Source organism: Rahnella victoriana (assembly GCF_004330295.1).
Lineage (GTDB): Bacteria > Pseudomonadota > Gammaproteobacteria > Enterobacterales > Enterobacteriaceae > Rahnella > Rahnella victoriana.
On sequence record NZ_SJOJ01000015.1, the window covers coordinates 1 to 57,671 of the forward strand.

The 57,671-nt window shown below is 52.7% G+C and carries 54 protein-coding genes and 1 pseudogene (1 of these 55 running past the window's edge); 36 read left to right on the plus strand and 19 right to left on the minus strand.

Annotated elements, in window-relative coordinates:
- Positions 1 to 564 precede the first annotated feature (564 nt).
- Positions 565 to 1,254 carry a FadR/GntR family transcriptional regulator gene (locus tag EYY67_RS13745; RefSeq protein WP_095924066.1) on the plus strand — a complete coding sequence of 230 codons (690 nt, stop codon included), beginning with the start codon at positions 565 to 567 and terminating at the stop codon, positions 1,252 to 1,254.
- Here the strand turns inward: EYY67_RS13745 and rbsR are convergent.
- The 7 genes from rbsR to kup all read right to left on the minus strand — a co-directional run bounded on the left by rbsR (position 1,237) and on the right by kup (position 9,152).
- A complete protein-coding gene (rbsR, locus tag EYY67_RS13750) occupies positions 1,237 to 2,247 on the minus strand; it encodes a ribose operon transcriptional repressor RbsR (protein WP_095924065.1) in 1,011 nt (336 codons plus the stop codon). The genes EYY67_RS13745 and rbsR overlap by 18 nt on opposite strands.
- On the minus strand, positions 2,248 to 3,177 hold the full coding sequence (gene rbsK, locus EYY67_RS13755; protein WP_119825606.1) for a ribokinase: 930 nt from the start codon (positions 3,175 to 3,177) through the stop codon (positions 2,248 to 2,250).
- A gap of 66 nt (positions 3,178 to 3,243) precedes the next feature.
- Complete coding sequence (gene rbsB, locus EYY67_RS13760; RefSeq protein WP_095924063.1) at positions 3,244 to 4,134, minus strand: ribose ABC transporter substrate-binding protein RbsB; 891 nt, start codon at positions 4,132 to 4,134, stop codon at positions 3,244 to 3,246.
- A gap of 23 nt (positions 4,135 to 4,157) precedes the next feature.
- Positions 4,158 to 5,129: a ribose ABC transporter permease gene (gene rbsC, locus EYY67_RS13765; protein WP_131693738.1), complete on the minus strand. Its 972-nt coding sequence runs from the start codon at positions 5,127 to 5,129 to the stop codon at positions 4,158 to 4,160.
- 6 nt (positions 5,130 to 5,135) lie between these two features.
- Positions 5,136 to 6,641, minus strand: a complete 1,506-nt coding sequence (rbsA, locus tag EYY67_RS13770) for a ribose ABC transporter ATP-binding protein RbsA (RefSeq protein ID WP_131693739.1) — start codon at positions 6,639 to 6,641, stop codon at positions 5,136 to 5,138.
- A gap of 7 nt (positions 6,642 to 6,648) precedes the next feature.
- Positions 6,649 to 7,068, minus strand: a complete 420-nt coding sequence (rbsD, locus tag EYY67_RS13775; protein ID WP_095924061.1) for a D-ribose pyranase — start codon at positions 7,066 to 7,068, stop codon at positions 6,649 to 6,651.
- A gap of 215 nt (positions 7,069 to 7,283) precedes the next feature.
- On the minus strand, positions 7,284 to 9,152 hold the full coding sequence (gene kup / locus EYY67_RS13780) for a low affinity potassium transporter Kup (RefSeq protein ID WP_131693740.1): 1,869 nt from the start codon (positions 9,150 to 9,152) through the stop codon (positions 7,284 to 7,286).
- Between the two features lie 267 nt (positions 9,153 to 9,419).
- Here kup and ravA point away from each other — a divergent pair, with 267 nt between their 5' ends.
- The 23 genes from ravA (at position 9,420) to phoU (ending at position 33,472) form a co-directional block, all read left to right on the plus strand.
- On the plus strand, positions 9,420 to 10,928 hold the full coding sequence (gene ravA, locus EYY67_RS13785; protein ID WP_131693741.1) for an ATPase RavA: 1,509 nt from the start codon (positions 9,420 to 9,422) through the stop codon (positions 10,926 to 10,928).
- 2 nt (positions 10,929 to 10,930) lie between these two features.
- A complete protein-coding gene (viaA, locus tag EYY67_RS13790) occupies positions 10,931 to 12,400 on the plus strand; it encodes an ATPase RavA stimulator ViaA (RefSeq protein WP_131693742.1) in 1,470 nt (489 codons plus the stop codon).
- A 20-nt stretch (positions 12,401 to 12,420) separates the two neighbouring features.
- Positions 12,421 to 12,882 (plus strand): transcriptional regulator AsnC, encoded by a 462-nt coding sequence (gene asnC, locus EYY67_RS13795; RefSeq protein ID WP_095924057.1) that lies wholly within the window; start codon positions 12,421 to 12,423, stop codon positions 12,880 to 12,882.
- Between the two features lie 88 nt (positions 12,883 to 12,970).
- Entirely contained in the window at positions 12,971 to 13,414 is a 444-nt protein-coding gene (gene mioC / locus EYY67_RS13800; RefSeq protein WP_119825599.1) for an FMN-binding protein MioC, read from the plus strand.
- A 379-nt stretch (positions 13,415 to 13,793) separates the two neighbouring features.
- Complete coding sequence (mnmG, locus tag EYY67_RS13810) at positions 13,794 to 15,683, plus strand: tRNA uridine-5-carboxymethylaminomethyl(34) synthesis enzyme MnmG (RefSeq protein WP_095924055.1); 1,890 nt, start codon at positions 13,794 to 13,796, stop codon at positions 15,681 to 15,683.
- Between the two features lie 130 nt (positions 15,684 to 15,813).
- The gene (rsmG, locus tag EYY67_RS13815) at positions 15,814 to 16,434 is read left to right on the plus strand and encodes a 16S rRNA (guanine(527)-N(7))-methyltransferase RsmG (protein ID WP_095924054.1); all 621 of its coding nucleotides are present in this window, start codon (positions 15,814 to 15,816) and stop codon (positions 16,432 to 16,434) included.
- Between the two features lie 649 nt (positions 16,435 to 17,083).
- Entirely contained in the window at positions 17,084 to 17,482 is a 399-nt protein-coding gene (atpI, locus tag EYY67_RS13820) for a F0F1 ATP synthase subunit I (protein ID WP_095924053.1), read from the plus strand.
- A 22-nt stretch (positions 17,483 to 17,504) separates the two neighbouring features.
- Positions 17,505 to 18,287 (plus strand): F0F1 ATP synthase subunit A, encoded by a 783-nt coding sequence (atpB, locus tag EYY67_RS13825; protein WP_095924052.1) that lies wholly within the window; start codon positions 17,505 to 17,507, stop codon positions 18,285 to 18,287.
- A 49-nt stretch (positions 18,288 to 18,336) separates the two neighbouring features.
- Positions 18,337 to 18,576 carry a F0F1 ATP synthase subunit C gene (gene atpE / locus EYY67_RS13830; RefSeq protein ID WP_004093904.1) on the plus strand — a complete coding sequence of 80 codons (240 nt, stop codon included), beginning with the start codon at positions 18,337 to 18,339 and terminating at the stop codon, positions 18,574 to 18,576.
- A gap of 65 nt (positions 18,577 to 18,641) precedes the next feature.
- On the plus strand, positions 18,642 to 19,112 hold the full coding sequence (atpF, locus tag EYY67_RS13835) for a F0F1 ATP synthase subunit B (RefSeq protein ID WP_095924051.1): 471 nt from the start codon (positions 18,642 to 18,644) through the stop codon (positions 19,110 to 19,112).
- A 14-nt stretch (positions 19,113 to 19,126) separates the two neighbouring features.
- A complete protein-coding gene (gene atpH / locus EYY67_RS13840) occupies positions 19,127 to 19,660 on the plus strand; it encodes a F0F1 ATP synthase subunit delta (RefSeq protein ID WP_095924050.1) in 534 nt (177 codons plus the stop codon).
- A gap of 12 nt (positions 19,661 to 19,672) precedes the next feature.
- Positions 19,673 to 21,214 (plus strand): F0F1 ATP synthase subunit alpha, encoded by a 1,542-nt coding sequence (atpA, locus tag EYY67_RS13845; RefSeq protein ID WP_013577682.1) that lies wholly within the window; start codon positions 19,673 to 19,675, stop codon positions 21,212 to 21,214.
- A gap of 71 nt (positions 21,215 to 21,285) precedes the next feature.
- A complete protein-coding gene (gene atpG, locus EYY67_RS13850; RefSeq protein ID WP_013577683.1) occupies positions 21,286 to 22,149 on the plus strand; it encodes a F0F1 ATP synthase subunit gamma in 864 nt (287 codons plus the stop codon).
- 32 nt (positions 22,150 to 22,181) lie between these two features.
- Positions 22,182 to 23,564, plus strand: a complete 1,383-nt coding sequence (gene atpD, locus EYY67_RS13855; RefSeq protein ID WP_095924049.1) for a F0F1 ATP synthase subunit beta — start codon at positions 22,182 to 22,184, stop codon at positions 23,562 to 23,564.
- Between the two features lie 27 nt (positions 23,565 to 23,591).
- A complete protein-coding gene (locus tag EYY67_RS13860; protein ID WP_095924048.1) occupies positions 23,592 to 24,014 on the plus strand; it encodes a F0F1 ATP synthase subunit epsilon in 423 nt (140 codons plus the stop codon).
- A 271-nt stretch (positions 24,015 to 24,285) separates the two neighbouring features.
- Positions 24,286 to 25,656 (plus strand): bifunctional UDP-N-acetylglucosamine diphosphorylase/glucosamine-1-phosphate N-acetyltransferase GlmU, encoded by a 1,371-nt coding sequence (glmU, locus tag EYY67_RS13865; protein ID WP_095924047.1) that lies wholly within the window; start codon positions 24,286 to 24,288, stop codon positions 25,654 to 25,656.
- A 131-nt stretch (positions 25,657 to 25,787) separates the two neighbouring features.
- Positions 25,788 to 27,617: a glutamine--fructose-6-phosphate transaminase (isomerizing) gene (gene glmS / locus EYY67_RS13870; protein WP_095924046.1), complete on the plus strand. Its 1,830-nt coding sequence runs from the start codon at positions 25,788 to 25,790 to the stop codon at positions 27,615 to 27,617.
- 165 nt (positions 27,618 to 27,782) lie between these two features.
- Complete coding sequence (gene rluF / locus EYY67_RS13875; RefSeq protein ID WP_119825592.1) at positions 27,783 to 28,670, plus strand: 23S rRNA pseudouridine(2604) synthase RluF; 888 nt, start codon at positions 27,783 to 27,785, stop codon at positions 28,668 to 28,670.
- Between the two features lie 216 nt (positions 28,671 to 28,886).
- Positions 28,887 to 29,927: a phosphate ABC transporter substrate-binding protein PstS gene (gene pstS, locus EYY67_RS13880; protein ID WP_095924044.1), complete on the plus strand. Its 1,041-nt coding sequence runs from the start codon at positions 28,887 to 28,889 to the stop codon at positions 29,925 to 29,927.
- A gap of 94 nt (positions 29,928 to 30,021) precedes the next feature.
- The gene (gene pstC / locus EYY67_RS13885; protein ID WP_095924043.1) at positions 30,022 to 30,978 is read left to right on the plus strand and encodes a phosphate ABC transporter permease PstC; all 957 of its coding nucleotides are present in this window, start codon (positions 30,022 to 30,024) and stop codon (positions 30,976 to 30,978) included.
- Between the two features lies 1 nt (position 30,979).
- The gene (pstA, locus tag EYY67_RS13890) at positions 30,980 to 31,867 is read left to right on the plus strand and encodes a phosphate ABC transporter permease PstA (RefSeq protein ID WP_119825590.1); all 888 of its coding nucleotides are present in this window, start codon (positions 30,980 to 30,982) and stop codon (positions 31,865 to 31,867) included.
- Between the two features lie 92 nt (positions 31,868 to 31,959).
- Complete coding sequence (gene pstB, locus EYY67_RS13895) at positions 31,960 to 32,727, plus strand: phosphate ABC transporter ATP-binding protein PstB (RefSeq protein WP_013577692.1); 768 nt, start codon at positions 31,960 to 31,962, stop codon at positions 32,725 to 32,727.
- Positions 32,728 to 32,737: 10 nt separating this feature from the next.
- Positions 32,738 to 33,472, plus strand: a complete 735-nt coding sequence (gene phoU, locus EYY67_RS13900) for a phosphate signaling complex protein PhoU (RefSeq protein WP_095924041.1) — start codon at positions 32,738 to 32,740, stop codon at positions 33,470 to 33,472.
- A gap of 84 nt (positions 33,473 to 33,556) precedes the next feature.
- Here phoU and EYY67_RS13905 read toward each other — a convergent pair whose 3' ends face one another.
- A complete protein-coding gene (locus EYY67_RS13905) occupies positions 33,557 to 34,249 on the minus strand; it encodes a TetR/AcrR family transcriptional regulator (RefSeq protein WP_095924040.1) in 693 nt (230 codons plus the stop codon).
- A 110-nt stretch (positions 34,250 to 34,359) separates the two neighbouring features.
- Between EYY67_RS13905 and EYY67_RS13910 the strand changes: the two are divergent.
- A pseudogene (locus EYY67_RS13910) lies at positions 34,360 to 35,157 on the plus strand (sugar phosphate isomerase/epimerase family protein); the annotation flags it as partial.
- Between the two features lie 22 nt (positions 35,158 to 35,179).
- Here EYY67_RS13910 and yieH read toward each other — a convergent pair.
- Complete coding sequence (yieH, locus tag EYY67_RS13915) at positions 35,180 to 35,845, minus strand: 6-phosphogluconate phosphatase (RefSeq protein WP_095924038.1); 666 nt, start codon at positions 35,843 to 35,845, stop codon at positions 35,180 to 35,182.
- A gap of 152 nt (positions 35,846 to 35,997) precedes the next feature.
- Between yieH and EYY67_RS13920 the strand changes: the two genes are divergently transcribed.
- Positions 35,998 to 37,335, plus strand: coding sequence for an NCS2 family permease (locus tag EYY67_RS13920; protein WP_095924037.1), 1,338 nt, complete (start codon positions 35,998 to 36,000; stop codon positions 37,333 to 37,335).
- A gap of 66 nt (positions 37,336 to 37,401) precedes the next feature.
- On the opposite strand, the gene EYY67_RS13925 is transcribed toward EYY67_RS13920, so the two are convergent.
- Positions 37,402 to 37,971: an NADPH-dependent FMN reductase gene (locus tag EYY67_RS13925; RefSeq protein WP_095924036.1), complete on the minus strand. Its 570-nt coding sequence runs from the start codon at positions 37,969 to 37,971 to the stop codon at positions 37,402 to 37,404.
- A 34-nt stretch (positions 37,972 to 38,005) separates the two neighbouring features.
- Entirely contained in the window at positions 38,006 to 38,731 is a 726-nt protein-coding gene (locus tag EYY67_RS13930) for a 4'-phosphopantetheinyl transferase family protein (RefSeq protein ID WP_095924035.1), read from the minus strand.
- Between the two features lie 323 nt (positions 38,732 to 39,054).
- Between EYY67_RS13930 and EYY67_RS13935 the strand changes: the two genes are divergently transcribed.
- Positions 39,055 to 40,950, plus strand: coding sequence for a methyl-accepting chemotaxis protein (locus EYY67_RS13935; protein WP_131693743.1), 1,896 nt, complete (start codon positions 39,055 to 39,057; stop codon positions 40,948 to 40,950).
- Between the two features lie 75 nt (positions 40,951 to 41,025).
- Here the strand turns inward: EYY67_RS13935 and EYY67_RS13940 are convergent, their stop codons facing one another.
- Positions 41,026 to 41,913 (minus strand): LysR family transcriptional regulator, encoded by an 888-nt coding sequence (locus tag EYY67_RS13940; RefSeq protein ID WP_131693744.1) that lies wholly within the window; start codon positions 41,911 to 41,913, stop codon positions 41,026 to 41,028.
- A 101-nt stretch (positions 41,914 to 42,014) separates the two neighbouring features.
- Here EYY67_RS13940 and EYY67_RS13945 point away from each other — a divergent pair, with 101 nt between their 5' ends.
- Positions 42,015 to 42,614, plus strand: a complete 600-nt coding sequence (locus EYY67_RS13945) for a short chain dehydrogenase (RefSeq protein ID WP_131693745.1) — start codon at positions 42,015 to 42,017, stop codon at positions 42,612 to 42,614.
- A gap of 71 nt (positions 42,615 to 42,685) precedes the next feature.
- Here the strand turns inward: EYY67_RS13945 and mnmE are convergent, their stop codons facing one another.
- From mnmE to rpmH, 5 genes are all read right to left on the minus strand, one after another.
- The gene (gene mnmE / locus EYY67_RS13950; RefSeq protein WP_119825582.1) at positions 42,686 to 44,050 is read right to left on the minus strand and encodes a tRNA uridine-5-carboxymethylaminomethyl(34) synthesis GTPase MnmE; all 1,365 of its coding nucleotides are present in this window, start codon (positions 44,048 to 44,050) and stop codon (positions 42,686 to 42,688) included.
- Positions 44,051 to 44,162: 112 nt separating this feature from the next.
- Positions 44,163 to 45,797 carry a membrane protein insertase YidC gene (gene yidC / locus EYY67_RS13955; RefSeq protein WP_095924030.1) on the minus strand — a complete coding sequence of 545 codons (1,635 nt, stop codon included), beginning with the start codon at positions 45,795 to 45,797 and terminating at the stop codon, positions 44,163 to 44,165.
- A 2-nt stretch (positions 45,798 to 45,799) separates the two neighbouring features.
- Positions 45,800 to 46,057, minus strand: a complete 258-nt coding sequence (yidD, locus tag EYY67_RS13960) for a membrane protein insertion efficiency factor YidD (RefSeq protein ID WP_095924029.1) — start codon at positions 46,055 to 46,057, stop codon at positions 45,800 to 45,802.
- The gene (gene rnpA / locus EYY67_RS13965) at positions 46,021 to 46,380 is read right to left on the minus strand and encodes a ribonuclease P protein component (protein WP_071823635.1); all 360 of its coding nucleotides are present in this window, start codon (positions 46,378 to 46,380) and stop codon (positions 46,021 to 46,023) included. Before rnpA ends, yidD begins: the two co-directional genes overlap by 37 nt.
- Before the next feature lie 18 nt (positions 46,381 to 46,398).
- Positions 46,399 to 46,539: a 50S ribosomal protein L34 gene (gene rpmH, locus EYY67_RS13970; protein WP_009637487.1), complete on the minus strand. Its 141-nt coding sequence runs from the start codon at positions 46,537 to 46,539 to the stop codon at positions 46,399 to 46,401.
- 685 nt (positions 46,540 to 47,224) lie between these two features.
- Between rpmH and dnaA the strand changes: the two genes are divergently transcribed.
- The 6 genes from dnaA (at position 47,225) to EYY67_RS14010 (ending at position 55,621) form a co-directional block, all read left to right on the plus strand.
- Positions 47,225 to 48,616, plus strand: coding sequence for a chromosomal replication initiator protein DnaA (gene dnaA, locus EYY67_RS13985; protein ID WP_013573352.1), 1,392 nt, complete (start codon positions 47,225 to 47,227; stop codon positions 48,614 to 48,616).
- A 4-nt stretch (positions 48,617 to 48,620) separates the two neighbouring features.
- The gene (dnaN, locus tag EYY67_RS13990) at positions 48,621 to 49,721 is read left to right on the plus strand and encodes a DNA polymerase III subunit beta (RefSeq protein ID WP_013573353.1); all 1,101 of its coding nucleotides are present in this window, start codon (positions 48,621 to 48,623) and stop codon (positions 49,719 to 49,721) included.
- A 130-nt stretch (positions 49,722 to 49,851) separates the two neighbouring features.
- The gene (recF, locus tag EYY67_RS13995) at positions 49,852 to 50,940 is read left to right on the plus strand and encodes a DNA replication/repair protein RecF (RefSeq protein ID WP_112287222.1); all 1,089 of its coding nucleotides are present in this window, start codon (positions 49,852 to 49,854) and stop codon (positions 50,938 to 50,940) included.
- 19 nt (positions 50,941 to 50,959) lie between these two features.
- Positions 50,960 to 53,374 carry a DNA topoisomerase (ATP-hydrolyzing) subunit B gene (gene gyrB, locus EYY67_RS14000; protein ID WP_095924027.1) on the plus strand — a complete coding sequence of 805 codons (2,415 nt, stop codon included), beginning with the start codon at positions 50,960 to 50,962 and terminating at the stop codon, positions 53,372 to 53,374.
- Between the two features lie 142 nt (positions 53,375 to 53,516).
- Positions 53,517 to 54,332 carry a sugar-phosphatase gene (gene yidA / locus EYY67_RS14005; protein ID WP_095924026.1) on the plus strand — a complete coding sequence of 272 codons (816 nt, stop codon included), beginning with the start codon at positions 53,517 to 53,519 and terminating at the stop codon, positions 54,330 to 54,332.
- Positions 54,333 to 54,358: 26 nt separating this feature from the next.
- Positions 54,359 to 55,621, plus strand: a complete 1,263-nt coding sequence (locus EYY67_RS14010; protein ID WP_131693746.1) for a YidR family protein — start codon at positions 54,359 to 54,361, stop codon at positions 55,619 to 55,621.
- Positions 55,622 to 55,659: 38 nt separating this feature from the next.
- On the opposite strand, the gene EYY67_RS14015 is transcribed toward EYY67_RS14010, so the two are convergent.
- Positions 55,660 to 56,037, minus strand: coding sequence for a YceK/YidQ family lipoprotein (locus EYY67_RS14015; protein WP_095924024.1), 378 nt, complete (start codon positions 56,035 to 56,037; stop codon positions 55,660 to 55,662).
- 381 nt (positions 56,038 to 56,418) lie between these two features.
- On the opposite strand from EYY67_RS14015, the gene ibpA reads away from it, so the two are divergent.
- Together ibpA and ibpB are read left to right on the plus strand one after the other, a co-directional pair.
- Positions 56,419 to 56,829, plus strand: coding sequence for a small heat shock chaperone IbpA (gene ibpA, locus EYY67_RS14020; protein ID WP_131693747.1), 411 nt, complete (start codon positions 56,419 to 56,421; stop codon positions 56,827 to 56,829).
- A 142-nt stretch (positions 56,830 to 56,971) separates the two neighbouring features.
- Positions 56,972 to 57,406, plus strand: a complete 435-nt coding sequence (gene ibpB / locus EYY67_RS14025) for a small heat shock chaperone IbpB (protein WP_095924023.1) — start codon at positions 56,972 to 56,974, stop codon at positions 57,404 to 57,406.
- Between the two features lie 72 nt (positions 57,407 to 57,478).
- Here ibpB and EYY67_RS14030 read toward each other — a convergent pair whose 3' ends face one another.
- Positions 57,479 to 57,671: the end of a YopT-type cysteine protease domain-containing protein gene (locus EYY67_RS14030; RefSeq protein WP_131693748.1), read on the minus strand. The gene runs 596 nt beyond the window's last position; only the last 193 of its 789 coding nucleotides appear in the window; the start codon falls outside the window, past its right edge; its stop codon occupies positions 57,479 to 57,481.

Here is a 57,671-nt window from a genome sequence, read left to right on the forward strand (position 1 = left end):
GCCTGCCGCCAGCGTTCAATCTGAGCCATGATCAAACTCTTCAATTAAAAGTTCGATTTGCTTCAACAAGTGAAGCGATGCTCAAAAATTAACTTTCGTAATAATTCAACTAAATGAATTACTGCTTGGTCACTCTTTAAGACTTGATATTTTTTGCCACCGAAGTGGCTGATATCGTCTTGTGAGTGCCCACACAGATTGTCTGATAAATTGTTAAAGAGCATGCCGCGGTTCGCAAGGAATCTTATGCGGCGCGGGAGGCGTATATTACGTTTTCCCGCTGAAGAGTCAAGAGATTATTCATTCGAACATTCTACTTTTTCTCTTCCTGTCCGGGCGACTTGTCAGTCGTTGTTCCCGGTCAGTGGAGGCGCATTATAGGGAGTTCTCAGAAGGCCGCAACCCCTAATTTCACTTTTTTTATCAACCGTTCACAAAAACATCATTTTTGCCCAAAGTGAGTAAATAGACACCGTTTTGCGCTCAATACACGCCAGTTTTCCGCCAGAGGCTGGAGTAAACTCTGCTTATATAATAAGAGAAAGACATTCAGGAATACCTTACATGCTACTTAATGCGCATCAACAAGCGGCTCAGCGGAACCTTTCTTATCTGCTGGCAGAGAAAATTGCACAACGCGTTTTATCTGGTGAGTACCCGGAAGGCGCCATTCTTCCGGGAGAGAATGAGTTAGGGGAGATTTTTGGGGTCAGCCGGACCGCCGTCCGTGAAGCCGTCAAGACGCTGGCAGCTAAAGGGATGCTCTTACCGCGCCCGCGCATCGGCACACGGGTAATGCCACAATCGAGCTGGAACTTTCTTGATCAGGAATTGCTGACCTGGTGGATGACCCGTGAAAACTTCGATCAGGTGATGGCGCATTTTATTGTGCTGCGCCGGGCGCTCGAACCTCAGGCTTGTGCGTTGGCTGCGCTTTCTGCCAGTAAAGAGCAAAAGCATCAGCTCTCTCTCTATATGTATGAAATGCGCCAGCTGCATAACAACTTTGACCGGGAACGCTGGATAACGGTCGATACCCAGTTTCATCAGCTTATCTATGAAGCGGGGAAAAACCCTTTCCTGACATCGTTCTCGAATTTATTCAGTTCGGTCTATCAGAGTTACTTCCGGGCAATTACCGGTAATGAAGTGATCAAGCTGGAACATCATCAGCGGCTGACCGATGCGATTCTTGCCCGTGATGCGAATGCCGCAATGCTGGAATGCCAGAGCCTGTTACTTGCCGACGAATGATCCCACCGACTGACGCACCACCAGTTCCGGTGTCAGCACCAGAACCTGCGGTTCTGAATCCGGGTCCTGCAGACGATGCAATAAGGCATCCACTGCCAATTCTCCCAGCGAGTCTTTGGGCTGATGGATAGTGGTCAGCGGCGGCATCATATATTGCGCCAGCTGGATATCGTCATACCCCATCACGGCAACATCATCAGGAACAGACAATCCACGCTGATAAAGTGCCTGATAAACCCCCACGGCCATGGCGTCGTTACCGGCAAACACCGCATGAGGCGGTTCGGGCAGCGCCAGCAACTGTTCCATCGCGGCTAATCCACCCTCGAATTCGAAATCGCCGCTGACTTCATAACCGGGCAAAATCTTCAGACCGGCTTTTTCCATCGCCTGCCGATAACCGCTCAGCCGTTCCTGCGCGGTGGTTTTATCAAGAGGCCCGGTGATGCAGGCAATACGCTGATAGCCTTGCCGGATTAAAAATGTCGTCGCCATTTCGCCACCCAGCAACGCGTTATCCTGAATAATATCTATCGCGCCATCAAAGGGTGACCAGTCCATCATCACTATCGGCAGTGACGGATAGCGGCTGATAGCTTCTTTCGAAGGCCGGTGGTTTTCCGTACACATGATCAGCAGCCCGTCGACCCGTTTCTGTAACAGGGTTTCCAGACTCCGGTTCATGCGCTCCGCATCATTATCGGTGTTGCACAAGATGAGGCTGTATCCGCGCTCATAGCAGCTGCGCTCGACGCCACGGACCACTTCCGAATAGAAAGGGTTGCTGCTGGCCGTCAGTAACATACCAAGCGTGCGGGTCTGGTTCAGTTTCAGGCTGCGGGCTAACGCGGAAGGGGCATAGTTGAGCTGCTCAACGGCGGCATTCACTTTCTCAGCAATGGATTCACTGACAAAACGATTTTTGTTGATGACATGAGAAACGGTGGAGGTTGAAACGCCCGCCAGGCGGGCGACATCTTTCATGGTGGCCAATCAGGCCTCCTGTTGTGCGAGGAAATCGTCTATTTCATTGCGCCACGGAACAGAAGGCTGAGCGCCAGGACGTGTCACGGCGATCGCCGCCGCTGCATGCGCGAACCGGACTGCGCTGTCCATCGGCTTGCCTTCCAGTAATGCCGTGACGAGTGCGCCGTTGAAGGTGTCCCCGGCCGCAATGGTATCGACGGCTTTCACCCGGAATCCCGCCACCAACTTTCCTTCACCGTTCTGGCTCAGCCAGACACCCTTACTGCCTAATGTAATGATGACCGTTGCGATGCCTTTGTCATGCAGAGCATTAGCGGCACGCGCGGCATCCTCATTATTATCCACTTTAATTCCCGTCAGCTTTTCAGCTTCGGTTTCGTTCGGGGTGATCATATCCACCCGCGCCAGCAATTCATCGGGCAATTCGCATGCCGGTGCCGGATTGAGGATCACCTGCGTGTCGTTGTCTTTGGCGATCTTCGCTGCCGCAATCACTGTTTCGAGCGGCGATTCCAGCTGCATTAATAAAGCAGAAGCAGCAATGACCTGCTGTTTATAGCGATCCAGATATGCCGGAGTCACCGCTTTATTCGCCCCCGCATCAATACCAATAACGTTCTCACCTTCCGCATTCACGAAAATCAGCGCGACACCGGTGGTGGTGTCTTTAATGGCTTCGACAGGGTACGTATCGATATGGTCACTTGCCAGTTGCTTACGCACCCGCTCGCCAATATCGTCATCCCCCACACAGGCAATAAAAGAAATATCAGCACCACTGCGACCGGCAGCAACCGCCTGGTTCGCACCTTTACCGCCAAAGGCGACGGTGTATTGCTTACCGATAACCGTTTCGCCCGGTTGCGGGAAGTGGTTGATATTCAGAATGTGGTCGGCATTGATACTGCCAAGCACTACCAGTTTGCCTGTCTTCATGTGGAGATCCCTGCGTTAAATAGCGCCTCCGGAAAGAGGCGCGGTGACATCTGGAGAAAGAGGGTATTACGGCTGAGCAACCAGTTTCAAATCAACAGGGATAACAGCGGGTACTTTTTCGCCTTTCAGGACTTTATCTGCCGTCTGAACGCCGATCACGCCGATTTGCTCAGGACGTTGTGCCACGGTCGCGCCCATCTTGCCACTGTTAACCGCTTTGATACCGTCTTCGGTGCCGTCAAAGCCGACGACCAGCACATCCGTTTTACCGGCAGTCTGCAGGGCACGCAATGCGCCGAGCGCCATTTCGTCATTCTGAGCAAATACCGCCTGCACATCCTGATGCGCAGTCAGCAGGTTTTGCATGACGTTCAGACCTTTGGTGCGGTCAAAATCAGCTGGCTGGCTGGCGAGGATCTGGAAGTGGTGTTTTTCAGCCGCCTGGGCGAAACCTTTACCACGTTCGCGGGCAACGGATGTCCCGGCGATACCTTCCAGTTCGATCACTTTGGCATTTTCGCCCAGTTTCTTCGCAATGTAATCGCCGGCCATTTTACCGCCGAAGGCGTTATCGGATGCAACGTGGCTGGCAACCACACCTTTGGTCGCCTGACGGTCAAGGGTGATCACCGGGATCTTCGCCTGGTTTGCCATGGCGACGGCATTGCCGACTGCGTCAGAATCGGTTGGGTTGATCAGCACCAGTTTGGTGCCGCGAACCGTCAGGTCCTGCACGTTTGCCAGCTCTTTGGCCGGGTTGTTCTGAGAATCGAGAACAATCAGGTTATAGCCCAGTTTGTCCGCTTCTTTTTGCGCGCCGTCTTTCATGGAAACGAAGAATGGGTTGTTCAGTGTGGAAACGACCAGCGCAATGGTGTCTTTCGCCAGAACGTTAGCACTGAAAGAAGCGGTGATCGCTGCGGCGGAAACCCAGACAGCCAGTTTTTTCATATTCATGGTCATAAGTCCTGTAGGAGAGTTTATTTGTTGCTTTTGTTATCCACCAGAACCGCCAGCAGAATGACGACTGCTTTTACGATCATCTGGTAGTAGGAAGAAACACCTAATAAGTTCAAACCGTTATTCAGGAAGCCAAGGATCAGTGCACCGATCAGCGTTCCAACAATGCGTCCTTTACCCCCGGACAGGCTGGTTCCCCCTAATACCACTGCGGCAATCGCATCCAGCTCATATCCTGTACCAGCGTTAGGCTGCGCAGAAGACAGGCGCGCCACTTCGATGATACTGGCCAGAGCCGCTAACAAACCACACAGGGAGTAGACGATAATTTTAACTTTATCGACGCTGATACCTGACAGCCGCGTCGCGGATTCGTTACCGCCCAGCGCGTAGATATAACGTCCTAAGCGGGTGTGATGCAGCATGTACCACGCCGCAATAAACACCACCGCCATCAGCCAGACCGGTGTCGGGATGCCCAGTGGGCGGCCGATACCAAACCAGCCAAATACATCGGCCACATCATTAAAACCGGTGCTGATCGGGCTGCCATTGGTGTACACCATCGTGATGCCACGCAGCAGCAACATCATGACCAGCGTGGCGATAAACGCCTGCACTTTGCCTTTGGCGACAATCACCCCGGTCACACCGCCCACGGCAGCGCCCAGCGCCAGTGCGGCACCCACGGCGACAAAGGCGTTCACTTCCAGCCCGACAATTGAGGCAGCGACGGCACCCGTCAGCGCCAGCAGCGAACCGACGGACAAATCGATACCGGAGGTCAGGATCACCAGCGTCATGCCGACCGCCATAATGGCGTTGACCGACGTTTGCTGGAGGATGTTAAACAGGTTATTAACGGTAAAGAAGTTCGGGCTCATGGAAGAGACCACGGCAATCAACACCAGCAGCGCAATCAGAGACTTTTGCTCCAACAACCACTCTTTACTGATCCAGCGCTTTTTGGCTGGCAATGTCTGAGAACTCATATCTGATTACTCCTGCGTCACGCCGTATTGCTTGCCGACAGCGGCTGCCATCAACACTTCCTGCGTAGCCTGTTCTATCGGGAATTCACCGCTTAAATGACCTTCGTGCATCACCAAAACCCGGTCACTCATGCCGATCACTTCCGGCATTTCTGAGGAAACCAAAATGATGCTCAGCCCTTCGCGCTTGAACTGGTTTATAAGCTGGTAAATCTCTTTTTTGGCACCGACGTCAACGCCGCGCGTCGGTTCGTCGAGGATCAGGACTTTCGGCCGCGTCATTAACCCGCGGGCAATCGCCACTTTTTGCTGATTGCCGCCGGAAAGCAGGCCGATGGTCTGCATCATCGACGGCGTTTTAATATTGAACAGGCGGATGAAATCACCGACAGCCTGCTGTTCGTCGGCATGCTTCAGGCGACCGCCGCCGTGGCTGAAATAGCGCAGCGCGGTCAGCGACATATTTTCTTTCACCGACATGCCGAGCACTAACCCATCGCGCTTACGGTCTTCGGAGATATACACAATGCCGTTTGCCAGCCCGTCCTGCGGTGAGTGTGTCACCACTTCGCGGCCATCCAGCGCCACATAACCACTTTTACGCGGCAGTGCGCCGTAGAGTATTTTCATCAGTTCGGTGCGGCCTGCGCCCATCAAACCGGAAATCCCGAGGATTTCGCCACTGTGCAAATCAAAGCTGACGTTATCGACGCCCGGCCCGCTGACATCGCGAACCTGTAAACGCAGCGCGCCACGCTCATGATTAATACGCGGATACTGTTCCTCGAGGCGGCGACCGACCATCATTTCAATCAGCGTGTCTTCTTCCAGCTCGCTGACCGGACGTTCTGCGATGAACTGTCCGTCACGGAACACCGTCACGTCATCGCAGATTTCGAAGATTTCTTTCATGCGGTGGGAGATATACACCACACCGCAACCTGCGGCTTTCAGTTCGCGGATCACGCTAAATAAAGAAGCCGTCTCGGTATCGGTCAGGGCATCCGTCGGTTCATCCATAATGATGACTTTGGATTCGAAGCTCAGTACTTTGGCAATCTCGACCATCTGCTGGTCGCCAATCGATAATTCACCGACCAGACGATCGCTTTTGTAACGCAGATTCAGACGCGCCAGGAGTTTGTCGGCTTCGGCATACATCTTTTTCCAGTTGATGCAGCCAAAACCGTTCACAAACTCACGGCCGAGAAAGATGTTTTCAGCAATCGTCAGTTGAGGGATCAGGTTTAATTCCTGATGGATGATGCCAATCCCGGCTTCCTGAGACGCTTTCGGTCCATTGAACGCCGCTTCCTTACCGAGGAAATGGACTGAACCGGCATCTTTCTGGTAGATGCCGGTCAGCACTTTCATCATGGTGGACTTGCCCGCGCCGTTTTCTCCCACCAGCGCCATCACACGTCCCGGATAGACGCTGAGCGCCGCGCCGGAAAGTGCTTTAACGCCGGGAAAGGCTTTATCAATGCCTGTCAGTTGCAGCAAAGGTTGCATAAAGGCCTCAGAAGGTTACGCCGGCACACAGAATAACGTTCGCGTAAGGCGAACATTCCCCGCTGCGGATCACAGCCCGACTTTTTTCGCTTTGTGCTTTGAATGCCTCATGACTGACGTAATCCAAAGCAATGGTGTTTCCCTGGTGTTGTTCGAGTTGTGTCAATTGGGCGAGCAACGCTTCATGGAGTTGAGGATTTTTAGTGAGGATTTCCTCGGCGAGGATAGCCCGCTCAACCTGCATCTCATGTGTCACTACCTCTAAGACTTGTAAAAAGGTGGGGACTCCCTGGGTCAGAGCCAGATCGATGCGTTGGCAAGCTGCTGGCACCGGAAGACCGGCATCGCCAATAACCAGCTGATCGGTGTGACCTAACCGGGCAATAACATGTGAGATTTCGGCATTTAATAGCGGTGACTTCTTCATTGTGAACTCCTACAGCGAAACGTTTCGCTCACGGAGGAGTTTATAAAGTTAACCGTACATGGCAACGGGGTTGTGATGAAATTGTGATCAACGTCGAAACGTTTCGCTGAATGATTCAGAAACCGCAGAGAAATTTGAGTTAGTCGTTTCAGAAAGGGGAAAGCAGAAATAAAACAGGGCACCCGAAGGTGCCCTGTGACCGGCAGAAATGAGGATCAGATTTCTACCTGCGTGCCGAGTTCGATCACCCTGTTCGGCGGGATTTCAAACTGATCCGGCGCGCGCAGGGCGTTACGGCTGAGCGCCATAAAGAGTTTGCCACGGAAATAGAGATACCACGGACGTTTGGTCAGGATCAGCGATTCGTGCGACATAAAGAACGACGTTTCCATCATCCGGCACGGCAGGCCTTCCAGACCACAACGGTGGAACACTTCTTCCACATTCGGGGTTTCTTTAAATCCGTAACTGGCGACCACACGCCAGAACGTCGGCGAAAGCTGCTCGATGGTGACGCGCCGGACGTTATGCACATAAGGCGCATCTTCCGTACGTAACGTCAGCAGCACCACGCGCTCATGCAACACTTTGTTGTGTTTGAGGTTATGCAGTAAGGCAAACGGAATAACGTTGATGGCGCGCGACATATACACCGCAGTTCCCGGCACGCGAACCGGCGGGGATTTCTCCAGTGAAGCAATCATCGCTTCCAGGGAATTCCCGTGCTCGTTCATGCGGCGCATAAGGCGGAAACGTTCGCTTTTCCAGGTAGTCATGACGATAAACATGCACAGACCCAGCGTCAGCGGCAACCAGCCGCCGGAGAACAGTTTCGTGGCATTCGCCGCAAACAGCGGAATATCCATAAACAGCAGGCCGATCAGCAAAAACCCGACCAGGAAAGGTTTCCAGTGCCAGTTCTTGAGCGCAACCGTACACGACAGAATGCTGGTCAGCACCATCGTACCGGTCACGGCAATACCGTAAGCCGCCGCCAGATTGCTTGAATGCTCGAAGCTGGCGATAACGATAACCACCGCAAAATACAGCAGCCAGTTAATCGCCGGGATGTAAATCTGACCGGCTTCCATTTCTGACGTATGGATAATGCGCATTGGCGGTAAATAGCCCAGACGCACAGCCTGACGCGTCAGGGAGAACACACCGGAGATAACAGCCTGAGAGGCGATAATGGTCGCCAGCGTCGCCAGCACAAGAAGCGGAATCAATGCCCAGTCAGGCGCCAGCAGGAAGAACGGGTTCTTAATCGACTCAGGGTCTTTCAGCAGTAACGCACCCTGCCCGAAGTAGTTCAGCACCAGAGAAGGCAGCACGACGGTGAACCAGGCCAGACGGATCGGGAATTTCCCGAAGTGGCCCATATCGGCATATAACGCTTCCACGCCGGTGATCGACAACACCACGGCGCCGAGTGCCAGGAAGGAGAACGACTTGTGCTCAATAAAGAAGTTAACCGCCCACATGGGATTCATGGCGCGCAGCACTTCAGGATTCTGCATGATGCTGTTCACACCGAGAACCGCCAGCGTCAGGAACCACAACAACATCACCGGCGCAAAGAGTTTGCCCACGATGCCGGTGCCGTGTTTCTGAATAATGAAAAGCAGCGTCAGAACAGTAATGGACAGGGGGACGATATAAGGATCGAGTGAAGGAGCTGCGATTTCGAGACCTTCCATCGCGGAAAGGACGGAAATTGCCGGTGTGATGACCACTTCACCATAGAAGAAACTTCCGCCGATCAGGCCAAGAATGACCAGAACCGCAGTGGTACGAGCCGACGTATTCCTGCCCGCCAGAGACATCAGCGTCAGAATACCGCCTTCGCCTGCGTTGTCCGCCCGCATCACGTAAGTGAGGTACTTGAGCGAAACAATGAGGATTAGCATCCAGAAAATCAGAGAAAGAAAACCAAAAACGACGCTGGGTTCAACGTTGAAACCATAGTGACCAGAAAAACACTCTCTTAAGGTATAGAGAGGACTGGTACCAATGTCGCCATAGACCACACCAATGGCGGCCAGGGTTACTGCTGGGAGTGACCGTTTATGTTCAGTGCTCATATTTCGTTTCTTTTTTGCTCGAACATCCGCAAGCGATGCGTGCGCTCAGACTTATGATGCCCACTAAAAGGCGCACAGTATGCACGAATAAATGGGATTGCCTACCCTTAAATGTGCAGCTAAACCGGCGTTCCTATGAACGAGGTCACATTTTTGATCATAGAAAATTTTTAGTAATCAACAAGCTATAACGATAAAAATAAACGTGGCATATCGTTACCAGCCAGTACACTATTCAACAACTAAATGGAAACCGGAAGAGACAGTATGGCGCAATCTCCCCTTCTGGCAGAACGGATCGCCCGTCTTGCTAACGCATTAGAACATGGCCTGTACGAGCGGCAGGATGCCATACGACTTTGCCTGCTGGCAGCCCTTTGTGGCGAAAGCGTTTTTTTGCTCGGCCCGCCGGGTATCGCAAAAAGTCTGATTGCCCGTCGCCTTAAATTTGCTTTCCGCCATGCCCGCGCATTTGAATATCTTATGACGCGCTTTTCCACACCGGAAGAGGTCTTTGGTCCGTTGTCGATTCAGGCCCTGAAAGATGAAGGCCGGTATCTGCGTCTGACCGAAGGTTATCTGCCGGAAGCTGAAATTGTTTTCCTGGATGAAATCTGGAAAGCAGGCCCTGCCATCCTCAATACGTTGCTGACCGCCATCAACGAACGCCGGTTCCGTAATGGCGAGCGCGAAGAAGCGATCCCGATGCGTCTGCTGGTCAGCGCCTCCAACGAATTGCCCGAAGCCGATGGCGGCCTGGAAGCGCTCTACGACCGCATGCTGATCCGTCTGTGGCTGGATAAAGTGCAGGATAAGCAGAATTTCCGCTCCCTGCTGACCAGCCGTAATAATGAAAGCAGCAATCCGGTGTCGGAATCCCTGAGCATCAGCGATGAAGAATACCAGCAATGGCAGCCGGAGATCGACAAAGTCACTCTTCCGGACAGCAGCTTCGAGCTGATTTTCCAGTTGCGCCAGCGTCTTGATGCTCTCGATACCGCGCCTTATGTTTCCGACCGGCGCTGGAAAAAAGCCCTGCGCCTGTTGCAGGCCTGTGCCTTCTTCAGCGGGAGAACCTCTGTCATGCAGGTCGACCTGATCCTGCTGAAAGACTGTTTATGGCATGACCTCAACACGTATAACCTCTTGCATACCCAGATTGAACAGCTGATCACCGAACAGGCTTATCAGCAGCAGACGCTGTTGATGAAAATCCAGCAACTCAATCAGCAATGGATGCAGCATCAGCAACAACAGAGTTCACGTCAGTCGATTAAGCTTGGCAAAAAAGCCGGGATCTTCAGCCGTAAGCCGCAATACAGCCTGCCGGATACCCTGACAGCCAGCAGCCTGACGTTACTCTTACAGACACCTTTGCATCTGCATGAAATCAAAGTCACCCATCTGCTGTTCGAACGTCACATTCTCGAGGAATGGCTTAATAAAGGCGGTGTCCTGAAAGCCAAACTCAATGGCATCGGCTTTGCCCAGACCGTGGATTTGGAAATCGATGACAAACAGCAACTGCTGGCGCTGGATGTCAGTCGTTTGAGCACGCCGCTGACCCTGCCGGGCAATGAACATATCGCCGTTCCCGATGAGATGAAAAATACGCTCAGTGATCTGACGGCGAAACTGGCGCAACAGAGACATGAATTCAGCCAGCAGCAACACTGTCTGTTTGTTCCGGCAGAATGGATGGCCAAAATCGAAGCCAGCCTGCTGCAGGTGGCCGAGCAGTTGCGCCATCAGCAACAGACATTCAGCGGTCACTGATCATGTTCAGCCTGGAATCTTTGGATCTTCTGCTGGCGATCAGCGAAGCCGAACTGATCGAAGAACTGATCGTCGGCTTGCTGGCGGCGCCGGCACTCGCCGTTTTCTTCGAGAAATTCCCCCGTCTGAAGCGCGCACTGACCAAAGATCTTCCGGAGTGGAAATTACGCCTGCGCCAGAGGATCCACGAAACCCCCGTGCCGCCGGATCTGGCGAAAGAATTCTATCTCTATCAGCATTGCCAGCAGATCGACGCCGTGGCTTTCCAGGCCGGTCTGCCTTCCCTTATTGATGAACTGGTGCAACTCAACTCTCCTTTTGTCACAGAAGCCCGCACGCTGCTGGAAAACAATGAAACCTCGCGGACGGCGAAAACCGGTGGCAGCTTTCATACCTTGTTCCTTCAGCGCTGGCGCCTTAACCTGACTTTCCAGACGGTGAACGTTCATCAGCAGTTACTTGAGCAGGAACAGGAGCAGTTGCAGGAAGAATTGCTGCAACGTCTGGAGCTGAGCAGCGAGTTGTCTCCTTTATTAGCCGAGAACGACACGGCCGCAGGCCGTTTGTGGGATATGAGTAAAGGAAAGCGGATGCGGGGCGATATTCAGTCGCTGGCGCGCTTTGGTGCTTTTCTGCAACAGCAGCCCGAGCTGATGCATCTGGCCGAACAACTGGGCCGCAGCCAGACGGTCAAAACCAGTCCGCATGAAGATGCCAAAATGGAAACGCACCGGCTAATGGTGCGTGAACCCGCGACGGTGCCGGAAGAAGTGAATGGCATACACCAGAGCGATGATATTTTGCGCCTGATGCCGACCGAGCTGGTGACGCTGGGGTTGCCTGAGCTGGAATACGAATTTTACCGCCGCCTGCTGGAAAAGCGGCTGATGACCTATCGCCTGCAAGGGGACGTGTGGCGGGAAAAAGTGGTCAAACGGCCGGTGGTTTATCAGCAACAGGAACCGCAACCGCGCGGGCCGTTTGTGGTATGCGTCGATACGTCCGGTTCTATGGGCGGCTTTAACGAACAATGCGCCAAAGCTTTCTGTCTGGCATTGCTGAAAATCGCCCTGGCGGATAACCGGCGCTGTTACATCATGCTGTTCGCCAGTGAAGTGATCCATTATGAGCTGACCTCAAATGGCGGTCTGGATCAGGCATTGCGCTTTCTGGGTCAGCATTTTCGTGGCGGTACCGATCTCGCAGCCTGTCTGAATGCCACACTGGATAAACTCGCGTCTCCGCAGTGGGAAGATGCCGATGCCGTGGTGATCTCGGACTTTATCGCCCAGCGGTTACCGGATGAGGTACAAAAGAAGGTCAGAGCGCTGCAAAAGGAAAAACACCACCGCTTTCATGCCCTGGCGATGTCACACTATGGCAAACCCGGTATTCTGCGCATCTTCGATCACATCTGGCGCTTTGATACCGGAATTAAAAGCCGTGCTCAGCGACGCTGGCAGAGAAACTAAGCTTAAAGAGACAGGTAACCATGACTGAAATTTATCAGCTCGATGAGCTGGATCGCGGGATCCTCAATGCGTTGATGGAAAATGCCCGTACGCCTTATGCTGAACTGGCAAAAGTCTTCACCGTCAGTCCGGGGACGATCCATGTCCGGGTAGAGAAAATGAAGCAGGCGGGCATCATCACCGGCGCGCATATCACCGTGAATCCAAAACAACTGGGTTATGACGTGTGCTGTTTTATTGGCATCATTTTAAAAAGTGCCAAAGATTATCCGTCAGCGCTGAAAAAGCTCGAAAGCATAGAAGAAGTGGTCGAAGCCTATTACACCACCGGACATTACAGTATTTTCATTAAGATCATGTGCCGCTCAATAGATTCCCTTCAGCACGTACTTATCAACAAGATCCAGACAATTGATGAGATCCAGTCAACGGAGACCCTGATCTCCCTGCAAAACCCCATCACACGCACCATCCAGCCCTGACGCCTGATTTCTATACCCCTATTATCCACAGGTAGATCCCAGCTGATTCACAGCGTACAATAGCCTCCTTTTCCCGGGTGAGAGCATTATGTCTGACATTACCCTGATCAGTGGCAGTACGCTTGGCAGCGCCGAATATGTAGCAGAACACGTGGCAGAGAAACTGGAAGAAGCCGGTTTTTCCACCCAGATGTTTCATGGCCCGGAGCTGTATGAAGTCCCGCAGGAAGGGATCTGGCTGGTTGTGTGTTCTACACACGGTGCAGGTGAATTGCCCGACAACCTGCAACCTTTTATGGAGCAGCTGGAAGAACAGCAACCTGATCTGTCGAAAGTGCGCTTTGGTGCATTAGGTTTAGGCAGCAGTGAATATGACACCTTCTGTGGCGCGATCAGTTCTCTGGATCAAAAACTGACGTCATTAGGGGCAAAACGGATCGGTGATCGTCTTGAGATCGACGTGACTCAACACGAAATTCCTGAGGATCCCGCTGAGGTTTGGGTGATCAACTGGATTAATTTGATCAAATAAGTGTAAATTTCAGGCGATCAGATGTGGATAACTAAGCTTATAAGCAGGGTAAAACCCGTAGTTATCCCTATAACAACCCCTGTACGCTTTTCATGCTGTGCATAACTCTCCATTCTGATCCCAGCTTATACTGGCCAGGATCACCGATCATTCACAGCATTCGATCCTTCTTAGCATCTTGATCTTCATGAACAAAAAAGACTTATGCACAGAGGATCGCGATCCTAATAGAAGTATTAATAAGAGATCTTTAAATAAAAAAGATCTTCTTTTAATTAGTGAAGATCCCCGGGGACTTGTGGAAGCTCTAAACTTGAGTAGAATCCCTCCTCCCAACGCCATACAAAGAAAGTTCGCTTGAACGCCGAGGTGCAGTCGCATGTTTTATCCGGATCAATTTGACGTCATCATCATAGGTGGTGGTCATGCAGGTACTGAAGCCGCAATGGCTTCTGCACGCATGGGACGTCAGACCTTATTATTAACCCACAATATCGACACGCTGGGACAGATGTCGTGTAACCCGGCTATTGGCGGGATCGGGAAAGGACATCTGGTAAAAGAAGTGGACGCTCTGGGCGGTCTGATGGCAACAGCTATCGATCATGCGGGCATTCAGTTTAGGATACTAAACGCAAGCAAAGGACCTGCTGTCAGGGCTACCCGTGCACAGGCTGACCGCGTTCTCTATCGCCAGGCCGTTCGTACCGCACTGGAAAACCAGCCAAACCTGATGATCTTCCAGCAACCTGTAGAAGATCTGATCGTGGAAAACGATCGCGTCGTGGGTGCTGTGACCAAAATGGGGCTGAAATTCCGCGCCAAAGCGGTAGTACTGACCGTGGGCACCTTCCTTGATGGAAAGATCCACATCGGTCTGGAAAACTACAGCGGTGGCCGTGCTGGCGATCCTCCGGCGATCTCCTTGTCTCAGAGACTGCGCGAATTACCTTTACGCGTTAACCGTCTTAAAACCGGGACACCTCCGCGTATCGATGCACGCACCATTGATTTCAGCGTGCTGGCACAACAACACGGTGATAATCCGGCACCGGTATTCTCATTCATGGGCAATGCGTCGCAACATCCGCGCCAGATCCCGTGTTACATGACCTATACCAACGAAAAAACCCATGACGTGATCCGTAATAATCTGGATCGCAGCCCGATGTATGCCGGGATCATCGAAGGGATCGGCCCGCGTTACTGCCCGTCGATCGAAGATAAAGTCATGCGTTTTGCCGATCGTAATTCTCATCAGATCTTCCTTGAACCTGAAGGCCTGACCAGCAACGAAGTTTATCCGAACGGTATTTCAACCAGCCTGCCATTCGATGTACAGATGCAGATCGTCCGCTCAATGCAGGGGATGGAAAATGCGGTGATCGTTCGCCCTGGTTATGCCATCGAATACGATTTCTTCGATCCGCGTGATTTGAAACCTACGCTGGAAAGCAAATTTATCGCCGGTTTGTTCTTTGCAGGACAAATCAACGGCACAACAGGATACGAAGAAGCGGCCGCACAGGGCTTACTGGCCGGGCTGAATGCCGCCCGTAGCGCCAGCGAAGAAGAGGGCTGGGCGCCACGTCGCGATCAGGCTTATCTCGGCGTACTGGTCGACGACCTGTGTACCCTGGGGACCAAAGAACCGTACCGTATGTTCACCTCGCGTGCCGAATATCGACTGATGCTGCGTGAAGATAACGCCGACTTGCGTCTGACTGAAAAAGGCCGTGAGTTAGGTCTGGTTGACGATGCCCGCTGGGCACGTTTCAACGAAAAGCTGGAAATGATCGAGCAGGAACGTCAGCGTCTGCGTGGCATCTGGGTCAATCCTCACCACGCCCAGGTGGACGAAATCAACGCGCATCTTTCTGCTCCACTTTCCAAAGAAGCCAGTGCGGAAGAGTTACTGCGTCGTCCTGAAATGACTTATGAGCTGATCACCCGCCTTTCACCGTTTGCGCCTGCCGTACCGGATGTGCAGGCGGCAGAACAGGTTGAAATCCAGATCAAATACGAAGGGTATATCGCCCGTCAGCAGGAAGAAATTGAAAAACAACAGCGTAACGAAAACACCGTGTTACCTGTTGATCTCGACTACCGCCAGGTCAATGGCCTGTCAAACGAAGTGATCGCCAAACTCAATGATCACAAGCCGACATCCATTGGTCAGGCATCGCGGATCTCCGGGATTACCCCGGCGGCGATCTCAATTTTGCTGATCTGGCTTAAAAAACAAGGTTTACTGCGCCGCAGCGCATAAACCGCCTGTCTGATGACCGCCCTTTGCTTCCAAAGCGGCGGTCAATTCTTACTTTTCCCGTCTTTCTGAGTGTTTTATCATTTCCCCTCCGGGCTGTTCCCGGAATACCGACTCTGTCTGAGGATTCACTGTGCAAAAGAAACTGGACTCGCTGCTTGCTGCGGCAGGAATAGCGTTACCCGATCAGCAAAAACAGCAACTGATTGGCTATGTTGAACTGCTGCATAAGTGGAACAAGGCTTATAACCTGACGTCTGTGCGTGACCCGATGCAAATGCTGGTGCGTCATATCATGGACAGCATCGTGGTGAATGAGCATTTGCAAGGCAGCCGTTTCATTGATGTCGGTACCGGACCGGGCCTGCCGGGCATTCCTCTTGCCATTGTTCGCCCCGAATCACACTTCACGCTGCTGGACAGCCTGGGGAAGCGGGTACGCTTCCTGCGTCAGGTCCAGCACGAACTGGGTCTGAAAAATATCGAGCCGGTACAAAGCCGTGTGGAGGAGTTTCAGCCGGAGCCACCGTTTGATGGCGTGATCAGCCGTGCCTTTGCCTCAATGCAGGACATGTTGTCCTGGTGTCATCATTTGCCGGAGAAAGGGCAGGGGCGTTTTTATGCCCTGAAGGGTGTGCGTCCTGATGATGAACTGGCTGTGTTGCCGGAAGGTATCACTCTGGAATCCGTGATTAAGTTGCAGGTACCGGAACTTGACGGGGAACGTCATTTGATCATTCTCAGCGCAAACTAAAGTTGAGATTTATCAAATAATATTTAAAAAATGCATGTGTTATCGGGGTTAAAATGAGCAGGCTAATTATATAACTGTGAGAACGTCCTCATCACCGCATTTTTACAGACTGATAGCATTTTGGAGATGTTTTTATTTTAATCCTGACTGTAATAGTCACTTTTGAAATTGAAGCCCCGTCAAGCCGGTGATATTCAACTTGTAATGAAAATGTTGTTATTTGTTGGGTTGTTGTGTAAATAAATCGAGTCTATTTTTAAATAAGTTGGATATTCGAACAATATTCCATTAACAATTTGATTTATATAGCTTTTAAAAGGCCTGATTAGCTAAAGACATTCAAACCGCGCTGGGTATATAAAGGGACCCGAGTTAATTATGTGATCCAGTGCACGCTTCCTTGTCGGGTGATGAAATAACCGAATCAAAGTAAAAAGGGCAAATTCAGCTATAGTTTGGTTGTCAAAATAGTGATGAAGAGGAAAATTTAAATAATTGTTCACCTTTTCGCTACTTATCCATTGAATTCGTTCCTGTGCCCCGTATAATTTGCTCGGTTTTTGCTGCTTGACTCAAAACAGTAAAGGCAGTGATATACGGCATTCAGTATACCTCCAGCTAGGTACTCGATACGGAGAGAACAAACGTCATGTCTGTATCCGGTATTTTACACAGTACACATAGTGTGAAGGTTGCCAGAAAGCTGTTGATACTGCAGTTATTGACCTTTGTTCTGCTCAGTGCAGTATTTGGCTTCAAAAGCCTGGAATGGACCACATCGGCTCTTATGGGTGGGTTGGCCGCCTGGGTGCCAAATGTACTGTTCATGCTGTTTGCATGGCGCCATCAGGCGCAAACAACGGTCTCTGGACGGGTTGCCTGGTCCTTTGCAATCGGGGAAGCGCTGAAGGTGCTGGTTACGGTGATCTTAATGGTTATCGCACTTGGCCTGTTTAAGGCGGCTTTTGCTCCGTTGGGGTTGGCCTATTTATCGGTGTTGATGACTCAGATTTTGGCACCGGCCGTCATTAACAGTTACCGTACTTAACTACTAAAGGGTAAGAGGCATCATGTCTGCATCAGGAGAAATCTCTACTCCACAAGAGTATATCGGTCACCATCTGACTCAGCTTCAGATCGGGACGGGATTCTGGTCGATTAACATCGATTCGATGTTTTTCTCCGTGTTCCTCGGAGTACTCTTTCTGGTTATTTTCCATCGCGTAGCCAAAAACGCCACCAGCGGTGTACCGGGTAAACTGCAAACTGCAGTTGAACTGGTCGTTGGTTTCGTCGACAGCAGCGTGCGTGACATGTATCACGGCAAAAGCAAAGTGATTGCACCTCTCGCGCTGACCGTCTTCGTCTGGGTGTTTATGATGAACCTGATGGATTTGCTGCCAATCGATTTGCTGCCATTCATTGGCGAGCACATCTTTGGTCTGCCAGCGTTGCGTGTGGTTCCTACGGCTGACGTGAACATCACGTTGTCCATGGCACTTGGCGTATTCATTCTGATTCTTTTCTATAGCATTAAGATGAAAGGCTTTGGCGGTTTCATTAAAGAACTGACAATGCAGCCATTCAATCATCCGGTTTTCATTCCGATTAACCTGATTCTTGAAGGTGTCAGCCTGCTGTCTAAACCAGTTTCACTGGGTCTGCGACTGTTTGGCAATATGTATGCGGGTGAGTTGATCTTCATCCTTATTGCTGGCCTGTTGCCGTGGTGGTCACAGTGGGTTCTGAATGTGCCTTGGGCCATTTTCCACATCCTGATCATTACGCTACAAGCCTTTATTTTCATGGTTCTGACGATCGTCTATCTCTCGATGGCATCTGAAAAACACTGATTTTCTTTCAACACTACTGCGTTTTAACTGAAACAAACTGGAGACTGTCATGGAAAACCTGAGTATGGATCTGCTGTACATGGCTGCCGCTGTGATGATGGGCCTGGCGGCAATCGGTGCTGCGATCGGTATCGGCATCTTGGGTGGTAAATTCTTGGAAGGTGCTGCACGTCAGCCTGACCTGATCCCTCTGTTGCGTACACAGTTCTTTATCGTTATGGGTCTGGTCGATGCAATCCCAATGATTGCGGTTGGTCTGGGTCTGTACGTGATGTTTGCTGTCGCCTAACACTGAGTTCGCTCAGCGTTAATCGAACTACATCAAATAATTCACTTTGAAAGAGGCATTGTGCTGTGAATCTTAACGCAACAATCCTCGGCCAGGCTATCGCGTTCGTCCTGTTTGTCTGGTTCTGCATGAAGTACGTATGGCCGCCAATTATGGCTGCCATCGAAAAACGTCAGAAAGAAATTTCTGAAGGTTTATCTTCCGCAGAACGTGCCAAAAAAGAGCTGGACTTAGCGCAAGCCGATGCGACCGACCAACTGAAGAAAGCCAAAGCTGAAGCTCAGGTAATCATCGATCAGGCGAACAAGCGTAAAGCTCAAATCGTCGACGAAGCAAAAGCTGAAGCCGAGCAGGAACGTAACAAGATCGTGACGCAAGCCAAGGCAGAGATCGACGCCGAACGCCAACGCGCCCGTGAAGAGTTGCGTAAGCAAGTCGGGATTTTGGCCATTGCTGGCGCCGAGAAGATCATCGAACGTTCCGTGGATGAAGCTGCTAACAGCGACATCGTTGATAAACTGGTCGCTGAACTGTAAGGAGGGAGGGGCTGATGTCTGAATTTGTAACTGTAGCTCGCCCCTACGCCAAAGCAGCTTTTGACTTTGCCGTTGAGCACCAAAGCTTAGACCGCTGGCAGTCCATGTTAGCGTTCACGGCTGAAGTCACGCGCAATGAACAAATTGAAGAACTGCTTTCCGGTGCTAGCGCGCCAGAAACTTTGTCTAACACGTTTATTGCCGTATGTGGTGAACAACTCGACGACGCAGGCCAAAACCTGATTAAGGTAATGGCCGAAAATGGACGTTTACGCGTTCTTCCGGAAGTGCTGGAGCAGTTTATTGAACTGCGCGCCTCTCTCGAGGCTGTTGCTGAGGTTGAAGTAACCTCAGCCAATCCGCTTTCGGAAGAACAGCAGGCAAAAATTGCTGCTGCGATGGAAAAACGTCTGTCTCGCAAAGTTAAGCTGAATTGCAAAATTGACAAGTCTGTTCTTGCCGGTGTCGTAATCCGTGCAGGTGATATGGTGATTGATGGCAGCGTTCGCAGTCGTCTTGAACGCCTGGCAGACGTCTTGCAGTCTTAAGGGGACTGGAGCATGCAACTGAATTCCACCGAAATCAGCGAACTGATCAAGCAGCGCATTGCTCAGTTCAATGTGGTGAGCGAAGCTCACAATGAAGGTACTATCGTTTCCGTCAGTGACGGGATCATCCGCGTGCACGGCTTAGCCGATGTCATGCAAGGCGAAATGATTGCGCTGCCGGGTAACCGCTACGCTATCGCCCTGAACCTGGAGCGCGACTCCGTAGGTGCCGTTGTCATGGGCCCTTACGCTGACCTCGCCGAAGGTATGAAAGTAAAATGTACTGGCCGTATCCTGGAAGTTCCAGTTGGCCGTGGCCTGCTGGGCCGCGTTGTTAACACCCTGGGTGCGCCAATTGACGGTAAAGGTCCGGTAGAGCACGACGGCTTCTCAGCTGTTGAAGCAATCGCACCTGGCGTTATCGAACGTCAGTCCGTCGATGAACCTGTGCAGACAGGTTATAAGTCCGTTGATGCCATGATCCCAATCGGTCGTGGTCAGCGTGAACTGGTCATCGGCGACCGTCAAACCGGTAAAACAGCTCTGGCGATCGATGCGATCATCAACCAGCGCGATTCCGGCATCAAATGTATCTATGTGGCTATCGGCCAGAAAGCGTCCACCATTTCTAACGTGGTTCGTAAACTGGAAGAGCACGGCGCACTGGCAAACACCATCGTTGTTGTTGCAACTGCATCAGAATCTGCTGCACTGCAATACCTGGCACCGTACTCCGGTTGCGCAATGGGTGAATACTTCCGTGACCGCGGCGAAGACGCACTGATCGTTTATGATGACCTGTCTAAACAGGCTGTTGCTTACCGTCAGATTTCCCTGCTGCTTCGTCGTCCACCAGGTCGTGAAGCTTACCCAGGCGACGTTTTCTATCTCCACTCCCGTCTGCTGGAACGTGCTGCGCGTGTTAACGCCGAGTATGTTGAAGCATTCACCAAGGGTGAAGTGAAAGGCAAAACCGGTTCCCTGACTGCGCTTCCGATCATCGAAACGCAAGCGGGTGACGTTTCCGCGTTCGTTCCGACCAACGTAATCTCGATTACCGATGGTCAGATCTTCCTGGAATCCAACCTGTTCAACGCCGGTATTCGTCCTGCGGTTAACCCGGGTATTTCGGTATCCCGTGTTGGTGGTGCTGCTCAGACTAAGATCATGAAGAAACTGTCCGGTGGTATTCGTACCGCTCTGGCACAGTATCGTGAGCTGGCTGCGTTCTCGCAGTTCGCTTCTGATCTGGATGAGGCAACCCGTAAACAGCTGAACCACGGTCAGAAAGTGACTGAGCTGCTGAAACAGAAACAATACGCTCCGATGTCAATCGTTGCGCAGTCTCTGATCATCTTCGCAGCAGAACGTGGTTATCTGGAAGACGTTGAGTTGTCTAAAGTCGGTAGCTTCGAAGCGGCACTGTTGGCTTACGCCGACCGTGAGCACGGCGAGCTTCTGCAGCAAATCAACCAAACTGGTGCGTATAACGATGAGATCGAGGGTAAATTCAAAAATATCCTCGATACCTTCAAAGCAACCCAGTCCTGGTAATACCTGGCGGCCTTGCTGCCCTGCCTCTGGCAGATAAGCAGCAGGCCGTTTGGTCATGAGGAGAAGCAGAGATGGCCGGCGGAAAAGAGATACGTAGTAAGATCAGCAGCGTGCAAAACACGCAAAAGATCACTAAAGCGATGGAAATGGTCGCCGCCTCCAAAATGCGTAAAACGCAGGATCGCATGGCGGCCAGCCGTCCTTATGCAGAAACCATCCGTGAAGTGATTGGTCACCTTGCGCTTGGGAATCTGGAATACAAGCACCCGTACCTGGATGAGCGCGAAATTAAGCGCGTCGGGTATCTGGTGGTGTCTACCGACCGTGGTCTTTGTGGTGGTCTGAACATTAACCTGTTCAAAAAACTGCTGTCAGAGATGAAAGGCTGGTCCGAAAAAGGTGTTGAAGTTGATCTCGCCCTGATCGGTTCCAAAGCAGCCTCTTTCTTCGGCTCCGTTGGGGGCAACGTTGTTGCTCAGGTGACTGGCATGGGGGATAACCCTTCTCTGTCAGAACTGATCGGACCGGTGAAAGTGATGTTGCAGGCTTTCGACGAAGGTCGTTTAGACAAGTTATGCGTTGTTAGCAATAAATTCGTCAATACCATGTCTCAGGAACCACGCATCGTTCAGTTGTTGCCTCTGCCACCGGCAGAAGACGGCGAACTGGCGAAAAAATCCTGGGATTACCTGTATGAGCCGGACCCTAAAGCACTGCTGGATACCCTCCTGCGTCGCTATGTGGAATCTCAGGTTTATCAGGGCGTCGTAGAAAACCTGGCCAGCGAACAGGCCGCGCGAATGGTAGCGATGAAAGCCGCAACCGATAACGGCGGCAGCCTGATCAAAGAGCTGCAGTTGGTATACAACAAAGCTCGTCAGGCCAGCATCACTCAGGAACTCACCGAGATCGTCGGGGGAGCCTCCGCGGTTTAAGCTAGGTTTACGAATTACGTAGAGGATTCAAGATGGCTACTGGAAAGATTATCCAGGTAATCGGCGCCGTGGTGGACGTCGAGTTCCCTCAGGATGCAGTACCGAACGTGTACAATGCTCTTGAGGTAGAAAACGGTACCTCCAAACTGGTGCTGGAAGTACAGCAACAGTTAGGCGGCGGCGTTGTTCGTTGTATCGCAATGGGTACCTCAGACGGCCTGCGTCGCGGTCTGAAAGTGAACAACCTGGAACACCCAATCGAAGTACCGGTGGGTGTTGCAACACTGGGCCGTATCATGAACGTATTGGGTGAACCAATCGACATGAAAGGTGCAATCGGCGAAGAAGAACGTCGTGCGATTCACCGTGCTGCGCCTTCTTATGAAGAGCTGGCAAACTCCCAGGAACTGCTGGAAACCGGCATCAAAGTTATGGACCTGATGTGTCCGTTCGCTAAGGGCGGTAAAGTCGGTCTGTTCGGTGGTGCGGGTGTTGGTAAAACTGTAAACATGATGGAGCTGATCCGTAATATCGCGATCGAGCACTCCGGTTATTCTGTGTTTGCAGGCGTGGGTGAGCGTACTCGTGAGGGTAACGACTTCTACCACGAAATGACCGAATCCAACGTTATCGACAAAGTTTCCCTGGTGTATGGCCAGATGAATGAGCCACCAGGTAACCGTCTGCGCGTTGCACTGACCGGCCTGACCATGGCGGAGAAATTCCGTGATGAAGGTCGTGACGTACTGCTGTTCGTTGACAACATTTACCGTTATACCCTGGCCGGTACCGAAGTGTCCGCACTTCTGGGCCGTATGCCATCGGCGGTAGGTTATCAGCCAACGCTGGCGGAAGAGATGGGCGCTCTGCAAGAACGTATCACCTCAACCAAAAGTGGTTCTATCACCTCCGTACAGGCCGTTTATGTCCCTGCGGATGACTTGACTGACCCATCCCCAGCCACCACCTTCGCTCACTTAGATGCGACCGTGGTACTGAGCCGTCAGATCGCGTCACTGGGTATCTACCCGGCGGTTGACCCACTGGATTCTACCAGCCGTCAGCTGGATCCACTGGTTGTTGGTCAGGAACACTATGATGTGGCTCGTGGCGTGCAGTCTATTCTGCAACGTTACAAGGAACTGAAAGATATCATCGCGATCCTCGGTATGGATGAGCTGTCAGAAGATGACAAGCTGGCTGTATCCCGTGCGCGTAAGATCGAACGTTTCCTTTCCCAGCCATTCTTCGTGGCCGAAGTCTTCACCGGTTCTCCGGGCAAGTTCGTATCGCTGAAAGATACCATTCGTGGTTTCAAAGGCATTATGGACGGCGACTACGATCACCTGCCGGAACAAGCGTTCTACATGGTTGGCACCATTGATGAAGCAGTGGAAAAAGCCAAGAAACTGTAACGCTAGCTTGTTGTGAGAGAGGATGACATGGCTGAAAAAGCTTACCATCTGGATGTTGTCAGTGCCGAAAAACGTATGTTTGAAGGCATGGTACAAAAGATCCAGGTGACGGGTAGCGAAGGCGAACTGGGTATTTTCCCGGGGCATGCTCCGCTGCTCACCGCCATCAAGCCTGGCATGGTGCGCATTGTTAAAGAACACGGTGAAGAAGAGTATATCTATCTTTCCGGTGGCATCCTTGAGGTGCAACCGAATGCAACGACCGTGTTGGCTGATACTGCAATCCGTGGGCAAGACCTCGACGAAGCGCGCGCGCTTGAAGCTAAGCGCAAAGCGGAAGAACACATTAGTGGTTCTCACGGCGACGTTGATTACGCTCAGGCGTCAGCGGAACTGGCTAAGGCGATCGCGAAACTTCGCGTTATCGAACTGACCAGAAAAGCGATGTAACGACATCAGTTTAAAAAGCGACCTTCGGGTCGCTTTTTTTTTGCTTTTAAAAAAGCCGTTTTTCAGTGTTTTTCCCAAGGCTAATTTCTGTTTTTAATGGAATACTTGGGTGATTACCGGACACTTTACCCTCAGATTTTTTGGTGTAGTCTATACCTTGTTCAACCCTTGCAGGCTGCGGCTTGCCGGTGGTTTTAGAAGCGAAATATGTAGTAATCCGTGCAGCGAACGGGTTACTTTTGTCACTCAAATTGGATTTGTCAGGTTACCTATGTCGAACAGCACACTGAGTGTGGTGATCCTTGCCGCGGGCAAGGGAACACGCATGTACTCCAACCTTCCTAAAGTTCTTCATCCCCTGGCGGGCAAGCCAATGGTTCAGCACGTCATTGATGCGGCCACGCAGGTGGGCGCCCGCAACGTGCATCTGGTCTATGGTCACGGTGGTGATTTGCTGAAGAAAAATCTGGCAGGCAGTGATCTGAACTGGGTATTGCAGGCGGAGCAACTGGGTACCGGTCATGCGATGCAGCAGGCGGCACCTTACTTTGCCGATGACGAAGATGTGCTGATGCTGTACGGCGATGTTCCGCTGATTTCCGTCGATACGCTGAATAATTTACTGCAAGCCAAACCGGAAGGTGGCATTGGTTTGCTGACTGTCGTACTCGATGATCCCACCGGTTATGGCCGTATTGTCCGCGAGAACGGTATTGTTACCGGCATCATTGAGCAGAAAGACGCCAGCGAAGAACAGCTGAAAATTCGCGAAATTAACACCGGAATTCTGGTGGCCAATGGCGCGTCATTCAAACGGTGGCTGAGCCAGCTGAATAACAACAATGCGCAGGGTGAATATTACATCACCGATATCATTGCGATGGCGCATGCCGAAGGGCATGTCATCGCCACGGTTCATCCGGCGCGTAACAGTGAAGTGGATGGCGTGAATAACCGTCTGCAACTGTCCCGTCTTGAGCGCGTATACCAGAGTGAGCAGGCAGAGCGCCTGTTACTCGAAGGCGTCATGCTGATGGATCCTGCCCGGTTTGATTTGCGTGGTGAACTGGCCCACGGTATCGATGTGCTGATCGACACGAATGTCATTATCGAAGGTCACGTCAAACTGGGTGATCGCGTCAAAATCGGCACCGGCTGTGTTCTGAAAAACTGCGTGATTGGCGATGACTGTGAAGTCAGCCCGTACAGCGTTTTCGAAGATGCCGTGCTGGAAAGCGGCTGCACTGTCGGTCCTTTCGCCCGTCTGCGTCCCGGCGCGGAACTGGCGGAAGGCGCACATGTCGGCAATTTTGTTGAAATCAAAAAAGCGCGTCTGGGCAAAGGCTCCAAAGCCGGCCATCTTTCCTACCTCGGCGATGCTGAGATCGGGGATAACGTGAACATCGGCGCAGGCACCATCACCTGCAACTATGATGGTGTGAACAAGCATAAAACCATCATCGGTCACGATGTCTTTGTCGGTTCAGATTCACAACTGGTTGCGCCTGTCACCGTGGGTAATAACGTGACGATCGCTGCCGGTACTACGGTCACGCGCGACGTGCCGGACAATGGTTTACTGTTAAGCCGGGTGCCGCAGGTGCATAAACCTGACTGGCAGAAACCGGTAAAGAAAAAATAAGCTGTTCATAATAATCCCCAACTCTCTACAAGGCTCGGGGAACCGCAAGTACACCGGAAAACGGGGCTTGCGGATAAATCAGGTCAGGCATCAAAAAAGGTCCCGAAAGACCGTCAATAGGAATAAAACTGATGTGTGGAATTGTAGGCGCAGTAGCGCAACGCGATATTGCTGAAATTCTGTTAGAAGGTTTACGCCGTCTCGAATACCGCGGGTATGACTCTGCCGGTCTGGCTGTCATCGATGCTGACGGGAAAATGGGGCGCTTGCGTCGTCTGGGTAAAGTCCAGATGCTGGCTGATGCACTGGATCAACATCCTTTGCATGGCGGCACCGGGATTGCTCACACCCGCTGGGCAACACACGGCGAACCTTCTGAAGCGAACGCTCATCCGCATGTATCTGATTACATTGCCGTGGTGCATAACGGCATTATCGAAAACCACGAACCTCTGCGTGAATTACTGATTGAACGCGGCTACCGTTTTGATTCCGAAACGGATACCGAAGTGATCGCGCATCTGGTGCATTGGGAACAACTTCAGGGCGGCACGCTGCTGGAAGTGGTTCAGCGGGTGATCCCGCAACTGCGTGGCGCCTACGGCACCGTAGTGATGGACCGGCGTGATCCGTCCGTTCTGGTCGCCGCCCGTTCCGGCAGCCCGCTGGTGATTGGCCGTGGCGTCGGAGAAAACTTCATTGCTTCCGATCAGCTGGCGCTGCTGCCGGTGACCCGTCGCTTCCTGTTCCTGGAAGAAGGCGATGTGGCCGAAGTGAAACGTCGTTCCGTCAGCGTATATGACAAAAATGGTCATGCCGTTGAGCGTGTGGAAATCGAATCCAAAGTGCAGTACGACGCCGGTGATAAAGGCGTTTACCGCCACTACATGCAAAAAGAGATTTACGAACAACCGCTGGCGATCAAAAACACTCTGGAAGGGCGTTTCAGTCACGGCGAAGTCAACCTGAGCGAGCTGGGTGAAAAAGCTGACGAAATTCTCTCCCGTGTTCAGCACGTGCAGATTATCGCCTGTGGCACCTCATACAACTCCGGTATGGTGGCGCGTTACTGGTTCGAGTCGCTGGCGGGGATGCCGTGTGACGTCGAAATCGCCTCAGAATTCCGCTATCGCAAATCCGCCGTGCGTCCGGGCAGCCTGATCATCACGCTGTCTCAGTCTGGCGAAACGGCTGATACGCTGGCAGCGTTGCGTCTGTCGAAAGAACTGGGTTATCTCGGTTCTCTGGCAGTGTGTAACGTGGCCGGTTCTTCTCTGGTGCGTGAATCCGATCTGGCGCTGATGACCAAAGCCGGTACCGAAATCGGTGTGGCCTCAACCAAAGCGTTCACCACGCAGCTGACCGTTCTGCTGATGCTGGTGGCGCGTATGGGCCGCCTGAAAGGTATGGATCCTCAGGTCGAGCACGACATCGTTCACGCGCTTCAGGCGTTACCTGCGCGTATTGAACAAATGTTGTCGCTGGATAAAACCATCGAAACGCTGGCAGAAGGTTTCTCTGACAAGCATCACGCCCTGTTCCTTGGCCGTGGCGATCAGTACCCGATCGCGATGGAAGGTGCGCTGAAGCTGAAAGAGATTTCGTACATTCATGCGGAAGCCTATGCGGCGGGCGAGCTGAAACATGGCCCGCTGGCGCTGATCGATGCAGATATGCCGGTGATCGTCGTTGCGCCGAACAATGAGCTGCTGGAAAAACTGAAATCGAATATCGAAGAAGTGCGCGCCCGTGGCGGGTTGTTGTACGTCTTTGCCGATCAGGACGCCGGTTTCACCGACAGCGAAGGCATGAAGATTATCCAGTTGCCACACGTTGAAGAGATCGTCGCACCGATTTTCTACACCGTGCCGTTACAGCTGCTGTCTTACTATGTTGCCCTGATTAAAGGGACTGACGTGGATCAGCCGCGTAACCTGGCGAAATCTGTGACCGTCGAATAAAACCGACCGGTTTCAGTCATGTAATGTCTAAGCGCCTCCCGGGGCGCTTTTTTTTCATTACCGGCTTTTTTCTTTGTCAGCCGCGGTCACGATTCTGTGTCACGGACTTCGTAACCCGCGCCGGATAAGGTATAGTTCGCGTTTTTTACGAAGGTGCTTTGCTGAATGCTGAACAACTCCTCCATTCGTCTTAACAAATACATTAGCGAGAGCGGTATCTGCTCGCGCCGCGATGCCGATCGTTACATCGAACAGGGAAATGTTTTTATCAACGGCAGGCGTGCCGCGGTAGGTGCTCAGGTATTTGCCGGCGATGTGGTGAAAGTTAACGGTCAGCTTATCGAGCCGCGTGATGAAGAAGATCTGGTGCTTATCGCGCTGAACAAGCCGGTCGGTATTATCACGACGATGGAAGAAGGTGAACGGGACAACATCCGCGATTTCGTTAACCACAGCAAACGTGTCTTCCCGATTGGCCGTCTGGACAAAGATTCGCAGGGACTGATTTTACTGACCAACCACGGTGATCTGGTCAACAAAATCCTGCGCGCCGGTAACGACCACGAAAAAGAATACGTCGTGACCGTCAACAAACCGATCACTGATGAGTTTATTGCCGGTATGGGCGCGGGCGTGCCGATGCTCGGAACCGTGACCAAAAAATGCAAAGTGAAGAAAGAAGCACCGATGGTGTTTCGTATTACGCTGGTGCAGGGGCTTAACCGCCAGATCCGCCGTATGACCAAGCATTTCGGTTACGAAGTCACTAAGCTTGAGCGCGTGCGTATCATGAACATCAATCTGAAAGGATTGCCGCTGGGCGAATGGCGCGACCTGACCGATGATGAACTGATTGAGTTATTTAAACTGATTGAAAATTCGTCGTCTGAAGATAAACCGGCGAAAAAAGCGCAGGCAAAAACTGCTCAGGCTAAGAAACCCACTGCTGCAAAACCCGCTGTCACAAAACCGAAAAATACGGAAAAGCCAGACGCTAACGCTGCGTCCCGTAAGCGTTTTGCACAGCCGGGACGGAAGAAGAAAGGGCGATAATCTGACCGTTTTTTGTCTTCAGCCGGTGTCAAAACCGGCATTTCCCTCCTAAAATCCCCGCTTTTTGCCCGTAACGTTCGAATTGTGACCAGTGTCATAAAACTGTCATATAACGTACATTTTACTGTCACTAAACTGTCCTATTTTCCTCCTGTGCCAAACACTTTAATTAACGTCGACATCAGTCGGGAAGTTTAAAACCACCAGGAGTGGAACATGAAATTGATGCGTAACACCGTCGCCGGTCTTGTAGCAGCGACTTTCTCCCTCACAGCAATGTCTGCTTTCGCTGCCACTAACCTGACTGGCGCTGGCGGTACTTTCCCTGCCCCTGTCTACGCGAAATGGGCAGACGCTTATCAGAAAGCCACCGGTACTCAGGTTAACTATCAGGGCATCGGTTCTTCCGGCGGCGTGAAACAAATCATCGCCAAAACGGTGGATTTCGGCGCATCTGATGCACCGATGAAACAAGAAGATCTCGACAAAAATGGCCTGTTCCAGTTCCCTACCGTGATCGGTGGCGTGGTACTGGCGGTGAACATCCCGGGCATCAAATCTGGTCAGCTGACGCTGGATGGCGCGACGCTGGGTGACATCTACCTCGGCAAAATTAAAAAGTGGAACGACGCGGCGATCACTAAGCTGAACCCGGGCGTGACACTGCCAGACACCAATATCGCGGTGGTTCGCCGTGCGGATGGTTCTGGTACTTCCTTCGTGTTCACCAGCTATCTGGCGAAAGTGAACAGCGAGTGGAAAGACAAAATCGGTTCAGGTTCTACGGTTAACTGGCCTACCGGTCTGGGCGGCAAAGGTAACGACGGCGTGGCCGCTTTCGTACAGCGTCTGCCGGGTTCAATCGGTTACGTAGAATATGCTTACGCCAAGCAAAACAACCTGGCTTACACCAAACTGGTGGATGCCGATGGTAAAGCGATCAGCCCGACAGAAGAGTCCTTCAGTGCAGCCGCCAAAGGCGCTGACTGGAGCAAAACCTTCGCTCAGGACCTGACCAATCAGAAAGGTGATAACGCGTGGCCAATCAGTTCCACCACCTTTATCCTGATTTACAAAGACCAGCAAAATGCAGAGAAAGGCACTGAAGTGCTGAAGTTCTTCGACTGGGCTTACAAAAACGGCAACAAACTGACCACCGATTTGGATTACGCCGCACTGCCTGATTCTGTTGTTGAGCAGATCCGCGCAGCCTGGAAAACCAATATCAAAGACAGCAGCGGTAAAGCACTTTACTAGGATCTGGCCTCGGGTCTGATATAGAGTACAAGTCTTCTGCTTCATTCCCTCTCCGGCCGGGGAGGGAATTAAATCTGAATTAAAAGAGAGTGGTATGGCTGAATACAAGCCGGCTATTAAGGCACCCAGCAAAAACGGTGACATCCTCTTCGGCGCGCTGGTCAAACTGGCTGCGCTGATTGTGCTATTTATGCTGGGCGGTATTATCGTCTCGCTGTTTATCGCGTCGTTACCCAGCATTGAAAAGTTCGGACTGTCTTTCCTGTGGACGAAAACCTGGGATGCGCCGAACGAGCAATTCGGTGCGCTGGTGCCGATTTACGGCACGGTCGTGACCTCCGTGATTGCCCTGCTGATTGCGGTTCCGGTCAGCTTTGGTATCGCATTATTCCTCACCGAGCTGGCGCCGAACTGGATGAAACGCCCGCTTGGTATCGCGATTGAACTGCTGGCGGCCATCCCCAGTATTGTTTACGGCATGTGGGGCCTGTTCGTTTTCGCCCCGCTGTTTGCGCAGTACTTCCAGACACCGGTGGGCGACGTCCTTTCCGGTATCCCGATTGTCGGCGCACTGTTCGCCGGGCCGGGGTTTGGTATCGGCATTCTGGCAGCAGGCGTCATTCTTGCCATCATGATCATCCCGTACATTGCCTCCGTCATGCGCGACGTGTTCGAGCAAACGCCGGTGATGATGAAAGAATCCGCTTACGGTATTGGCTGCACCACGTGGGAAGTGATCTGGCGCATCGTGCTGCCGTTCACCAAAAACGGCGTGATTGGCGGCGTTATGCTTGGCCTTGGCCGCGCGCTGGGCGAAACCATGGCGGTGACCTTTATCATTGGTAACACCTACCAGCTCGACAGCGTCTCACTGTACGCGCCGGGCAACAGTATCACTTCGGCGCTGGCCAACGAATTCGCCGAAGCGGAAGCCGGTCTGCACACCGCCGCACTGATGGAACTGGGCCTGATCCTGTTCGTCATCACCTTTATTGTTCTGGCGCTGTCAAAAGTCATGATCCTGCGTCTGGCTAAGAAAGAGGGCCGTTAAGATGACGACACTCGAAATGCAAAGTAACGCAGCATTACTGGAATCACGTCGTAAACGTCAGGCATGGCGTCGTCAGAAAAACCGCCTGGCGCTGATGGTCTCCATGATGACCATGGCGTTTGGCCTGTTCTGGCTGGTGTGGATCCTGTTTACCACCGTTGTTAAAGGCGTTGATGGCATGTCGCTGGCGCTGTTCACGCAAAATACGCCGCCACCGAATACCGCAGGCGGCGGTCTGGCGAACGCCATTGCGGGCAGCGGACTACTGATTTTGTGGGCCACGGTGATTGGTACGCCACTGGGCGTCATGGCGGGGATTTATCTCGCCGAATATGGCCGTAAGTCCTGGCTGGCGGAATTCATTCGTTTCATTAACGACATTCTGCTTTCCGCACCTTCCATCGTTGTTGGCCTGTTTGTGTACACCATTATGGTGGCAAAAATGGGGCACTTCTCTGGCTGGGCGGGCGTGCTGGCGCTGGCGTTGTTACAGATCCCGATTGTTATCCGTACCACGGAAAACATGCTGAAACTGGTGCCGGACAGCCTGCGTGAAGCGGCTTATGCGCTGGGGACGCCAAAATGGAAAATGATTTCGGCCATCACCCTGAAAGCCTCGGTTTCCGGCATCATCACCGGCATCCTGCTGGCCATTGCCCGTATTGCCGGTGAAACCGCACCGCTGCTGTTTACGTCGCTCTCCAACCAGTTCTGGAGCACAGACATGATGCAGCCGATTGCCAACCTGCCGGTCACTATCTTTAAGTTTGCGATGAGCCCGTTTGGCGAATGGCAACAACTGGCCTGGGCGGGCGTGCTGCTGATTACGGTGTGCGTACTGTTGCTCAATATTCTGGCGCGTGTGATTTTCGCCCCGAAAAAGCAATAAGTTGATTCATTATTGATGGCAGACGATATCGCCTGCCGTCACTGTTTACCCGGCGTCGCCACGCGGCGCGCGAATAAGAGAGATGTCTGAGAATGACTGACGCATCCAACAGCAAAATTCAGGTTCGCGATCTGAACTTTTATTACGGCAAATTCCACGCGCTGAAAAATATTTCCCTGGATATCGCTAAGAACGAAGTCACGGCATTCATCGGCCCGTCTGGTTGTGGCAAATCCACGCTGCTGCGTACGTTTAACAAAATGTACCAGCTGTATCCGGAACAGCACGCGGAAGGCGAGATCCTGCTCGATGGCGAAAACATTCTGGTCGATAAACAGGATATCGCGCTGCTGCGCGCCAAAGTCGGCATGGTCTTCCAGAAACCGACGCCATTCCCGATGTCGATTTACGACAACATCGCTTTCGGTGTCCGTCTGTTTGAAAAACTTTCCCGCACCGATATGGATGAGCGTGTGCAATGGGCGCTGACCAAAGCCGCGTTGTGGAATGAATCCAAAGACAAGCTGCACCAGAGCGGTTACAGCCTGTCCGGCGGTCAGCAACAGCGTCTGTGTATCGCACGGGGTATTGCGATCCGCCCTGACGTTCTGCTGCTCGATGAACCGTGCTCCGCGCTGGATCCGATCTCTACCGGCCGTATCGAAGAGCTGATCACCGAGCTAAAATCTGATTACACCGTGGTGATCGTGACTCACAACATGCAGCAGGCTGCGCGTTGTTCAGATCGCACTGCGTTTATGTATCTGGGCGAACTGATCGAATACAGCGACACTGACTCGCTGTTCACGTCACCAGCGCGCAAACAGACTGAAGATTACATTACTGGCCGCTACGGTTGAGGTAAGAACAATGGACAACCTGAACTTAAACAAACATATATCCGGCCAGTTCAATGCCGAGCTGGAGCATATCCGTACGCAGGTTCTGGCGATGGGTGGCCTGGTTGAGCAGCAACTGACAGATGCCATCACCGCCATGCACAATCAGGATGCGGAACTGGCACAGCAGGTCATTCAGGGCGATGACAAAGTGAACATGATGGAAGTGGCGATCGACGAAGCCTGCGTGCGCATTATTGCCAAGCGCCAGCCGACCGCCAGCGACCTGCGTTTAGTCATGGCGATCATCAAAACCATTTCTGAGCTGGAACGTATCGGCGACGTGGCGGATAAAATCTGCCGTACGGCGCTGGAAAAATTCTCGCACCTGCACCAGCCTTTGCTGGTGAGTCTGGAGTCGCTTGGCCGCCACACCGTGCAGATGCTGCATGATGTGCTGGATGCCTTTGCGCGTATGGATCTTGACGAAGCGGTACGTATTTACCGTGAAGACAAGAAAGTGGATCAGGAATATGAAGGCATTGTGCGCCAGCTGATGACCTACATGATGGAAGATCCGCGCACCATTCCCAGCGTGCTGACCGCGTTGTTCTGCGCGCGTTCTATCGAGCGTATCGGCGACCGTTGCCAGAATATTTGCGAATTCATTTTCTACTTCGTCAAAGGCCAGGATTTCCGTCATGTGGGCGGCGATGCGCTGGACAAATTGCTGACCGACGGCAAAGGCGACGCGGATAAAGAATAAAAAATCTTTGATATTCAGCGACAAAAAAGGCCTCTTACGAGGCCTTTTTGCTATCCGCTCTATAACAGCGTCCGGTCAACACCCTTACTTCATGACATAGCGCAGTGCGACCTGTACCGCCAACTGGCGGTAATGTGCGACCTGTAAATCCACTTCATCCGGATTTTCAAACAATGCGCCAAACGTATACTGGTTGGCGACCTGATGCACACACAGACTGCTGATCAGCCGGTGCACGTCACGCGCCTGCGCGTCATCCTTAAACAGATGGCTTTGCTTACCGCGCGCGAGAATGTCTTCCAGCAGCGTTAAGGCCGTTTTGTTAATTTCACGGATGCTGGTGGACTGACGGATAAAGCGGCCGCGCAGCATGTTTTCCGTCGAGACAATCCGGATAAATTCCGGATGCGAGACGTGAAAATCAAAACTGGCTTCCACCAGTTTGACGATCGCTTCGGCGGGCGGGAATGAAGACAAGTCCAGCTCCAGCTCGTGCTGACGAATACCGCGATAAACGTGCTCCAGAACCAGCATGTACAGGGCTTCTTTGGTCTTATAGTGATAGACCACCATACGTTTCGTGGTGCTGGCATTGGAGGCGATGTTTTCCATGCGCGCGCCCATCAGGCCGGATTCAGCGAATTCAGCCAGCGCGCTGTCGAAAATGCGTTGTTTGAGCCCTATCGGATCATTTTTACGTCCCGGCGCCGGGGAACTTTGGCTGCTCAGCGTCTTATCCTCATCATTAACCTCATTCACGCCACAGAGAGTAACCATTGATTCGCTCAGTTACAATCTGTGCATATCCGTAAGCCTACAACACTTGACGAACGCTCTGCCAGAGTCCACTACTGTTAGTATCGAAACCTGACGAAAAGGACGCTATTTTGCCTGACACCACCCGGTTACGTTCGATTGCGACAGTTTCAGTACCAGGAACCTTGCCCGAAAAACTCACAGCGATAGCCGCTGCGGGATTTGATGGCGTGGAAATATTCGAAGATGATTTGCTTAAAAGTCCGGTCAAACCGACGGCTATCCGTAATCTGGCCGATTCCCTCGGCTTACGTATTTTTCTGCTGCAACCTTTCCGGGATGTCGAAGGGGTGCCCCCTCCGCGGCGGGTTGAGAAACTGGCCCGCGCCCGTCGCCAGTTTGATCTGATGAGTGAACTGGGTTGCGACCATTTGCTGGTGTGCAGTAACACCGATCCCGACAGTTCGCCGGAGCGGGATGTGCAGATTGCCGATCTCGCGGCGCTGGCCGACATGGCGCAGCCCTATGACATCCGCATCGGTTTTGAAGCGCTGGCGTGGGGGAAACACATCAACCGTTACCGGCAGGCGTGGGATCGCGTAAGGGAGGTCAACAGCCCGGCGCTGGGTATCGTGCTCGACAGCTTTCATATTCTGGCGGTGGGCGATAACCTCGACCGGCTGGATGAGGTGCCTCTGGAGAAAATCAGCTTCCTGCAACTGGCTGATGCGCCGTTTAAAGACATGAATGTGCAGCAGTGGAGCCGCAGCTACCGCTGTTATCCGGGGCAGGGCGATTTACCGCTGGTGGATTTCGTCAGCACGCTGAACCGTAAAGGATTCACCGGCCCGTGGTCACTGGAAATCTTCAACGATAAAACCCTGCCGCTGGCGGATGGCCTGCGCTCCCTGACGGAACTGGAAAAGCGGATGCAGGCGTACGAAAAAACCCTTAACCCGTGATCTGATACCCCATCTCCCGCCAGATCCCCGGCAGTTCACGCAGGTCGTGGAACGTCGTGACCAGCGGGTGATCCAGCGGGGGATTGTGCGGATCGGCGCAATAGTAAAAGACCGGGATGCCTGCGGTGATCCCGGCCTGTGCGCCCGCCACGGAATCTTCCACCAGAATGCAGTTTTCCACCGGCACGTTCATGACCTCGGCGGCTTTATACAACACGGCGGGATCGGGCTTCCAGCGCTGCAAATCGTAGCCACTGAATAACTTATCGCCCATAAAGGGCAGCAACCCGGTCAGTCCGAGGGAATGCTGCATTTTGGTGACCGGGCCGTTAGAGACCACGCACATCGGCACGGTGATTTGTTCCAGTAATTCGCGTGCGCCGTCAATCGGCTCAAGTTTGCTGTCAAACAACCGTGCGACGTGCTGGCGGAACACCCCTTCCATGTCTTCTTTCGGCACGTCGATCCCCTGCTCTTTATTGATGATGGCGATAATTTCGTACAGCTTTACGCCTTTGTATTTTTTGTACATTTCATCGAAAGAGACCGTCACACCAAAATGGGCAAACATCTCGACATAGGCTTCGCAACACAACAATTCACTGTCCACCAGCGTACCGTCGCAATCAAAAAAGACACATTTTACCTGTGACATACTTCCTCCGTGTGAGTGGTTCATCTATTGGTGTGCGTTATGGCACTGTACCCGAACGATAGATTTAATCCCATACATCCAGTGCTGGCGCTTTCCGGCTAAAATCCTTAGGATACCCCCCGATTGTTTTTCCCCCATTTTGGAACTCACCAATGAGCACACCACAGAGCAATGCGACTGCGGGTAAAGGTCTGGCCGAACGTCTGTTTAAACTGACGCAGCATGGCACCACCGTCCGCACAGAAACTATCGCCGGTTTAACCACCTTCCTGACCATGGTCTACATCGTCTTCGTGAACCCGCAGATTCTGGGTGTCGCAGGCATGGATAAACAGGCCGTCTTTGTGACTACCTGTCTGATTGCCGCGTTCGGCAGCATTCTGATGGGCGTGATCGCCAACCTGCCGGTCGCTCTGGCACCGGCGATGGGCCTGAATGCGTTCTTTGCGTTTGTGGTCGTGGGCGCGATGGGTGTTTCATGGCAGATCGGGATGGGCGCGATATTTTGGGGTGCCGTGGGTTTGCTGCTGCTGACCATTTTCCGTATCCGCTACTGGATGATTGCCAATATTCCGGTCAGCCTGCGTGTGGGCATCACCGCCGGTATCGGGCTGTTTATCGGCATGATGGGGCTGAAAAACGCCGGCATTATTGTCCCGAACCCTGACACCATCGTCACTATCGGTAACCTGACCTCGCACAATGTGCTGCTGGGCGTGCTCGGCTTCTTCATTATTGCCGTTCTGGCGTCGCGTAACTTCCACGCCTCTGTGCTGGTGTCGATTATTGTCACCACTGTGATTGGCCTGATGATTGGTGACGTGCATTACACCGGTTTCTGGTCGATGCCGCCGAGCATCACCACGGTTGTCGGTCAGGTGGATTTGAAAGGCGCGCTGAACATCGGTCTGGCGGGCGTTATTTTCTCCTTCATGCTGGTGAACCTGTTTGACTCCTCCGGCACGCTGATTGGTGTGACCGATAAAGCCGGTCTGGCTGATGCCCAGGGCAAGTTCCCGCAGATGAAACAGGCGCTGTACGTTGACAGCGTGTCTTCCGTAGCGGGGGCATTTATCGGCACTTCATCGGTGGGCGCGTACATTGAAAGCACCTCCGGCGTTTCCGTGGGCGGTCGTACCGGCCTGACGGCGGTAGTAACCGGTTTGCTGTTCCTGCTGGTGATCTTCATTTCCCCGCTGGCGGGGATGGTGCCGGAATACGCGGCGGCCGGTGCGCTGATTTATGTCGGCGTGCTGATGACTTCCAGTCTGGCGCGAGTTTCCTGGGATGACCTGACCGAAGCGGTTCCGGCGTTCGTGACTGCGGTAATGATGCCGTTCAGCTTCTCGATCACCGAAGGTATCGCGCTGGGTTTCATTTCTTACGTGGTGATGAAACTGGGTACCGGCCGCTGGAAAGAAATCAGCCCGTGCGTGGTGGTGGTTGCCCTGTTGTTTGTGCTAAAAATCGCATTTGTTGACGGGCACTAACCGGTCATCAAAATACCAAAAAAACAGCCCGCATTTGCGGGCTGTTTGCTTTTCTGACGGGCTGAATTACGGGGTGACGCGGCGGGTGTAGTCCGCAAAGGCGGTCAGCTGCCCACGCAGGAAATCGAGCGTGCCCTGGTCGATCACTTCGCCGATTTGGTCATCCACTTTATTCTGGATCACGCCGCCCATAAATTCAGGTTTGTTCATTACCATCGCATCAAGGAACACCAGGATCTGACGCAGATGGTACTGACAGCGCGCGCCGCCGACCGGCCCCATGGAACTGGTCTGGATCAACACCGGTTTACCGGCCAGAGGCTGATCAGGCAGGCGGGAAATCCAGTCGATCGCATTTTTCAGGCCGCCCGGAACGGAGTAGTTATATTCCGGTGTCACGATAATCACGCCGTCTGCCTGACGGATCTGCTCCGCGATAGCCTCGATATCGGCCGGAAAGCCCTCTTCCTGCTGAATATCCGCATCGTACAGGGGCAATGTACCGATGGAAGGCAGCGCGTCAATGCTGACGCCTTCCGGTGCCACTTTCGGCAAGGTGCGGGCGACCATCCCGTTGTACGACGCTTTACGAAGACTACCTAACAGTGTGACAAACTTCAGTGGTTGAGCTGACATGAATAACTCCTGTTATGGATGAGATGTTCGTGATTTATTTGGCTGGCGGCAGGCTGACGAACTTCATGAAGTGAGGCGATTCAGATTGCTGGTCGGTGGACAGGGTTTGCGTGCGGGTGAAGCCATTTTCGGGTTCGTAGCGCCAGCACTGCAAACGGATAATCGACGGCGATTGCGCACATGCCCAGGTAATCGACCCTTCAATGTCGCTCATCACCTGCGCCTCCGGTGTGACGGTGGATCGCAAACGGCCTGAGGCCGGATTCAGGCTGAGCGTCAGCGGGCCGGGATCGTTCAGGCCGGACATTTTCAGCATGCTCTGGCGGATACACCACAGTTGCAGCGAGGATTCCACCGGATCGGATTGCATGGCAATCCAGGTTTTTTCTACCGCAGAAAGCTGTAACTGTTGTTGCGGATTGATCAGCGCACTGCGGGCATGAATGATTTCGAGATCCAGACCGACTTTCCCTTCACTGCTGATCAATACCCCAACGGTGCTTCCCGCATACGCAAGGCTGAAATCAGGCAGATCGGGCGATTCAAAACTCGGGCGACCACTGGGTAAAGTGATCACGTTCGGCAGCTCGGCAATGCCGTACAGGTAGAAAATCATTTCTGCCAGCAGGACACGGCCGTTGAGAAAACGTCGTCGCTGTTTTTCGGAAAGGTGTCTCGCGGAAATGACGATATCTCCGGGCAACCGGTGGGTATCCGGTTCGGCATCCGTCAAAGCCCATCTTGCAAAATGGCACGCCATTGTTCACTCCATGATTAATGGTTCGTACATATTCTCTCTGTTGTCAGAAAGAATAACATTAAGAGAAATCATTAAAAACCGCTTAAAACCCGCATCACAGCACACTTTTTTCACTTTTCAGAAAGTTTTTCATAACCATAAAGTGAAAGTAATCACAGTCTTAATCCCTTGTTGAGAAAAAATCTCATCGGCATGATGTTCTGGTTTTTCACTCATATGATCTGCACACCAGATATATCTACTATAGCAACATAAAGAAACGTCAGAATATGCCGTTACTAGTTAAGCAGCGATCTCGCTGCTTTGCCTGTGAGTACCCTAAAATGTTAAAAACAACGCAATCCCGCTTTATCGCATTGATCAGCTTGTTTTTTATTGTGCTGGTCATCGTTACGCTTATCGTGATCCAGGTGTATATCGCCCCCCAACTGAAACAGACAGAAAGCAATCTGGTTGCCAATCAGGTGGATGATGTGGCGGTCGCGATTAATGACCGTCTGAATAAAGTCGAGTCTCAGGTCCGTACCATCACCCAGACTGTCGCACAAATGGACAGCGACAGTATCGATCGTTTGCTTCCGGCGCTGGTCGATCAGTACGGGGATGCGGCGGTGTTCGGTGGGGGGATCTGGCCGCTGCCCAACCAGCGTGATCCGGCCAAAATTAAATTCAGTACCTTCTTTGCCCGTAATAATAACAATCAGCTGACGGTCAATACGTTCTGGAACAGCGCTGAATCGCCAAACTATTTCGATCAGTCCTGGTATATGGCGGCGTCAAAAGGGGAAAAGGGCCAGTGTGTCTGGGCTCCGGCCTATTTCGATGACGCCAGCACCCAGCCACGCACCAACTGTGCGATGCCGATTTATAAAGGCGACAAACAATGGGGCGTCGCCACCATCGATGTCACGCTGGGGTTCTTTAACCAGCTGGTGACGGAAATGGAGAAAAAGGTTAACGCGAAAATTTATATCGTGGAGAAAGACGGCACCATCGTCGGCACCAGCCATTCCGGTGATGAAAAACTGCCGAAGCTGGCTTCACTGGGCGAAACCTCCCCGCTGGCCATACAAATCCGTAAAAGTCTGGATCAGATCAACGGTCAGGCCAGTCTGGTGGCGGATTACGATAACGACGGCACGTCGCACACGATGTTTATGAGCAACATTCAGGGGCCATGGTTCATCGCCACGGATATGCCCACCAGCCAGTTGCTGGCGCGCAGTCACAGCATCCTTGCGAGTCTGGGGCTGGTGCAGATCCCGATGGTCTTGCTGCTGCTGATCGTCCTGATTGCGGCAATCAAAATTTTCATGCGTCAGCTGGCGGCACTGAACAAAAACATCGCGCAGCTTTCAGCTGGCGGCGCGGATTTAACCCAGCGTCTGCCGGAAAGCCGCAGTCCCGAGTTCAATCAGATCAACCAGAGCTTCAACAGTTTCCTGTCATTCCTGCAATCCATTCTCCGTCAGGTCGGCGACAGCAGTCTGGCAATCACCTCGGCTTCACGCCAGATTGCCAGCGGTAATCTGGATCTCTCGGCGCGTACCGAGGAACAGGCCAGTTCGATTGTGGAAACGGCGGCGTCAATGGAACAGCTGACCAGCACCGTGAAACAGAACGCCGCCAATGCGGAGGGGGCCAATCAGCTGGCGCGCGATGCCTCGGCTGTGGCCGAGAAAGGCTCGGAAGTGGTGAAACAGGTCGTGGATACCATGGGCTCTATCACCCGTTCTTCGCATAAGATTGTCGATATTATCAGTGTGATCGACGGCATCGCTTTCCAGACCAACATTCTGGCGCTGAATGCGGCGGTTGAAGCGGCCCGTGCAGGCGAGCAGGGGCGCGGTTTCGCCGTGGTGGCCTCCGAAGTGCGCAGTCTGGCGCAGCGTTCGGCTACCTCCGCGCGGGAAATCAAAAAGCTGATTGAGGATTCCGTCGCGGATATTTCCACCGGCAGCGAGCTGGTGGCGACGGCGGGAACGACAATGGATGAAGTCATGGGCGGCGTAAATAACGTGGCGACGCTGATGAACGAGATCATGTCTTCCAGCCAGGAGCAAAGTCTGGGTATCGAGCAGGTCAACGTTGCGATCACTCAGCTGGATAACGCCACCCAGCAGAATGCCGCGCTGGTCGAACAGGTGTCTGCTGCCGCGCAGGCGATGCAGGATCAGACCGTTCAGCTGGAAACCGTGGTCGCCGGATTTAAACTCTGATCATGTCCGACTAAATTTGATTTAATTGAACGGTAAGTGAGCGATCACTTACCGCTTTTCATTTTGCGGCATAACTCAGTAAAAGGCGTGTTCAGTCATGAAGTTAATCAGGCTGTTGAGCTTGGCGCGCGGCCTGAAATCAGGCAGATACACCAGATGCACGGCCCGTGGTTGAGGAATAAAAGGTTCAAGCACCGGGATCAGCTTCCCGCTGGCGATGTCTTGTGCCAGCAATACTTTGGGCTGCAATAACAAACCGGCGCCTTCCAGTGCGGCGGCACGCAACGCATGGCCGTCGTTGGAGACATACCGGCTGTTCACCGGCCACGCCGACGTGGTGCGTTCTGCATTCGCCAGTTGCCAGCCTTCGCTCTGATTCCAGACGGTATGCACCAGACACGGGTGCGTTTTCAGATCGTCCGGTGAAACGGGCGTGCCAAACTGTTGCAAATAGGACGGAGACGCACAGATCACCATTTCATAAGGCTTCAGCGGCTTTGCGACCAGCCGGTCATCGCCGATCTCACCGATACGGATCGCCGCGTCAAAACCTTCGCCGATCAAATCGACCCGGGCGTTACTCAGTATCAGTTCCACGTTCACTTCAGGATGTTTTTGCAGGTAACGGGCCAGCATCGGTGCCACGACGCTGGAACCCAGCGATACCGGCGCGCTGACCCGCAGCAGCCCGGTCGGCACGCTTTGCAGGCTTTCCATTGCGCTTTCGGTGAATTTCATCTGATCCAGCACCCGTTTGCCGTTTTCATAAAGCACTTCGCCGGCATCGGTCAGGCTTTGCCTGCGGGTGGTGCGCTGCAACAGGCGAGCATTCAGATGCTTTTCCAGTTGCTGAATGTGTTTACCGACCATCACCGCCGAGATCCCCAGTTTTTCTGCCGCAGCACTGAAATTTCCGGTTTCGACTACGCTGACAAAGACTTCGATATTCCGCAGCTTATCCACATTACAAACCCTGAGTTAGAACAGAACGAAGAATATGAGTCTATATCTAACCCTCAGTTTGGTGAAAGATGATCTGACAAACCAACGTTGAGGGATCTGTGATGAAAATTTTAGTGATTGGCGGTACAGGCACATTAGGTCAGGCGGTGATTCGGGAGTTTGGCGCAGACCATGAAATCATCACCGCAGGCAAAAACCGGGGCGATTTTCAGGTCGATATCACTGACGAAAACAGCGTGAAAACGCTTTTCCGCAACACGGGAAATGTCGATGCGATTATCGCCACCACCGGCAGCCTGCACTTTGGCCCGCTGACTGAAATGACGGCAGAACAGTTCAACAGCGGATTACAGGACAAATTACTGGGGCAGGTACGCATTGCGCTGATCGGTCAGTCATTCCTGAACGACGGCGGGTCGATCACGCTGACCAGCGGCATTATTGCGGATGAACCTATCCGTCAGGGAGCAAACGCCACCACAGTGAACGCGGCAGTGGAAGGTTTTGTCCGTGGCGCGGCGATTGAACTGCCCCGGGGGATTCGCATCAACGTGGTCAGCCCGACCGTGGTGGAAGAGTCACTGAAAGCTTACGGCCCGTTCTTCCCCGGCTTTGAGGCGGCACCGGCAGCGCGTGTGGCAAAAGCCTATCGTCGCAGTGTGGAAGGTGCGCAAACCGGGCGCGTTTATAAAGTCTGGTAAGGCGTAATCTGTTGAATCCAATAAAAAACCCACATTGGGTAATGTGGGTTTTGTTGGTGGCGAAGGGCTGATTATTTACCGATACAGAAGCTGGAGAAAATCCGCCCCAGCAAATCATCAGACGTAAATTCGCCGGTGATTTCGCTCAGCGATTGCTGTGCCAGGCGCAATTCTTCTGCCAGCAATTCACCTGCCCATGCACCCAGCAACTGATCTTTGCCCTGAACCAGATGCTGTGCGGCCTGTTCCAGCGCCTGCAGGTGACGGCGACGGGCGAGGAATCCGCCTTCCATATTATGGTTGAAGCCCATCACCTGTTTCAGATGATCGCGCAGCAGATCCACGCCATCGCCCGTACGGGCAGACAGACGAATAAGTGAGTGACCATTCACTTCCGTTTGTCCCAGGGCTTCGCCGGTGATATCGGCTTTATTCCGCACAACGACAATCGGCAACGTCGCAGGCAGGCGGGCCATAAATTCTGGCCAGATGTCTGCCGGCTCGGTGGCCGCCGTGGTGGTGCCGTCGACCATAAACAGCACTAAATCCGCCTGTTCGATCTCATTCCACGCACGTTCGATACCAATACGCTCTACTTCGTCGCTGGCTTCACGTAACCCAGCGGTGTCGATGATGTGCAACGGCATGCCGTCGAGATGGATGTGTTCGCGTAAAACGTCGCGCGTGGTGCCCGCAATATCGGTGACGATTGCCGCTTCACGGCCTGCCAGCGCGTTCAGCAGGCTCGATTTACCGGCGTTCGGACGACCGGCAATCACCACTTTCATCCCTTCGCGCAGCAGGCTGCCCTGACGTGCTTCGGCACGTACGGCGTCGAGATCGCCCATCACGGTATTCAGTTGCGCTTCGATTTTGCCGTCGGACAGGAAGTCGATTTCCTCATCGGGGAAGTCGATTGCCGCTTCGACGAAGATCCGCAGGTGAGTGAGTGCTTCCACCAGATGATGAATACGGTTCGAGAAAGCGCCCTGTAAGGAGTTAACCGCAGACCGTGCGGCTTGCTCGGAACTGGCGTCGATAAGGTCAGCAATCGCTTCAGCCTGTGCCAGATCGAGTTTGTCGTTGAGGAATGCCCGTTCAGAGAATTCGCCCGGACGCGCAATACGCACGTTTTCCAGCGCGATAATGCGTTTGAGCAGTAAATCCAGGATCACCGGCCCGCCGTGGCCCTGCAACTCAAGCACGTCTTCACCGGTAAAGGAATTCGGGCCGGGGAACCACAGCGCGATGCCCTGATCCAGCGTGCTGCCATCGGCATCCTGAAATGGCAGATAATCGGCATAACGTGGTTTCGGCAGTTTACCTAAGACAGCCTGTGCCACATCACGCGCCGCCCGGCCGGAAATGCGCAAAATGCCCACACCACCGCGGCCGGGTGGGGTTGCCTGGGCAATAATGGTATCTGAGGTGCTCATAGCAATGATCTCTGTTGGTCTTTTTACGGATATGCAAAAGGCGGTCAAATGACCGCCTTTGTCTTTAATCATCAAGTTTAGCGGTCAGGACGAAAGCCGCCCTGACATTCACTTATGACTTTTTCTTGTCGCGGCTATGCAGGCCACGTTTTTCCAGCCCGCGATAAATCAGCTGCTGCTGGAGAATGGTGACCAGGTTACTGACGATGTAGTACACCACCAGACCGGACGGGAACCACAGGAAGAACACGGTGAAGATGACCGGCATGAAGGTCATGATCTTCTGTTGCATCGGGTCAGTGACGGTGGTCGGCGACATCTTCTGGATGAAGAACATCGTGATACCCATCAGAACCGGCAGAATGTAGTACGGGTCTTGCGCTGACAGGTCATGGATCCACAGGATAAATGGCGCATGGCGCAATTCAATGGAACCAGACAGCATGTAATACAGTGCCAGGAAGATTGGCATCTGAATAACCAGCGGCAGACAACCCCCCAACGGGTTCACTTTCTCAGACTTATACAGCGCCATCATTTCCTGACTCATGCGCTGTTTGTCATCACCGATACGTTCACGCATGGCGGCCAGTTTCGGCTGCAGCATACGCATTTTCGCCATCGACGTGTACTGTGCGCGGGTCAGTGGGTACATGATACCGCGGACAATAAAGGTGATTACGATGATCGAGAAGCCCCAGTTACCGACAAACCCTTGAATGAATTTCAACAGTTTGAACAGTGGCTGAGAGATGAACCACAACCAACCGTAGTCAACCGTCAGATCCAGGTGAGGCGCGATAGCGGCCATCTTGTCCTGAATTTCCGGGCCAACCCACAGGATAGACGCAACTTGTTGCTGCGCACCTGGTGCAACGGTAAACGGCGTGCCTTTAAAGCCAATCGTTGAGATACCGTTATTGGTGGTCGTGAAGAAGGTATTGGTGTCTTTCGCAGACGGGATCCACGCGGTAGCAAAGTACTGCTGCAACATCGCAACCCAACCGCCCTGAGTGGTGACATTCAGCGCTTCGCTCTTATCGAACGCGTACTTCTGATATTTATCATCACTTGAGGAGTATGCCGCGCCGCGGAACGTGTGCAGAGCAAAGTTATTGCTGCCGGTATCACGGTGCTTAGGCAATTCGGTGGTTTGTTTCAGCTGGCCAAACATGGTCAGTTCAAGCGGGGCTGCCGTGGTGTTGTTGATGTTGTATTCAACGTTTACCGCGTAAGAGCCACGTTTGATCACGAAGGTTTTGGTGTAAATCGCACCGTTTGCCGCCGTGTAAGTCATCGGAATGCGCAGTTCAGACTGGCCTTCAGCCATTGTGAAGGTATCGGAGCTCGCCTGGAACAGAGGGCGTTCGCCGTTAGCCGGATTGTCTGGACCGTTTTTGCCTGTCAGGCCGCTTTGCGCCTGATAGAGGAAATTAGGAGTGGTTTCCAGTAACTGGAAAGGCTGGTCAGAGCCTAAAGTCGTCGGGTACGCCTTCAGCAGAGCCTGCTCAATGTCGCCACCACGGGTGTTGATCGTTAATGACAGCACATCACTGTTAACTGTAATTAATTTGCCCTGTCCGCTATCAGGAACAGCCTGATTAGCAGCATCACCGTTTGCAGTGTTCGCAGTCTGTTGCGTGGTCTGGTTGGCCGGTTGCGGAGCGTGGTCCGTTTGCCATGCCTGCCAGATCATGAAAGACACGAACAGCAGAGCGATGAGGAAAAGATTGCGTTGCGAATCCATCGTTAGTGTTCTCTGTTATTGTCGGTTTTCGGCGGTACGGGGTCATCACCACCTGGGTTCAAAGGATGGCATTTTAATACGCGTTTCAAAGTCAACCAACTGCCTTTTAACATGCCAAAACGACCAATTGCTTCAATACCGTATTGAGAGCAGGTTGGTCGAAAGCGGCAATGTGGCCCGAGCAACGGACTGATGAATAACTGATAACCACGTATCAGCTTTATCAGGATGCGGGAGCCTGTCGGCAATGTCGACGCCATAATTTCTCCAACGCTTCCGTCAGCGCGCGATTATCTAAATCGGCGACACCCTTCTTGGCGACCACCACAAAATCCATCGACGGCAGCGTGTGCTGATTCAACCGGAAACTTTCGCGGGTTAGGCGTTTAATCCGATTGCGTTCATGTGCGCGTTTGACGTGTTTTTTTGCGACGGTGAGACCGATGCGGGGATGCCCCAGCTCGTTCAGGCGGCCGAGTATCGTGATTTGCGGCGTGCCAGCCCGTTGTGGCTGCTGGAAGACGAAAGTGAAATGACGGGGAGTTAACAAACGTAACTCCCTGGGAAAAGCGAGCTTAACCACTAAATAGGTTAGCTTTTATTACTTAGAAGCTGACAGACGGGTACGGCCTTTCGCACGACGGCGAGCCAGAACCTGACGACCATTTTTGGTGGCCATACGAGCACGGAAGCCGTGGCTACGGTTGCGCTTCAATACGGACGGTTGGAAAGTGCGTTTCATGGCGATTTCTACCTAAACTTAAATTATTACTGATCAGTAAACGCGAAGACATTTCGGCGAAAAAACGACCGGTGCCTTTGTCGCAACATATAAAGAAGCGGGATTGTAATAACTGTACAGTCCTGAGTCAATTTACATTGCCAGAAATGGTTCAAGTGTTTACCAGAATTGCCCGTGGTCACACCGCAATATCCATCTGGTTATGACCATCAGGAACACAGGCTTCACACGTAGGGCTGAGGATTATACGGACTCCGCCATAAATCGCAAGGATCCTCGACTGATCCTTATCCACAGGCATGAGATCTTTCTCGCAATGTGATGAAATTTAGCTCAGCGGACTCCTATTTTTTCACCAGAGTGATGATTACATCGCCTAATTTAAAAAGGATCGGCTAAGCTTACCCACTTGCCGATCGCTGCCTGTGGATAAAAAGGATCTAAACTGTCAGGAAGGGGAGGATCTCTGTGCCGGATTGCGTTATGATCCGCCATTCCGATCGCGATCCCAGCAGGGAAGTGATCGACACAAACCGTAAAAAGCGGTTCGCACGTGACTTTACGCCACTGACAGGGTGGTGAGAGAAATTTCCCCCATTGCCGGGCGGAACGTGTGCCAAAAATCATGATTTAAAAAATATCCTGATCCTTTTCTTTTTTGATACTTGTTCGAGTGGAGTCCGCCGTGTCACTTTCGCTTTGGCAGCAATGTCTTGCCCGTTTGCAGGATGAACTACCTGCCACAGAATTCAGTATGTGGATACGCCCCCTGCAGGCGGAACTCAACGACAATACGCTGGCGCTGTACGCCCCGAATCGTTTTGTCCTGGATTGGGTTCGTGACAAATACCTAAACAATATTAACGGCTTGCTTAACGATTTCTGCGGCACGGATGCACCGTTGCTGCGATTTGAAGTCGGCAGCAAGCCGGTGATCCAACGCGTCAGCCAGCCTGTCGCGGCCAGTGTCAGTTCACAGGCTGCGCCTGCGATCCCACGTCTGGCGCCTTCCCGTCCAAGCTGGGACAGCTCACCGGTTCAGCCCGAGCTGTCTTATCGCTCTAACGTCAACCCGAAACATACCTTTGATAACTTCGTAGAAGGTAAATCCAACCAGCTGGCCCGCGCGGCGGCGCGTCAGGTGGCGGATAATCCGGGTGGCGCATACAACCCGCTCTTCCTTTATGGTGGCACCGGCCTGGGTAAAACCCACTTATTGCATGCGGTCGGTAACGGCATCATGGCGCGCAAAGCCAATGCCAAAGTGGTGTACATGCACTCCGAGCGTTTTGTTCAGGACATGGTCAAAGCCCTGCAAAACAACGCCATTGAAGAGTTCAAACGCTATTACCGTTCTGTCGATGCGTTGCTCATCGATGACATCCAGTTCTTTGCCAATAAAGAGCGTTCACAGGAAGAGTTCTTCCACACCTTTAATGCCCTGCTGGAAGGCAATCAGCAGATCATCCTGACCTCGGATCGTTATCCAAAAGAGATCAACGGTGTAGAAGATCGTCTGAAATCGCGTTTCGGCTGGGGTTTAACGGTGGCGATCGAGCCGCCTGAATTAGAAACCCGCGTAGCGATCCTGATGAAAAAGGCCGACGAGAACGATATCCGTCTGCCGGGCGAAGTGGCCTTCTTTATTGCTAAACGTCTGCGTTCCAATGTGCGTGAGCTTGAAGGCGCACTGAACCGCGTGATCGCCAATGCCAACTTTACCGGCCGTGCGATCACCATCGACTTCGTTCGTGAAGCGTTGCGCGATTTGTTAGCGCTTCAGGAGAAGCTGGTCACTATTGATAATATTCAGAAAACAGTGGCCGAATATTATAAAATCAAGGTCGCTGACCTGCTTTCCAAACGGCGCTCCCGTTCGGTAGCCCGCCCACGCCAGATGGCGATGGCGCTGGCGAAAGAGCTGACCAACCACAGCCTGCCAGAAATCGGCGATGCGTTCGGTGGTCGGGACCATACCACGGTGTTGCACGCCTGCCGTAAAATCGAGCAGTTGCGTGAAGAAAGTCACGACATCAAAGAAGATTTCTCCAACTTAATCAGAACATTATCTTCCTAGCGCTATGAAATTTATTGTTGAACGTGAGCATTTGCTGAAACCACTGCAACAGGTCAGTAGCCCGCTGGGTGGACGACCTACGTTGCCTATTCTGGGTAACCTGTTATTACAGGTGACGGATGGCGCGCTGTCGCTGACCGGGACGGATTTGGAAATGGAGATGGTGGCGAAAGTCGCGCTGTCTCAGCCACATGAAGCGGGTGCCACCACGGTACCGGCGCGTAAATTCTTTGATATCTGCCGTGGATTGCCCGAAGGCGCGGAAATTTCCGTCGCTCTCGACGGCGACCGCATGCTGGTAAAATCAGGCCGCAGCCGTTTCTCGCTGTCGACCCTGCCGGCGACAGATTTCCCTAATCTCGACGACTGGCAAAGCGAAGTAGAATTCACCCTGCCGCAAGCCACGTTGAAACGTCTGATCGAAGCCACGCAGTTCTCGATGGCACATCAGGACGTGCGTTATTATTTAAACGGCATGCTGTTCGAAACCGAAGGTGAAGAACTGCGTACTGTTGCCACTGACGGCCACCGTCTGGCGGTATGTTCTATGCCGATCGGCCAGTCGCTGCCTTCGCATTCGGTCATCGTGCCGCGTAAAGGCGTGATGGAACTGGTGCGTCTGCTGGATGGCGGTGACACCACATTGCAGCTGCAAATCGGCAGCAACAATATCCGTGCTCACGTCGGCGACTTTATCTTTACGTCCAAACTGGTTGACGGTCGTTTCCCTGATTATCGCCGCGTATTGCCGAAAAATCCGGATAAAACGCTGCAGGCCGGGTGCGATTTGCTGAAACAGGCGTTTGCCCGTGCAGCGATCCTGTCCAATGAAAAATTCCGTGGCGTACGTTTGTATGTCAGCCATAACCAGCTGAAAATCACCGCGAATAACCCGGAACAGGAAGAAGCAGAAGAAATTCTGGACGTCGGCTACGAAGGCACCGAAATGGAAATCGGCTTTAACGTCAGTTACGTGCTGGATGTGCTCAATGCGCTCAAGTGCGAAGACGTGAATCTGCTGCTGACCGACTCTGTTTCCAGCGTGCAGATCGAAGACGCGGCCAGTCAGTCGGCGGCGTACGTCGTCATGCCGATGAGGCTCTGATCGGGCGATCTTACTTGTCATTTTGCGATTGGGCAGTGCCCGCAATGTCACGTACCTGAGTACGCTCCGCTTGCTGTGCGCTGTCTGCACGCAAACTGGCTGCGACGATGACGCCCTGGAATGGATGTAGATGGCCTTAACGCGCTTACTGATAAAAGATTTCCGCAACATCGAGGCGGCGGATTTAGATCCGTCGCCCGGTTTTAACTTTCTGGTCGGTCCCAATGGCAGCGGTAAAACCAGCGTGCTCGAAGCGGTCTATACGCTGGGGCATGGCCGCGCTTTTCGCAGTTTGCAGGCCGGACGCGTTATCCGTCACGATCAGCCGGAGTTTGTTCTCCATGCGCGTGTGGATGACGGCGGTGATCGTGAGTTGTCGATTGGCCTGAGCAAAAGCCGTCAGGGCGACAGTAAAGTGCGCATTGATGGCAGTGACGGACACAAAGTGTCTGAGCTGGCACAGATGCTGCCGATGCAATTGATCACACCCGAAGGCTTCACCCTGCTTAATGGCGGGCCGAAGTACCGGCGGGCATTTATTGACTGGGGTTGTTTTCATCACGACCCCGGTTTTTTTATCGCCTGGAGCAACCTGCGACGGTTACTCAAGCAGCGCAACGCCGCGCTGCGACAGGTGAGTCGTTATGCGCAAATTCGCGCCTGGGATCAGGAGCTGATCCCGTTAGCCGAGCGCATTAGCGAATGGCGGGCAGCATACAGCGACGCGATCGCGGCTGATATCAGTGCGACCTGCGCGCAATTCCTGCCTGAATTCGCCCTCAGTTTTTCTTTCCAGCGTGGATGGGACAAGGAAACGGAGTACGGCGAGTTGCTGGAGCGTAATTTTGAGCGCGACAGAGCCTTAACTTATACCGCATCAGGCCCGCATAAAGCGGATTTCCGCATTCGTGCCGACGGCACGCCGGTGGAAGATTTACTGTCCCGCGGGCAGTTGAAGTTACTGATGTGCGCGCTGAGACTGGCGCAGGGTGAGTTTCTCACCCGACAGAGCGGGCGGCGTTGCCTGTATCTTCTTGACGATTTTGCCTCTGAGCTGGACGCCGACCGACGTCGGTTGCTGGCCGATCGCCTGAAAGCCACCCAGGCACAGGTTTTTGTCAGTGCGATAAGCGCTGAGCAAGTGACCGACATGATGGGTGAAAAGGGCAAGATGTTCCGCGTGGAACAAGGTAAAATAGCCGTTCTATCACAGGACTAAAAATGAGCGAGAAACGTTGATGTCGAATTCTTATGACTCCTCAAGTATCAAGGTATTAAAAGGGCTGGACGCGGTGCGTAAGCGCCCCGGCATGTATATCGGCGATACCGATGACGGCACTGGTCTGCACCACATGGTATTCGAGGTTGTGGACAACGCTATCGACGAAGCCCTCGCGGGCCACTGTAAAGAGATTCAGGTCACGATCCATGCGGATAACTCTGTGTCCGTACAGGATGATGGTCGTGGCATTCCGACCGGTATTCATGAAGAAGAGGGCGTTTCTGCTGCTCAGGTCATCATGACCGTTCTTCACGCCGGCGGTAAATTTGACGATAACTCGTATAAAGTCTCCGGCGGTCTGCATGGCGTGGGTGTTTCCGTCGTTAACGCCCTGTCAGAAAAACTGGAACTGGTTATCCGCCGCGAAGGCAAAGTGCACACCCAGACTTACGTGCATGGCGAACCTCAGGATCCGCTGAAAGTGATTGGCGATACTGACGTGACCGGTACCACGGTACGTTTCTGGCCAAGCTTCAACACCTTCACCAATCACACTGAATTCGAGTATGACATTCTGGCGAAACGCCTGCGTGAACTGTCATTCCTGAACTCCGGCGTGGCCATCCGCCTGCTGGATAAACGTGATGGTAAAAACGATCACTTCCATTATGAAGGCGGTATCAAAGCTTTCGTGGAATATCTGAACAAAAACAAAACCCCAATCCATCCGACCGTGTTCTATTTCTCCACGGTGAAAGATGACATTGGCGTTGAAGTGGCGTTGCAGTGGAACGACGGTTTCCAGGAAAACATTTACTGCTTCACCAACAACATTCCACAGCGCGATGGCGGGACTCACTTAGCCGGTTTCCGTTCGGCAATGACCCGTACCCTGAACGCGTACATGGATAAAGAAGGCTACAGCAAAAAATCTAAAATCAGCGCCACCGGTGACGATGCCCGTGAAGGCCTGATTGCTGTGGTGTCTGTGAAGGTGCCGGATCCTAAGTTCTCTTCCCAGACCAAAGACAAACTGGTGTCTTCTGAAGTGAAAACAGCGGTTGAAACGCTGATGAACGAGAAGCTGGTGGATTACCTGATGGAAAACCCGTCAGACGCCAAAATCGTTGTTGGTAAAATCATCGACGCAGCGCGTGCCCGTGAAGCAGCACGTAAAGCCCGTGAAATGACCCGTCGTAAAGGCGCGCTGGACCTGGCTGGCTTGCCAGGCAAACTGGCGGACTGTCAGGAACGCGACCCGGCTCACTCCGAACTGTACTTAGTGGAAGGGGACTCAGCGGGCGGCTCTGCAAAACAAGGCCGTAACCGTAAGAACCAGGCGATTCTGCCGTTGAAAGGTAAAATCCTCAACGTTGAGAAAGCGCGCTTCGACAAAATGCTCTCTTCTCAGGAAGTGGCAACGCTGATTACAGCACTCGGTTGCGGCATTGGCCGTGACGAATACAACCCGGACAAACTGCGCTATCACAGCATCATCATCATGACCGATGCCGACGTCGATGGTTCGCACATCCGTACCCTGTTGCTGACATTCTTCTACCGTCAGATGCCTGAAATTGTAGAACGTGGCCACGTGTTTATCGCACAGCCGCCATTGTACAAAGTGAAAAAAGGCAAGCAGGAACAGTACATTAAAGATGACGAAGCGATGGATCAGTATCAGATTTCCATTGCGATGGACGGGGCAACGTTACACGCCAACGCCCATGCGCCAGCCCTGGCGGGTGAACCGCTGGAGAAACTGGTCGCTGAACATCACAGCGTGCAGAAAATGATTGGCCGCATGGAACGTCGTTATCCGCGTGCGCTGCTGAATAACCTGATCTATCAGCCGACCCTGCCGGGTGCAGATCTGGCCGATCAGGCGAAAGTGCAGGCCTGGATGGAATCGCTGGTGGCGCGTCTCAACGAGAAAGAGCAGCACGGCAGTTCTTACAGCGCGATCGTGCGTGAAAACCGCGAACATCAGCTGTTCGAACCGGTTCTGCGTATCCGCACCCACGGTGTTGATACTGATTACGATCTGGATGCCGACTTCATCAAAGGCGGCGAATACCGCAAAATCTGTGCGCTGGGCGAACAGCTGCGCGGCCTGATCGAAGAAGATGCCTTCATCGAACGTGGCGAACGCCGTCAGCCCGTGACCAGCTTCGAACAGGCGCTGGAATGGCTGGTGAAAGAGTCCCGTCGTGGTCTGTCGATTCAGCGATACAAAGGTCTGGGTGAAATGAACCCTGAACAGCTGTGGGAAACCACCATGGATCCTGAGCAACGTCGCATGTTACGTGTGACCGTGAAGGATGCCATCGCCGCTGACCAGTTGTTCACGACGCTGATGGGCGATGCGGTTGAACCGCGCCGCGCCTTTATCGAAGAGAACGCCCTGAAAGCCGCCAATATCGATATCTGATAAGGGTCTGAGCTGATAAAGAGTCCGAACCGGGAAACCGTTTCGGACTTTTTTTTCGTCTGACGCGACCCGCATTCCGGCTGGCTTTACAGCGGCTAATCGCGTTAGCATTGAAGCAGGTTATTTAAACTCTGAGGATGCTATGGCTATTGAATTAATTGCAATTGATATGGACGGGACGTTGCTCAATCCGCAACATGAAGTCACTCCTGCCGTTAAAAAAGCGTTGTCAGAAGCACGGGCAAAGGGTGTGCAAATCGTTCTGGCGACTGGCCGTCCTTTTATTGGCGTACAGCGTTATCTGATGGAACTGGATTTACAGCAGGAAGGGTGTTACTGCATCACCAACAACGGTGCGCTGGTGCATAATGCCAAAGATGGCAGCGTGATCGCCGAAATAGCCCTCAGAATTGAAGATTATCACTACTTTGAACAACTGGCCCGTCAGCTCGGTGTTCACTTCCACGCACTGACCAAAACAGACCTGTTTACCGCCAACCGTCATATCAGCAAATACAGCGTGCATGAATCTTTCACCACCGGTATTCCGCTGCAATTCTGCCCTGCTGAAGAAATGGATCCGGCGCTGACCTTCCCGAAAGTGATGATGATTGATGATCCGGAACTGCTGGATCGCGCTATCAGCCAGCTTCCGGCAGAAGCGAAAGAACGCTACACCATCATGAAAAGTTCGCCGTATTTCCTCGAAATCCTGGATAAACGCGTGAATAAAGGCGAAGGCGTGAAAACCCTGACCGAAAAACTGGGTATCGCGCGTGAAAGCGTGATGACGCTCGGCGATCAGGAAAACGACATTGCGATGCTTGAATACGCCGGAACGGGTGTGGCGATGGGCAATGCGCTCGACAGCGTCAAAGCCGTCAGCCAGTTCGTGACCAAAACCAACATGGAAGACGGCGTGGCGTTTGCCATTGAGAAATTCGTACTCAACGTCTGATCCTGCCCTGAAGGAGCCTCGCGGCCATGGAAAAACAGCTTACCGCTGATGCCCGCGGGCACCAGCTGACCAACATTAACGTCTGGACGCCGGACAGCCAGTGGCTGGTGTATGACGTCCGTCCGCACGGCGGTTCTTTTACCGGCTTAACCATTGAGCGTGTGAATATTGAAAGCGGTGAGACGGAAGTGCTTTATCAGGCGAAGGATGGCGCGCACGTCGGCGTGGTAACGGTCAGCCTGCAACATCCCGCGCGTTATGTGTTTATTCATGGCCCGGAAAATCCGGATGAAAGCTGGCAGTACGATTTTCATCACCGGCGCGGCGTGATGGTCTCGGAGCCGCAGCGCGCCGGTGCCGTCACGCTGGATGCGATGGATATCACCGCCCCCTTTACCCCCGGTGCGTTGCGGGGTGGCACACATGTGCACGTTTTCAGTCCGGACAGTTCACGCCTGAGTTTTACCTACAACGACCATGTCTTACATGAGCGGGATCCGGCGCTCGACCTGCGCAATGTCGGTGTGGCGATTTCAGGGCATCCGGTCACCCCCCCAAAACATCACCCCCGTGAATATGATGGCAGCCATTTCAGCGTCCTGGTCAGCGAAACGACGGCCACGCCGCAGCCCGGCAGTGATGAGATTAACCGGGCTTATGAAGAGGGCTGGATTGGCCGCGAAGGCTATATAAAACCGGATGGCAGCCGTCAGCGCTGGGCGCTGGCCTTTATCGGCGATACCCTTTCTGCTGATGGCGAAAAGCATCCGGAAATCTTCGTAGTGGATTTACCTGAGAACGATGCGGATTACCGACAGGCGGGAGCAAAACCTTTGCAAGGCACGGCGGAAACACTGCCTGCGCCACCCGACGGCGTGAAACAGCGGCGGATCACGTTCACTGAAAAAGGCGTGGCGAGCCAGCCGCGTCACTGGCTGCGGGTTTCACCGGATGGCGCCCGGATTGCGTTTCTGATGAAAGATCACAACGATATCGTTCAGTTGTGGACGGTTTCGCCGAACGGCGGCGCGCCGGTACAAATCAGCCATTGTGAGCACGGCATTCAGTCCGCATTCAGCTGGAGTCCGGACGGACAGTCGCTGGCGCTGGTCTGCGACAACAGCGTGATGCGTCTGGATGTGCAAAGCGGAGAGATGCAGCGGTTAACGCCACGGTCAGATATTGCGCCCTGTGCGGATGCGGTGGTGTATTCGCCAGATGGCAGCAGGGTCGCGTTTATGCGTCAGTGCGGGGAGTTTGCCCAGATTTTCGTGACGGACAGTCAGTAACCGGATGATCAAACCGGCCTGCTGAGGCCGGCTTCACTTTATTTTTTATGCGCTGATGATTTTTGCGCACGCGGCGAAGTGGTCATTGGCGGAACATGATCGATATCGACCCCGTTACTCAGCGCAATATTGTGTTCCTCGCTGGCCTTAACGCGATCGCGGGTGGTCACTGTCCCGCTGCGGTAGTAATCGTATGGCAGTAATACCGTATCCAGCAGGGCACTGAACGGTAAATCGATTAACAGCAGTGGCGTCATCGCCCAACTGGTGTCATCGCTTTTCATCATATTCACATCCGCGCGTGCGCCCGAATAATACCCTGTATCGCCCCCGGTATGGCTCATCACGCTGGAACATCCGCTCGTCGCTAAAAAAACACATCCTGTCATCAGCGGCGTTAATGCAAATTTCTTCATGTTAGAACTCATCTTATGCTGTCAGGCTGAGCTTTTAAGTCAAAAGGACTTATACCACTCAGCACAAAAAATTAACAAAGCAAGCTGTAGCTCTGTGGCTGCGATCCCATTAAGTGTAATTACTATTTGAAATCTTGCAGGAATCCGCCTGCTCTCCCTGGTTTTTCACCCTGACCTGTCATGTATTTTGGCTGTCAGTCTATAAACAGCAGCCAAATTTTTTTGTTTTTACCGGCTTGAAAAAATCCCTTTCGTCTCCATTTTTACTGTACGACGCAGGAGGAGGAACGCCGGAAGGGTTCTCCTGTCATCACTGCGACGCTGGCCTGTCCGACTGGAAGGCTATTTAAAAATACTCGCTGAATATCAGGAGAAGTTGGCATGCGTAATTTTGATTTATCCCCGCTATACCGTTCTGCCATTGGTTTTGACCGTTTATTTAATCTCATCGAATCGGGTCAGAATCAGGGCGGCGGCTATCCCCCTTATAATGTCGAGCTGGTTGACGAAAACCATTACCGGATTGCGATCGCGGTAGCCGGTTTCGCCGAATCTGAGCTGGACATTACCGCGCACGACAACATGCTGCTGATCAAAGGTGCACATGCACCCGGCGACACTGAGCGGACGTATTTATATCAGGGCATTGCGGAACGTAATTTCGAGCGCAAATTCCAGCTGGCTGAGCATATCCAGATAAAAGCGGCCAATTTGTCGAACGGTTTGCTGTATATCGATCTGGAACGTGTCGTTCCTGAATCGTCCAAACCGCGGCGTATCGAAATCCGCTGATTTACCGGCAATAAATCCCTTGCGGCCATCGTTATTGACCGCCAGAAATTGAAAAAGTTTAGGCTCGCCGTCAGGGAGCTGCACCGTCACAGCCAAAAGGGTGGCGGAATTAACCAACTTGCTTCATAGAAGGAGTGACATTATGCGTAACTACGATATTTCCCCATTACTGCGTCAGTGGATTGGATTCGATAAATTAGCCAGTTCAATGCAGGGCGCGGATCAGGCTTTTCCGCCATACAATATTGAAAAATACGACGATAACCATTACCGGATTTCACTGGCGCTGGCGGGTTTCCAGCAAAGCGAACTGAATATTGAAGTCGAAGGGCCGCGTTTGACGGTCAGCGGCACGCCTGCACAGCCGGAAACCAAAGTGGAATATCTGCATCAGGGGTTAGTGATTAAGCCTTTCACCCTGAGCTTCACGCTGGCAGAACATATGCATGTGTCGGCGGCTGAGTTTACCCATGGCCTGCTGCATATCAATCTGGTGCGGGATGTGCCGGAAGCGTTGCAGCCGCAAAAAATTGCGATTGGTACAGAGAAACCGGCGCTGGAAAATCAATCTGAATAAACGTGATCTGTTTATGTTCCCCCGATGAGGGGGAACATAAAGCAGGATGTGATGAGAAGTGTATGATGTTAATCAGTAAGTAAAACGAGAGATAATTATGTTGTTATACTCTCTATAAAATTCGTAAAATAAAAAATAAAGAGCAGACTTAAAATACTCTCGTCCTGTTTTTGTGTCAGGATAGGATATTTCACCGTAATTAGGATCAAAAAACTTTATCCTTTTTTGTCCGGTGGTGAGACTTACTGCGTGTCCGCTACCCCCG

What these genes read in the sequence shown, in the direction of transcription:
- atpA (WP_013577682.1), top strand. Translation starts at nt 19,673, where the DNA reads ATGCAACTGAATTCCACCGAAATCAGCGAACTGATCAAGCAGCGCATT.
- ibpB (WP_095924023.1), top strand. Translation starts at nt 56,972, where the DNA reads ATGCGTAACTACGATATTTCCCCATTACTGCGTCAGTGGATTGGATTC.
- EYY67_RS13945 (WP_131693745.1), top strand. Translation starts at nt 42,015, where the DNA reads ATGAAAATTTTAGTGATTGGCGGTACAGGCACATTAGGTCAGGCGGTG.
- yidA (WP_095924026.1), top strand. Translation starts at nt 53,517, where the DNA reads ATGGCTATTGAATTAATTGCAATTGATATGGACGGGACGTTGCTCAAT.
- EYY67_RS13935 (WP_131693743.1), top strand. Translation starts at nt 39,055, where the DNA reads ATGTTAAAAACAACGCAATCCCGCTTTATCGCATTGATCAGCTTGTTT.
- pstC (WP_095924043.1), top strand. Translation starts at nt 30,022, where the DNA reads ATGGCTGAATACAAGCCGGCTATTAAGGCACCCAGCAAAAACGGTGAC.
- atpH (WP_095924050.1), top strand. Translation starts at nt 19,127, where the DNA reads ATGTCTGAATTTGTAACTGTAGCTCGCCCCTACGCCAAAGCAGCTTTT.
- viaA (WP_131693742.1), top strand. Translation starts at nt 10,931, where the DNA reads ATGTTCAGCCTGGAATCTTTGGATCTTCTGCTGGCGATCAGCGAAGCC.
- rbsK (WP_119825606.1), bottom strand. Translation starts at nt 3,177, where the DNA reads ATGAAGACAGGCAAACTGGTAGTGCTTGGCAGTATCAATGCCGACCAC.
- rpmH (WP_009637487.1), bottom strand. Translation starts at nt 46,539, where the DNA reads ATGAAACGCACTTTCCAACCGTCCGTATTGAAGCGCAACCGTAGCCAC.
- rluF (WP_119825592.1), top strand. Translation starts at nt 27,783, where the DNA reads ATGCTGAACAACTCCTCCATTCGTCTTAACAAATACATTAGCGAGAGC.
- atpG (WP_013577683.1), top strand. Translation starts at nt 21,286, where the DNA reads ATGGCCGGCGGAAAAGAGATACGTAGTAAGATCAGCAGCGTGCAAAAC.
- gyrB (WP_095924027.1), top strand. Translation starts at nt 50,960, where the DNA reads ATGTCGAATTCTTATGACTCCTCAAGTATCAAGGTATTAAAAGGGCTG.
- atpI (WP_095924053.1), top strand. Translation starts at nt 17,084, where the DNA reads ATGTCTGTATCCGGTATTTTACACAGTACACATAGTGTGAAGGTTGCC.
- asnC (WP_095924057.1), top strand. Translation starts at nt 12,421, where the DNA reads ATGACTGAAATTTATCAGCTCGATGAGCTGGATCGCGGGATCCTCAAT.
- EYY67_RS13930 (WP_095924035.1), bottom strand. Translation starts at nt 38,731, where the DNA reads ATGGCGTGCCATTTTGCAAGATGGGCTTTGACGGATGCCGAACCGGAT.
- mioC (WP_119825599.1), top strand. Translation starts at nt 12,971, where the DNA reads ATGTCTGACATTACCCTGATCAGTGGCAGTACGCTTGGCAGCGCCGAA.
- rbsA (WP_131693739.1), bottom strand. Translation starts at nt 6,641, where the DNA reads ATGCAACCTTTGCTGCAACTGACAGGCATTGATAAAGCCTTTCCCGGC.
- atpD (WP_095924049.1), top strand. Translation starts at nt 22,182, where the DNA reads ATGGCTACTGGAAAGATTATCCAGGTAATCGGCGCCGTGGTGGACGTC.
- EYY67_RS13920 (WP_095924037.1), top strand. Translation starts at nt 35,998, where the DNA reads ATGAGCACACCACAGAGCAATGCGACTGCGGGTAAAGGTCTGGCCGAA.
- ibpA (WP_131693747.1), top strand. Translation starts at nt 56,419, where the DNA reads ATGCGTAATTTTGATTTATCCCCGCTATACCGTTCTGCCATTGGTTTT.
- rbsC (WP_131693738.1), bottom strand. Translation starts at nt 5,129, where the DNA reads ATGAGTTCTCAGACATTGCCAGCCAAAAAGCGCTGGATCAGTAAAGAG.
- phoU (WP_095924041.1), top strand. Translation starts at nt 32,738, where the DNA reads ATGGACAACCTGAACTTAAACAAACATATATCCGGCCAGTTCAATGCC.
- ravA (WP_131693741.1), top strand. Translation starts at nt 9,420, where the DNA reads ATGGCGCAATCTCCCCTTCTGGCAGAACGGATCGCCCGTCTTGCTAAC.
- mnmE (WP_119825582.1), bottom strand. Translation starts at nt 44,050, where the DNA reads ATGAGCACCTCAGATACCATTATTGCCCAGGCAACCCCACCCGGCCGC.
- glmS (WP_095924046.1), top strand. Translation starts at nt 25,788, where the DNA reads ATGTGTGGAATTGTAGGCGCAGTAGCGCAACGCGATATTGCTGAAATT.
- atpB (WP_095924052.1), top strand. Translation starts at nt 17,505, where the DNA reads ATGTCTGCATCAGGAGAAATCTCTACTCCACAAGAGTATATCGGTCAC.
- yidD (WP_095924029.1), bottom strand. Translation starts at nt 46,057, where the DNA reads ATGGCGTCGACATTGCCGACAGGCTCCCGCATCCTGATAAAGCTGATA.
- rbsD (WP_095924061.1), bottom strand. Translation starts at nt 7,068, where the DNA reads ATGAAGAAGTCACCGCTATTAAATGCCGAAATCTCACATGTTATTGCC.
- pstA (WP_119825590.1), top strand. Translation starts at nt 30,980, where the DNA reads ATGACGACACTCGAAATGCAAAGTAACGCAGCATTACTGGAATCACGT.
- atpE (WP_004093904.1), top strand. Translation starts at nt 18,337, where the DNA reads ATGGAAAACCTGAGTATGGATCTGCTGTACATGGCTGCCGCTGTGATG.
- mnmG (WP_095924055.1), top strand. Translation starts at nt 13,794, where the DNA reads ATGTTTTATCCGGATCAATTTGACGTCATCATCATAGGTGGTGGTCAT.
- EYY67_RS13925 (WP_095924036.1), bottom strand. Translation starts at nt 37,971, where the DNA reads ATGTCAGCTCAACCACTGAAGTTTGTCACACTGTTAGGTAGTCTTCGT.
- glmU (WP_095924047.1), top strand. Translation starts at nt 24,286, where the DNA reads ATGTCGAACAGCACACTGAGTGTGGTGATCCTTGCCGCGGGCAAGGGA.
- recF (WP_112287222.1), top strand. Translation starts at nt 49,852, where the DNA reads ATGGCCTTAACGCGCTTACTGATAAAAGATTTCCGCAACATCGAGGCG.
- rbsB (WP_095924063.1), bottom strand. Translation starts at nt 4,134, where the DNA reads ATGAATATGAAAAAACTGGCTGTCTGGGTTTCCGCCGCAGCGATCACC.
- EYY67_RS13905 (WP_095924040.1), bottom strand. Translation starts at nt 34,249, where the DNA reads ATGGTTACTCTCTGTGGCGTGAATGAGGTTAATGATGAGGATAAGACG.
- EYY67_RS14010 (WP_131693746.1), top strand. Translation starts at nt 54,359, where the DNA reads ATGGAAAAACAGCTTACCGCTGATGCCCGCGGGCACCAGCTGACCAAC.
- EYY67_RS14015 (WP_095924024.1), bottom strand. Translation starts at nt 56,037, where the DNA reads ATGAAGAAATTTGCATTAACGCCGCTGATGACAGGATGTGTTTTTTTA.
- yieH (WP_095924038.1), bottom strand. Translation starts at nt 35,845, where the DNA reads ATGTCACAGGTAAAATGTGTCTTTTTTGATTGCGACGGTACGCTGGTG.
- EYY67_RS13860 (WP_095924048.1), top strand. Translation starts at nt 23,592, where the DNA reads ATGGCTGAAAAAGCTTACCATCTGGATGTTGTCAGTGCCGAAAAACGT.
- pstB (WP_013577692.1), top strand. Translation starts at nt 31,960, where the DNA reads ATGACTGACGCATCCAACAGCAAAATTCAGGTTCGCGATCTGAACTTT.
- yidC (WP_095924030.1), bottom strand. Translation starts at nt 45,797, where the DNA reads ATGGATTCGCAACGCAATCTTTTCCTCATCGCTCTGCTGTTCGTGTCT.
- pstS (WP_095924044.1), top strand. Translation starts at nt 28,887, where the DNA reads ATGAAATTGATGCGTAACACCGTCGCCGGTCTTGTAGCAGCGACTTTC.
- kup (WP_131693740.1), bottom strand. Translation starts at nt 9,152, where the DNA reads ATGAGCACTGAACATAAACGGTCACTCCCAGCAGTAACCCTGGCCGCC.
- dnaN (WP_013573353.1), top strand. Translation starts at nt 48,621, where the DNA reads ATGAAATTTATTGTTGAACGTGAGCATTTGCTGAAACCACTGCAACAG.
- EYY67_RS13745 (WP_095924066.1), top strand. Translation starts at nt 565, where the DNA reads ATGCTACTTAATGCGCATCAACAAGCGGCTCAGCGGAACCTTTCTTAT.